This is a genomic window from Paenibacillus sp. yr247 (assembly GCF_900103825.1).
Taxonomy (GTDB): domain Bacteria; phylum Bacillota; class Bacilli; order Paenibacillales; family NBRC-103111; genus Paenibacillus_E.
On sequence record NZ_FNIF01000020.1, the window covers coordinates 1 to 57,671 of the forward strand.

At 45.8% G+C, this 57,671-nt stretch carries 57 protein-coding genes, 9 tRNA genes, 1 other RNA gene and 1 pseudogene (1 of these 68 running past the window's edge); 54 read left to right on the forward strand and 14 right to left on the reverse strand.

The window, feature by feature from the left end:
* Positions 1-64 precede the first annotated feature (64 nt).
* The 8 genes from BLT91_RS23010 to BLT91_RS23045 all read left to right on the forward strand — a co-directional run bounded on the left by BLT91_RS23010 (position 65) and on the right by BLT91_RS23045 (position 925).
* Positions 65-156 (forward strand) — tRNA-Ser (locus BLT91_RS23010).
* Positions 157-183: 27 nt separating this feature from the next.
* Positions 184-260, forward strand: a tRNA-Met gene (locus BLT91_RS23015).
* A gap of 16 nt (positions 261-276) precedes the next feature.
* Positions 277-352 (forward strand) — tRNA-Val (locus BLT91_RS23020).
* A 14-nt stretch (positions 353-366) separates the two neighbouring features.
* A tRNA-Thr gene (locus BLT91_RS23025) sits at positions 367-442 on the forward strand.
* Positions 443-519: 77 nt separating this feature from the next.
* Positions 520-596 (forward strand) — tRNA-Asp (locus BLT91_RS23030).
* A 46-nt stretch (positions 597-642) separates the two neighbouring features.
* A tRNA-Phe gene (locus BLT91_RS23035) sits at positions 643-715 on the forward strand.
* 46 nt (positions 716-761) lie between these two features.
* Positions 762-843 (forward strand) — tRNA-Tyr (locus BLT91_RS23040).
* A gap of 9 nt (positions 844-852) precedes the next feature.
* Positions 853-925 (forward strand) — tRNA-Lys (locus BLT91_RS23045).
* Between the two features lie 130 nt (positions 926-1,055).
* On the opposite strand, the gene BLT91_RS23050 is transcribed toward BLT91_RS23045, so the two are convergent.
* From BLT91_RS23050 to BLT91_RS23065, 4 genes are all read right to left on the reverse strand, one after another.
* Positions 1,056-1,358: an MTH1187 family thiamine-binding protein gene (locus BLT91_RS23050; protein WP_090825329.1), complete on the reverse strand. Its 303-nt coding sequence runs from the start codon at positions 1,356-1,358 to the stop codon at positions 1,056-1,058.
* Between the two features lie 96 nt (positions 1,359-1,454).
* Positions 1,455-3,017: a GMC family oxidoreductase gene (locus tag BLT91_RS23055; protein WP_090825331.1), complete on the reverse strand. Its 1,563-nt coding sequence runs from the start codon at positions 3,015-3,017 to the stop codon at positions 1,455-1,457.
* Complete coding sequence (locus BLT91_RS23060; RefSeq protein WP_090825333.1) at positions 3,014-3,610, reverse strand: gluconate 2-dehydrogenase subunit 3 family protein; 597 nt, start codon at positions 3,608-3,610, stop codon at positions 3,014-3,016. Before BLT91_RS23060 ends, BLT91_RS23055 begins: the two co-directional genes overlap by 4 nt.
* Positions 3,611-3,616: 6 nt before the next feature.
* Positions 3,617-4,009, reverse strand: a complete 393-nt coding sequence (locus BLT91_RS23065) for a hypothetical protein (RefSeq protein ID WP_090825335.1) — start codon at positions 4,007-4,009, stop codon at positions 3,617-3,619.
* 233 nt (positions 4,010-4,242) lie between these two features.
* On the opposite strand from BLT91_RS23065, the gene BLT91_RS23070 reads away from it, so the two are divergent.
* The 23 genes from BLT91_RS23070 to BLT91_RS23180 all read left to right on the forward strand — a co-directional run bounded on the left by BLT91_RS23070 (position 4,243) and on the right by BLT91_RS23180 (position 27,560).
* Complete coding sequence (locus BLT91_RS23070) at positions 4,243-5,358, forward strand: PucR family transcriptional regulator (RefSeq protein WP_090825337.1); 1,116 nt, start codon at positions 4,243-4,245, stop codon at positions 5,356-5,358.
* Between the two features lie 110 nt (positions 5,359-5,468).
* Complete coding sequence (locus BLT91_RS23075; RefSeq protein ID WP_090825339.1) at positions 5,469-6,599, forward strand: ABC transporter ATP-binding protein; 1,131 nt, start codon at positions 5,469-5,471, stop codon at positions 6,597-6,599.
* A gap of 173 nt (positions 6,600-6,772) precedes the next feature.
* Positions 6,773-7,714: an HPr(Ser) kinase/phosphatase gene (gene hprK, locus BLT91_RS23080; protein ID WP_057302634.1), complete on the forward strand. Its 942-nt coding sequence runs from the start codon at positions 6,773-6,775 to the stop codon at positions 7,712-7,714.
* A gap of 35 nt (positions 7,715-7,749) precedes the next feature.
* Positions 7,750-8,727 (forward strand): prolipoprotein diacylglyceryl transferase, encoded by a 978-nt coding sequence (gene lgt, locus BLT91_RS23085; protein WP_090825341.1) that lies wholly within the window; start codon positions 7,750-7,752, stop codon positions 8,725-8,727.
* Positions 8,705-9,364: a pyrophosphatase PpaX gene (ppaX, locus tag BLT91_RS23090; protein WP_090825343.1), complete on the forward strand. Its 660-nt coding sequence runs from the start codon at positions 8,705-8,707 to the stop codon at positions 9,362-9,364. Before lgt ends, ppaX begins: the two co-directional genes overlap by 23 nt.
* On the forward strand, positions 9,361-9,855 hold the full coding sequence (locus BLT91_RS23095) for an acyltransferase (RefSeq protein ID WP_090825345.1): 495 nt from the start codon (positions 9,361-9,363) through the stop codon (positions 9,853-9,855). Before ppaX ends, BLT91_RS23095 begins: the two co-directional genes overlap by 4 nt.
* Positions 9,856-10,071: 216 nt before the next feature.
* Positions 10,072-11,280 (forward strand): ATP phosphoribosyltransferase regulatory subunit, encoded by a 1,209-nt coding sequence (locus BLT91_RS23100; protein ID WP_090825347.1) that lies wholly within the window; start codon positions 10,072-10,074, stop codon positions 11,278-11,280.
* Positions 11,281-11,384: 104 nt separating this feature from the next.
* Positions 11,385-12,023, forward strand: coding sequence for an ATP phosphoribosyltransferase (gene hisG, locus BLT91_RS23105; RefSeq protein ID WP_090825349.1), 639 nt, complete (start codon positions 11,385-11,387; stop codon positions 12,021-12,023).
* Between the two features lie 44 nt (positions 12,024-12,067).
* Positions 12,068-13,354, forward strand: coding sequence for a histidinol dehydrogenase (hisD, locus tag BLT91_RS23110; RefSeq protein ID WP_090825351.1), 1,287 nt, complete (start codon positions 12,068-12,070; stop codon positions 13,352-13,354).
* The gene (hisB, locus tag BLT91_RS23115; protein WP_090825353.1) at positions 13,355-13,963 is read left to right on the forward strand and encodes an imidazoleglycerol-phosphate dehydratase HisB; all 609 of its coding nucleotides are present in this window, start codon (positions 13,355-13,357) and stop codon (positions 13,961-13,963) included.
* A gap of 2 nt (positions 13,964-13,965) precedes the next feature.
* Positions 13,966-14,571: an imidazole glycerol phosphate synthase subunit HisH gene (hisH, locus tag BLT91_RS23120; RefSeq protein ID WP_090825355.1), complete on the forward strand. Its 606-nt coding sequence runs from the start codon at positions 13,966-13,968 to the stop codon at positions 14,569-14,571.
* Between the two features lie 287 nt (positions 14,572-14,858).
* Positions 14,859-15,617 carry an imidazole glycerol phosphate synthase subunit HisF gene (gene hisF / locus BLT91_RS23125; RefSeq protein ID WP_090825357.1) on the forward strand — a complete coding sequence of 253 codons (759 nt, stop codon included), beginning with the start codon at positions 14,859-14,861 and terminating at the stop codon, positions 15,615-15,617.
* Entirely contained in the window at positions 15,614-16,276 is a 663-nt protein-coding gene (gene hisIE, locus BLT91_RS23130) for a bifunctional phosphoribosyl-AMP cyclohydrolase/phosphoribosyl-ATP diphosphatase HisIE (RefSeq protein WP_090825359.1), read from the forward strand. The genes hisF and hisIE overlap by 4 nt, the downstream gene beginning before the upstream one ends.
* Positions 16,277-16,302: 26 nt before the next feature.
* Positions 16,303-17,109: a histidinol-phosphatase HisJ gene (gene hisJ / locus BLT91_RS23135; protein WP_090825361.1), complete on the forward strand. Its 807-nt coding sequence runs from the start codon at positions 16,303-16,305 to the stop codon at positions 17,107-17,109.
* Positions 17,110-17,184: 75 nt separating this feature from the next.
* Positions 17,185-18,135, forward strand: coding sequence for a ribose-phosphate diphosphokinase (locus tag BLT91_RS23140; RefSeq protein ID WP_090825363.1), 951 nt, complete (start codon positions 17,185-17,187; stop codon positions 18,133-18,135).
* A gap of 159 nt (positions 18,136-18,294) precedes the next feature.
* Positions 18,295-20,031: a tetratricopeptide repeat protein gene (locus BLT91_RS23145; protein ID WP_090825365.1), complete on the forward strand. Its 1,737-nt coding sequence runs from the start codon at positions 18,295-18,297 to the stop codon at positions 20,029-20,031.
* A 173-nt stretch (positions 20,032-20,204) separates the two neighbouring features.
* Positions 20,205-21,152 (forward strand): thioredoxin-disulfide reductase, encoded by a 948-nt coding sequence (trxB, locus tag BLT91_RS23150; RefSeq protein WP_090825367.1) that lies wholly within the window; start codon positions 20,205-20,207, stop codon positions 21,150-21,152.
* Positions 21,153-21,313: 161 nt separating this feature from the next.
* Entirely contained in the window at positions 21,314-22,261 is a 948-nt protein-coding gene (locus BLT91_RS23155; protein ID WP_090825369.1) for an ROK family glucokinase, read from the forward strand.
* 75 nt (positions 22,262-22,336) lie between these two features.
* The gene (rapZ, locus tag BLT91_RS23160) at positions 22,337-23,224 is read left to right on the forward strand and encodes an RNase adapter RapZ (protein ID WP_090825371.1); all 888 of its coding nucleotides are present in this window, start codon (positions 22,337-22,339) and stop codon (positions 23,222-23,224) included.
* Positions 23,225-23,255: 31 nt separating this feature from the next.
* The gene (gene yvcK, locus BLT91_RS23165) at positions 23,256-24,239 is read left to right on the forward strand and encodes a gluconeogenesis factor YvcK family protein (protein ID WP_090825373.1); all 984 of its coding nucleotides are present in this window, start codon (positions 23,256-23,258) and stop codon (positions 24,237-24,239) included.
* A gap of 5 nt (positions 24,240-24,244) precedes the next feature.
* Positions 24,245-25,177, forward strand: a complete 933-nt coding sequence (gene whiA, locus BLT91_RS23170) for a DNA-binding protein WhiA (RefSeq protein ID WP_090825375.1) — start codon at positions 24,245-24,247, stop codon at positions 25,175-25,177.
* A 148-nt stretch (positions 25,178-25,325) separates the two neighbouring features.
* Positions 25,326-25,595 (forward strand): HPr family phosphocarrier protein, encoded by a 270-nt coding sequence (locus BLT91_RS23175; protein ID WP_028555561.1) that lies wholly within the window; start codon positions 25,326-25,328, stop codon positions 25,593-25,595.
* A 195-nt stretch (positions 25,596-25,790) separates the two neighbouring features.
* Entirely contained in the window at positions 25,791-27,560 is a 1,770-nt protein-coding gene (locus BLT91_RS23180; RefSeq protein ID WP_254777086.1) for a copper amine oxidase N-terminal domain-containing protein, read from the forward strand.
* Positions 27,561-27,676: 116 nt separating this feature from the next.
* Here BLT91_RS23180 and clpP read toward each other — a convergent pair whose 3' ends face one another.
* Entirely contained in the window at positions 27,677-28,258 is a 582-nt protein-coding gene (gene clpP / locus BLT91_RS23185) for an ATP-dependent Clp endopeptidase proteolytic subunit ClpP (protein ID WP_029195996.1), read from the reverse strand.
* A gap of 206 nt (positions 28,259-28,464) precedes the next feature.
* A tRNA-Arg gene (locus BLT91_RS23190) sits at positions 28,465-28,536 on the reverse strand.
* 235 nt (positions 28,537-28,771) lie between these two features.
* Here BLT91_RS23190 and BLT91_RS23195 point away from each other — a divergent pair.
* From BLT91_RS23195 to ssrA, 12 genes are all read left to right on the forward strand, one after another.
* A complete protein-coding gene (locus BLT91_RS23195) occupies positions 28,772-29,812 on the forward strand; it encodes a sugar-binding transcriptional regulator (RefSeq protein WP_090825377.1) in 1,041 nt (346 codons plus the stop codon).
* Positions 29,813-29,870: 58 nt separating this feature from the next.
* Positions 29,871-30,875 (forward strand): type I glyceraldehyde-3-phosphate dehydrogenase, encoded by a 1,005-nt coding sequence (gene gap, locus BLT91_RS23200; protein ID WP_090825379.1) that lies wholly within the window; start codon positions 29,871-29,873, stop codon positions 30,873-30,875.
* Between the two features lie 123 nt (positions 30,876-30,998).
* Positions 30,999-32,180: a phosphoglycerate kinase gene (gene pgk, locus BLT91_RS23205; RefSeq protein ID WP_090825381.1), complete on the forward strand. Its 1,182-nt coding sequence runs from the start codon at positions 30,999-31,001 to the stop codon at positions 32,178-32,180.
* 68 nt (positions 32,181-32,248) lie between these two features.
* Positions 32,249-33,001, forward strand: coding sequence for a triose-phosphate isomerase (gene tpiA / locus BLT91_RS23210; RefSeq protein ID WP_090825383.1), 753 nt, complete (start codon positions 32,249-32,251; stop codon positions 32,999-33,001).
* Position 33,002: 1 nt separating this feature from the next.
* A complete protein-coding gene (gene gpmI, locus BLT91_RS23215) occupies positions 33,003-34,541 on the forward strand; it encodes a 2,3-bisphosphoglycerate-independent phosphoglycerate mutase (RefSeq protein WP_090825385.1) in 1,539 nt (512 codons plus the stop codon).
* Positions 34,542-34,576: 35 nt separating this feature from the next.
* Positions 34,577-35,869 carry a phosphopyruvate hydratase gene (gene eno, locus BLT91_RS23220; RefSeq protein WP_090825387.1) on the forward strand — a complete coding sequence of 431 codons (1,293 nt, stop codon included), beginning with the start codon at positions 34,577-34,579 and terminating at the stop codon, positions 35,867-35,869.
* Between the two features lie 46 nt (positions 35,870-35,915).
* Positions 35,916-36,626: a M50 family metallopeptidase gene (locus BLT91_RS23225; RefSeq protein WP_090825389.1), complete on the forward strand. Its 711-nt coding sequence runs from the start codon at positions 35,916-35,918 to the stop codon at positions 36,624-36,626.
* 112 nt (positions 36,627-36,738) lie between these two features.
* The gene (secG, locus tag BLT91_RS23230) at positions 36,739-36,975 is read left to right on the forward strand and encodes a preprotein translocase subunit SecG (protein WP_029196004.1); all 237 of its coding nucleotides are present in this window, start codon (positions 36,739-36,741) and stop codon (positions 36,973-36,975) included.
* A 75-nt stretch (positions 36,976-37,050) separates the two neighbouring features.
* Complete coding sequence (locus tag BLT91_RS23235) at positions 37,051-37,857, forward strand: alpha/beta hydrolase (protein WP_090825391.1); 807 nt, start codon at positions 37,051-37,053, stop codon at positions 37,855-37,857.
* A 36-nt stretch (positions 37,858-37,893) separates the two neighbouring features.
* Positions 37,894-40,755, forward strand: coding sequence for a ribonuclease R (gene rnr / locus BLT91_RS23240; protein ID WP_090825392.1), 2,862 nt, complete (start codon positions 37,894-37,896; stop codon positions 40,753-40,755).
* Between the two features lie 94 nt (positions 40,756-40,849).
* Positions 40,850-41,332 (forward strand): SsrA-binding protein SmpB, encoded by a 483-nt coding sequence (gene smpB, locus BLT91_RS23245; protein ID WP_047679001.1) that lies wholly within the window; start codon positions 40,850-40,852, stop codon positions 41,330-41,332.
* Between the two features lie 167 nt (positions 41,333-41,499).
* Positions 41,500-41,864: a transfer-messenger RNA gene (gene ssrA, locus BLT91_RS23250) on the forward strand.
* Positions 41,865-42,134: 270 nt separating this feature from the next.
* Here ssrA and BLT91_RS23255 read toward each other — a convergent pair.
* Together BLT91_RS23255 and BLT91_RS33635 are read right to left on the reverse strand one after the other, a co-directional pair.
* Positions 42,135-42,491 carry a hypothetical protein gene (locus BLT91_RS23255; RefSeq protein WP_175532476.1) on the reverse strand — a complete coding sequence of 119 codons (357 nt, stop codon included), beginning with the start codon at positions 42,489-42,491 and terminating at the stop codon, positions 42,135-42,137.
* 5 nt (positions 42,492-42,496) lie between these two features.
* Positions 42,497-42,625, reverse strand: coding sequence for a hypothetical protein (locus BLT91_RS33635; protein ID WP_302847537.1), 129 nt, complete (start codon positions 42,623-42,625; stop codon positions 42,497-42,499).
* A 1,061-nt stretch (positions 42,626-43,686) separates the two neighbouring features.
* Here BLT91_RS33635 and BLT91_RS23265 point away from each other — a divergent pair.
* The 8 genes and pseudogenes from BLT91_RS23265 to BLT91_RS23300 form a co-directional block, all read left to right on the forward strand.
* Positions 43,687-44,064 (forward strand): ArsR/SmtB family transcription factor, encoded by a 378-nt coding sequence (locus BLT91_RS23265; RefSeq protein WP_254777089.1) that lies wholly within the window; start codon positions 43,687-43,689, stop codon positions 44,062-44,064.
* 14 nt (positions 44,065-44,078) lie between these two features.
* Complete coding sequence (locus tag BLT91_RS23270) at positions 44,079-44,543, forward strand: SRPBCC family protein (RefSeq protein ID WP_090825398.1); 465 nt, start codon at positions 44,079-44,081, stop codon at positions 44,541-44,543.
* A 20-nt stretch (positions 44,544-44,563) separates the two neighbouring features.
* A complete protein-coding gene (locus BLT91_RS23275) occupies positions 44,564-44,986 on the forward strand; it encodes a DUF6526 family protein (protein WP_090825400.1) in 423 nt (140 codons plus the stop codon).
* Positions 44,987-45,185: 199 nt separating this feature from the next.
* A complete protein-coding gene (locus BLT91_RS23280) occupies positions 45,186-46,721 on the forward strand; it encodes a spore germination protein (RefSeq protein ID WP_090825402.1) in 1,536 nt (511 codons plus the stop codon).
* Positions 46,721-47,827 carry a GerAB/ArcD/ProY family transporter gene (locus BLT91_RS23285; protein WP_090825404.1) on the forward strand — a complete coding sequence of 369 codons (1,107 nt, stop codon included), beginning with the start codon at positions 46,721-46,723 and terminating at the stop codon, positions 47,825-47,827. The genes BLT91_RS23280 and BLT91_RS23285 overlap by 1 nt, the downstream gene beginning before the upstream one ends.
* Positions 47,824-48,948 carry a Ger(x)C family spore germination protein gene (locus tag BLT91_RS23290; RefSeq protein ID WP_090825406.1) on the forward strand — a complete coding sequence of 375 codons (1,125 nt, stop codon included), beginning with the start codon at positions 47,824-47,826 and terminating at the stop codon, positions 48,946-48,948. The genes BLT91_RS23285 and BLT91_RS23290 overlap by 4 nt, the downstream gene beginning before the upstream one ends.
* A gap of 335 nt (positions 48,949-49,283) precedes the next feature.
* On the forward strand, positions 49,284-50,051 hold the full coding sequence (locus BLT91_RS23295) for a YheC/YheD family protein (RefSeq protein WP_254777092.1): 768 nt from the start codon (positions 49,284-49,286) through the stop codon (positions 50,049-50,051).
* 69 nt (positions 50,052-50,120) lie between these two features.
* Positions 50,121-50,721 (forward strand): annotated as a pseudogene (locus BLT91_RS23300) (solute carrier family 23 protein); the annotation flags it as partial.
* Positions 50,722-50,895: 174 nt separating this feature from the next.
* Here the strand turns inward: BLT91_RS23300 and BLT91_RS23305 are convergent.
* Positions 50,896-51,702 (reverse strand): hypothetical protein, encoded by an 807-nt coding sequence (locus BLT91_RS23305; protein WP_090825409.1) that lies wholly within the window; start codon positions 51,700-51,702, stop codon positions 50,896-50,898.
* 246 nt (positions 51,703-51,948) lie between these two features.
* Between BLT91_RS23305 and BLT91_RS23310 the strand changes: the two genes are divergently transcribed.
* The 3 genes from BLT91_RS23310 to BLT91_RS23320 all read left to right on the forward strand — a co-directional run bounded on the left by BLT91_RS23310 (position 51,949) and on the right by BLT91_RS23320 (position 53,452).
* Entirely contained in the window at positions 51,949-52,704 is a 756-nt protein-coding gene (locus tag BLT91_RS23310; RefSeq protein ID WP_090825466.1) for a GTP pyrophosphokinase, read from the forward strand.
* Positions 52,705-52,787: 83 nt separating this feature from the next.
* Positions 52,788-53,015: a DNA-binding protein gene (locus tag BLT91_RS23315; protein ID WP_090825410.1), complete on the forward strand. Its 228-nt coding sequence runs from the start codon at positions 52,788-52,790 to the stop codon at positions 53,013-53,015.
* Positions 53,012-53,452 (forward strand): DUF6526 family protein, encoded by a 441-nt coding sequence (locus BLT91_RS23320; protein WP_254777093.1) that lies wholly within the window; start codon positions 53,012-53,014, stop codon positions 53,450-53,452. The genes BLT91_RS23315 and BLT91_RS23320 overlap by 4 nt, the downstream gene beginning before the upstream one ends.
* A gap of 143 nt (positions 53,453-53,595) precedes the next feature.
* Here BLT91_RS23320 and BLT91_RS23325 read toward each other — a convergent pair whose 3' ends face one another.
* The 5 genes from BLT91_RS23325 to BLT91_RS23345 form a co-directional block, all read right to left on the reverse strand.
* Positions 53,596-54,600: a FecCD family ABC transporter permease gene (locus BLT91_RS23325; RefSeq protein WP_254777094.1), complete on the reverse strand. Its 1,005-nt coding sequence runs from the start codon at positions 54,598-54,600 to the stop codon at positions 53,596-53,598.
* On the reverse strand, positions 54,597-55,616 hold the full coding sequence (locus tag BLT91_RS23330; RefSeq protein ID WP_090825411.1) for a FecCD family ABC transporter permease: 1,020 nt from the start codon (positions 55,614-55,616) through the stop codon (positions 54,597-54,599). Before BLT91_RS23330 ends, BLT91_RS23325 begins: the two co-directional genes overlap by 4 nt.
* 4 nt (positions 55,617-55,620) lie before the next feature.
* Positions 55,621-56,592: an ABC transporter substrate-binding protein gene (locus tag BLT91_RS23335; RefSeq protein WP_090825412.1), complete on the reverse strand. Its 972-nt coding sequence runs from the start codon at positions 56,590-56,592 to the stop codon at positions 55,621-55,623.
* 103 nt (positions 56,593-56,695) lie between these two features.
* On the reverse strand, positions 56,696-57,499 hold the full coding sequence (locus BLT91_RS23340; RefSeq protein WP_090825472.1) for an AraC family transcriptional regulator: 804 nt from the start codon (positions 57,497-57,499) through the stop codon (positions 56,696-56,698).
* Between the two features lie 105 nt (positions 57,500-57,604).
* Positions 57,605-57,671, reverse strand: the final stretch of a protein-coding gene (locus BLT91_RS23345; RefSeq protein ID WP_090825413.1) for a hypothetical protein. It continues 251 nt past the right edge of the window; 67 of the gene's 318 nt are visible here — the last part of the coding sequence; the start codon falls outside the window, past its right edge; its stop codon occupies positions 57,605-57,607.

Below are 57,671 nucleotides of genomic sequence, written 5' to 3' on the forward strand. Positions count from 1 at the left end.
ACTTTACGCAAGTTTCGTATCTAGTTTTCAGGGAATAATACTTCCTGATTGTATATTATAGCTTGGAGAGATACCCAAGTGGCTATAAGGGGACCCTCTGCTAAGGGGTTAGACTGCGTAAGTGGTGCGAGGGTTCGAATCCCTCTCTCTCCGCCAGTTTCCAACTATATATACTTTTTATGTGGCGGCGTAGCTCAGCTGGCTAGAGCGTACGGTTCATACCCGTAAGGTCGGGGGTTCGAGCCCCTCTGCCGCTACCATAAAACCATTCCAGTCGGAGGCTTAGCTCAGCTGGGAGAGCATCTGCCTTACAAGCAGAGGGTCGGCGGTTCGATCCCGTCAGCCTCCACCATTTTTCTTTCATATGCCGTTGTAGCTCAACTGGTAGAGCAACTGACTTGTAATCAGTAGGTTGGGGGTTCAAGTCCTCTCGACGGCACCACTTTACCCCAAAAAGTGAAGATGGTTCAATGATGGAGTTTCCGATTACTTTCCGGGGACCCCAATAATTAGTAACGCGGAGCTGTGGTGTAGTGGCCTAACATGCCTGCCTGTCACGCAGGAGACCGCGGGTTCGAATCCCGTCAGCTCCGCCATCTATTATTTTAAGTGAATTAGGACAAGCTAGAATAAAGTACATAAGGCTCGGTAGCTCAGTCGGTAGAGCAGAGGACTGAAAATCCTCGTGTCGGCGGTTCGATTCCGTCCCGAGCCATTGAGATGGTTGTGCTGCAAGAATGCAGCACGGGTATCTCTTATCTGGAGGCTTAGTGAAGTGGCTAAACACGGCAGACTGTAAATCTGCTCTCTCCGAGTTCGGTGGTTCGAATCCATCAGCCTCCATTTTCCTATGAGTCATTAGCTCAGTTGGTAGAGCACCTGACTTTTAATCAGGGTGTCGTAGGTTCGAATCCTACATGACTCACTTTTATAAGTAAACGTAGAAGACCAGTAGAGGTCTTTTTTTGTTTTAAATAGTCAGAGTTGGGCAACTAACGCCCCAATACTCACAGAAAAAAGCATCCTTAGGCAGGATGCTTTTTTCTGTTTCTTTCTTATTTCAACTTTTCTGCAACGGATTGCATTTTTTGCGTCATGGAAGCTGGTTTATCGCGGCGATCGTCTATTTTGATGGATGTGGAGACTCGCTGTGCACCGTTCGTAAATGGGACTTCATGGACGGCACGTATGACTTCTAGCAGTCGATCTAAGGAACCCTCAAGAATAGTGCCCATAGGGGTCATTTCAAAGGTGATATCTGTATGTTTCTCTAGTTCCTTGTGCAGATCAGCGACATAGCTGCTAAGGCTGGTGGTTGCCGTTCCTATAGGGATAATGGTGAATTCAGCGATAGCCATAGATGTCACTCTCTCCTTTCATCATATATAGCTCTCTTCTATTGTAGATGAGTGGCTAGAAGTAATGCAATCCATTAGTAGGGAGCAGGCTTTCATTTAAGAACTGGCAAGCTCGATGATATAATCGGCTGTTCTGGCTGCAAGCGCCATGACCGTGTTGGTGGGGTTCCCTCCACTAGAAGTTACGAAAGGGCTTGCACCGCAGATGAACAGGTTAGGGATGTCGTGGCTCTGACTGTAAGAGTTGACGACCGATGTTTCAGGGTTATTCCCCATGCGGCAACCGCCCATGAGATGCTGTGTATCGGGCACGACGTAGGCAACCTCGCCTCCAGCGGCTTTGAGGATTAGTTTCATATTCTCTACAGCGTGATCGATTAATTTGCGATCGTTATCTCCATAACTGAATGTCACGGATGCTCGCGGCATTCCAAATTCGTCTTTTTCAGCTGATAAGGAGACATGGTTGTCCCATTGCGGAAGTACTTCACCCACCATGGTTAAGCGTCCATAGTAGTTATAATCAAGCATTATTTGCCTTAGCTGTTGCCCCCAAATGAGCTCTCGCGTCGATTTGCTGATCCCTTCGGCCATATCAATAGGTCTCGAGCCGTGTGAGTGAATCGTATAGCCGCGAGCATAGCCTCTATGCGGATCGGTTTCATAGAAATCTTGAGTGGATGCCAACACAGGTGTTCCTTTATACAAGCGAACCTCCTGTTCAAATTTTGCGTAGACATCATTACTGCTGTGCGGCATGATAGCCCGGCCTACCCAACCACTTGAATTCGCCAGTCCGTCTGGAAATTGAGAGGTAGCGGAGTGGAGCAGCAGACGGGGAGTTTCAATTACGTGAGCACATAAAATAACGGTCTTAGCCCGTTGCCGGTAAGTAATCCCTTTGTGAACGAAGAGAACACCGCACACATGACCATTGTTATCAATTTCGATTTGAATAACCATACAATCAGGGAGTATTTCGGCTCCGGCTTGAACGGCCTTGGGGATATGAACGGTCAAAGTACTAAATTTGGCATTTGGCATACAGCCTTGTATACAGAATCCACGATTGATACAGGGAGGGCGTCCTTCAAAAGGAGCAGATAGAATAGCTAGCGGTGTAACTGCTGACTGAATCCCGAGTACTTCGCAACCTTTTTGAAATAAATAAGCATTAGGACTAAGGGGGTCACGTTCCGGATAAGGGTAAGGACCATTAAAGTTGCCCCAAGGGAAATGCTTCGGTCCGGAAACAGCAATTTCTTTTTCTATCTTGTTGTAATACGGCTCGAGATCTTTGTAATGAATGGGCCAATCTTCACCCACGCCATCGATGGACTTCGTTTTGAAATCAGATTCATGAAATCGCAAAAAAACACCGGTAAAGTTCTGTGTCCCTCCGCCAACCCCCCTACCTGAGTTATTGGTTCCCATTCCTAAAGGTTCCGTTCCATCAACAATCCGTGTATCCTCCCATGCTAAATGCCGCATGCCCAGCTCGTCACTAGCGAAGTCCTTCTGAGGATCACGCCAAGGACCAGCATCAAGCACGACAACGCTCAGGCCGGCTTCACTAAGCTCTTTGGCCAGCACACCGCCTGCTGCGCCTGCACCTACAATTAAGATATCGACTGATTCATCTTCATGTCTCCACTTCATGGCTCGCTCACTGCCTCCCAAGGATCGAGTTGGCCTAGATCTGTTCTCACATACCCGCGAGGATAAGCAGGACCGCCAAAACCGATCTCCGACCAGACTAAGGGATGAGAGTAATAGGCTTCTACACTTAGCTGAAGTAGTTTATGAAAGAGTGCTTTTTGTGGAATGCCCTCCCAAGCTTCGGTTGGGGGATAGCTTGCGCTGCTGATTTGGAGCATGATTTGCCGCTGTGCAGATTCATCCAGTTGGAAGAAAGGCCGACTGTTCTCTATCCAGCCCGCCTCATCAATAGCTTTAAGTCCCTGGCGCAGGAGAATTTGAATGGGGGGAACATTGACCTTACGCTGTCCCTCTCCTTTGTTTTCAGTTAATGTTTGATCAATATGACAGATGATATATTGAATAATATCTCCTCGATGATCATCCATGAGAAGCGCGCACCAGGCTCGTAATGTTTCCGCTTCAACAGGTGTTAAAAAACGGTACGAATGCTCACGAGTCAAACGAGCAGTCACGATAGACCGTGTATGTGAATCCCATTCCTTTTGCTCATCCATAACGTTATATGTCGGATAATAGGGATGATTCTTCATAATAATTCAGCCTCCATAGATAGCAGTTAGACCAAAAATGCTAATGATTGAAAATAGTAAGGGCATCATCACCGGCGGTCCTGTGAGAAAGTTCCGTAAAGCTAACCCGCCAACCCGTTTTCGAACACCTTTGATGTGAAAGAGAAATCCGATCAATCCTTGAATGACACCAAGCCAGAAACAGATATGTGTTATGGTATACCAGCCTTTACTATTCAGCAGTGTACTCATGATAGAGACGAAGCTGATAACTAGAGCTAGAATGACAGGCCCCCACATAAATTTGTTATGAAAGTTTTGTCGATAATGCGATAAGGTCACCTGCACCCATATGAAGAGATAGGCTACTCCGACCATTAAAATGATGACACGATCCAATACCCACTGACTCCAAACCATATGTATTACCCTCCTATAGGATGAGACCATCCTAGTACAATTATTTCCAAGTTTACAAAGAATATGAGTTCGTGTTCATTTAGCCATATTTCCCTATTTGGAATGAAAGGATTGACGAAACAGAACCCTTTTGCAGCTAGATGCAGGAGGGAACTTTCACATAAGGGGGGTCACTTATGCTACAATAGAGAGATAGAGATAGAAGATGCTATGGGAGTAAGGGGAGATTACAGATGGATTGGGAGCGAGTAAAAGAGCGTTTGGAAGCGGTTTTACAGTTGCCTATGCAGATTGGTTTGTTACCCGAGGCAGATTGGCAGCATTTGGCCGAAGAGCAGGAAGAGAATCGGGAAAGTTTTAGCCGAAGCGTTATGCGTGGTCAGGATGTGCTGTTTTATTTATCCAAAGAACATAAAGATATTCGCATTCTGCAAGTATTCGGAGCAAAGCTCACGGCATCTGAGCGTAAGCTGGTGGAAATGACTGTAGAGTCAAAGCAAACACAAGAAAAAAGGCAGTGGGGTGCTTTCTTATCTGAAGATGAAAGAAAAGCGCACCAATTAAGAGATTGGCTGCTGCAGCAGATGGAGCGCGGTTCTACTTATGCGGAGCTGCCGGATGCGCTTGCTTCACAATCCTCTTTGTATTCGACGAAAATTCCGCTGCTCTTATATGGGGATTACTCTCAAAATCAAAGTGTTTCCTACGCAGAGCTGAAGAAACTCTTGGAGTCTTTCTTCGAGTCGGAGATTATCCTGATTCCTTTACTGGAAAAAGAGTGGCTAATCCTAGCGCCGGAAGGTCTGCTAACAAGCGGCAGTGAGGAGCGAGAAGGTGACGAGGAGGAAAGCGTAGAGCAGATTCTCGACGCCTTTGGGTCAGGCTTGTATGAAATGCTTGCAAATGAGTGGGTAGGTGAATGTCATCTAGCCATTGATTATCCGGTAAAACCCGCGAAATCGCTGTATGCCACGATACTCAAGCTGCGGGAGACCATTATGCTGGGGCGTTCCTTTCATGTAGGCAGCTTTATTCATCTTCGTTGGGAGCTTCGATTGGAGAAGCTGCTGCATTTGATTGAAGAAGAGGAAAAAGCTGAATTCCTGGAACAGGTGCTGCGCGGTACAGACCATGCACTCGATGCAGAGACGGTGACGACGCTTGAACATTTCTTCACACTTGACTGTAACGTTAGTGAAACCGCGAAGAAGCTATATATTCATAGAAATACCTTGTTATATCGTTTGGACAAGTTCAAAAATGAGACAGGGCTAGATGTGAGAACGTTTAATCACGCGGTATTAGTGAGACTTGCATTGCTATTGTACAAAGTAACGAAAAGAAAGTGATTTTTTTGTAGGGATTGTGCATAGTCAGTCCGGCATCCGTAGGGTAAGATGAGTATAGTTAAAGTTGATAAATAAGTTTTGGAACGATAAACCGTAGGGGGAATGAAACCATGGCAGGCGTACGTTTAAATCATATCGTTAAAAAATATTCTGGTGCAGAAGAATCCACAGTTAAAGATTTCCATCTTGAAGTAGAAGATAAAGAGTTCGTCGTATTGGTTGGAGCATCCGGTTGCGGAAAATCCACAACTCTTCGTATGATCGCAGGATTAGAGGAAATCACTGAAGGTGAACTTTACATCGGAGACCGCCTTGTTAATGATGTAGCTCCTAAAGACCGCGATATCGCGATGGTATTCCAATCCTATGCCCTTTATCCGCATATGACTGTTTATCAAAACATGGCATTCGGCTTGAAGCTTCGTAAATTCAAAAAAGCAGATATCGATGCTCGCGTTCGTGAAGCAGCGAAAATCTTGGATATCGTTCACTTGTTAGATCGCAAACCAAAAGCTCTCTCCGGTGGTCAACGTCAACGTGTTGCCTTGGGTCGTGCGATTGTTCGTGAGCCACAAGTATTCTTAATGGATGAGCCGCTTTCCAACTTGGATGCGAAACTTCGTGTACAAATGCGTGCGGAAATCACAAAATTAACAAAACGTCTTGGTGTTACTACGATCTATGTAACGCATGACCAAATCGAAGCTATGACAATGGGCGATCGCATCGTTGTTATGGATAAAGGTATTATTCAACAAGCAGCTACACCTGAAGAAATCTACAACTTCCCAGTGAACATCTTCGTTGCGGGCTTCATTGGATCCCCATCGATGAACTTCATGACAGGTACATTGACACAAGAAGGAAGCGGCGTTTTCTTCAAAGCAGGTACTGTGAATGTTGAAATTCCAGCTGGTAAAGCACAAGTGCTGAAAGATAAAGGTTTCGTAGGTAAAGAAGTGATTCTGGGTGTTCGTCCAGAAGACATTCACGAAGAGCCCGTATTCTTGGAAGCATCACCTAACACTGTATTCAACGTGAATGTGGAATTGACTGAGAACTTGGGTCATGAAATGTACTTGTACCTTAACGGTATTGGCGCTAACACTGTAATCGCACGTGTTGACGGGCGTTCAGGAATTAAAGAAGGCACAAACGTTAAATTGGCTTTGGATATGAACAAAGTTCATTTCTTTGATAAAGATACAACATTATCCATCTTAATTAATCCTAATCTATAAAATTTTAACTGAAAGGCCAGCCGTTATCGGCTGGCCTTTTTGTCTTTATTGCAGCTTCACGAACACTTTAGTTGATTTCAAGTAGGTATTCCATTACGATGAAACTATTGGAAAGAATGAATATTTGAGATGAAGCACGTTTTGCACAGGCAAAACTCGAAGGAGATTGGACGATGGCCAAAAAAGTGAAGGTTTCCGAATTGGTGGAACAACTCCATATGGAGGTTCTTGCAGGTGAATCTGGACTAAAACGTCCAATAACAACAGGGGATCTTTACCGACCGGGTCTTGAGATGGCGGGGTATTTTAATTACCATCCAAGAGAACGTATCCAGATGCTAGGGAAGACGGAAGTCACCTTCATGGAAATGTTAACGACGGGTGTTCGGAGAAATAGGGTAGAGCAGCTGTGCTCGCCGGAGGAAACACCTTGTATCATTGTGACAAGAGGACTAGATGTTCCTGTTGAATTGCTGGAAGAAGCAACAAAGCGAGATCTTCCGGTACTTCGCAGTCAAATGTCTACGACAATCTTCGCGAGTCGTTTGACAGGGTTTCTGGAGAATAAACTAGCTCCAAGCACGACGATTCATGGTGTACTGGTCGATGTATACGGAATTGGCATGCTCATTACAGGAAGCAGCGGCATCGGGAAAAGTGAAACGGCACTTGAGCTCGTAAAAAGAGGTCATAGGCTTATCGCTGATGACGCAGTAGAAATTCGTCAAAATGGAGATAAGGTGCTCACGGGTAATGCGCCTGAGCTCATTCGTCATTTGCTTGAAATTCGCGGTGTCGGTATCATTAATGTCATGACCTTATTCGGAGCAGGTGCCATCCGCAATGTGAAGAAGATCTCCGTTGTTGTTAAATTAGAAAATTGGCAGCAGGACAAGCAATATGACAGATTAGGTCTTGATGAGGAACTGACCCGTATCATCGATACGGATCTGCCGCTTGTTACGATTCCTGTTCGACCAGGTCGAAACTTAGCGGTTATCGTGGAAGTGGCTGCGATGAACTATCGTTTGAAGCGAATGGGGTACAACGCGGCGCTTCAGTTTACGAATAAACTGACAGAGTCGTTGAACGAAGATTTTGAGGACTTTGATTGATTAAAAACCACACAACATAATGAAGGAGTGAAACCATGCTCGAGAGTATTGCTTTTTCCCTTGGACCGATCCATGTCCGGTGGTATGGAATTATTTTAGGTACAGCAGCGTTAGTTGGTTTGTTATTGGCGATCAGGGAAGGAAAACGATTCCGAATTGTTCCTGACTTTTTCATGGATTTATTGTTAATTGGTGTACCTTCAGCCATTATTGGGGCAAGAATATATTATGTGGCCTTCCAATGGTCCGATTATAAGAACAATTTAGCTGAGATTTTTATGATTTGGCATGGCGGCATAGCTATTTATGGGGCGTTAATTGGCGCGATTATCGGTACTTTTTTCTACGTAAGAGCCAAAGGATATACATTCTTGAGAATCGCTGATATTTGTGCGCCGGGTTTAATCGTCGGCCAAGCGATTGGACGCTGGGGCAATTTCATGAATCAGGAAGCACACGGAGGTCCTGTTTCGGAGTCATTCTTACGTAATACTTTACATTTACCGAATTTTATCGTGAATCAAATGAACATTGAAGGTACATTTTATCACCCGGCGTTTCTGTATGAATCTGTCTGGAATATATTAGGGCTGTTGGTTCTACTCTGGCTTCGTCGCAGACCTTTCCTACGGGCAGGGGAACTATTTTTCAGTTACTTTATTTGGTACTCCATTGGTCGTTTCTTTGTTGAAGGTGTGCGTACAGATAGTCTTGATTTCACGGGCCCAACGTGGCTTGCATCGCTCATGAATACACTATGGTCCCCAATGACAGTTGTGTTCGAACCTGGTGTACTTACCTATGGCGGTAATGTGAGATTCTCGCAGCTCTTAGCGCTTCTGATTGTGATTGGAATGGTTATTGTTATTATCGTGAGAAGGAAAAAAGGGTACGCGAATGTGCGTTATGCAGATCCGATTGTATCTACGAAAGCTTTGGAGAAAAACAAAGTATTGAAGGATCACGAGATAGAAGATAAAGGAGCAGACTATGATTCAAACCGTACTGTTTGACCTGGATGGCACGATTGTCGATACGAACGAGCTTATTGTGCAATCATTTTTGCATAGCTTGGAAGGCGAAACGACAGAGCCTGTAAGTCGGGAGCTTATCATTCCGAATATGGGGCGACCGCTTGTGGAACAAATGGAGCTTTTTACGGGTAGAAAAGAAGTTGAGGAGATCATTAAGAAGTATCGGACGTTCAACTTATCGAAGCATGATGAGCTGGTCAAAGAATTCCCGAATGTGCGCACGGTGATGGCGAAGCTGCACGAAAAAGGCATTAAAATTGGCATCGTGACGAGCAAAATTCGGCAAACGACTTTGATGGGCCTAAAGTTGTGCGGACTGGACACATTCGTTAGTGCCATTGTTACCGTTGAAGATGTGAAAGAGCCGAAACCTCATCCCGAAGGTATACTCGCAGCACTTAAGGAGTTAGGCAGTTCCGCGGACCAAGCGATGATGGTTGGAGACAGTCATTATGATATTGAGGCTGCGAAAAATGCGGGAGTTACGTCTGTTGGCGTATCTTGGTCTTGGAAAGGGCGCTCTTATTTAGAGCAGTACAAACCAGATCATCTGATTGACGATATAACTGACCTGCTGCCCATATTAGGGCTGACGTCGGATGTGGATGCTAGTTGAGAAAAACGGACAAGTACCCGGTCGATGGACCTAATGCTTTATGGCAAATATATCATACCGTCAGCAAATGGAAGGCGATTCGGAATTTTATTTTTATCCAAATAACCCGATACTCGCCTTCGCTGCGTATGAAGAATTGGATCTATCGTCATGTGCTCCGGATGGAGGTTGGTGAGCATACTGCTTTTGCTTTAATGGTGATGGTGGATGTGTTTTTTCCAGAAAAGATCCATATTGGAAGCAATACCATCATTGGGTATAACACCACGATTCTGGCCCATGAATATCTAACAAAAGAGTACAGACTAGGAGATGTAAATATTGGTTCACATGTGATGGTGGGAGCCAATACGACGATCCTCCCCGGTGTGACGATTGGGGATTATGCGATCATTGGGGCGGGTTCGGTTGTGCATAAGGATGTGGCACCATATAGCTTTGTGGCAGGGAATCCACTGCAGACGATTCGTGAAAAGCATAATGAGAAATGAGAGTTGTACGCTACAAAGCAGTGCAGCTCTCTTTCTTTGCGTGTGAAGAGGTATATAAGACTCCTCAAGGATAGGGAAAGTGACAATTGACGGTCCTAAGGTTACGTGATAAAATAGCCGTACATTCTTTATTTTGGTAGCATGGTAGCACGTTACTGTATTAAAGCAAAATGAAGAAGGAAATTAAACTGAATTCCTAGATGTTGAGGTGAGACAGTGTCAAAGCCAAAAGTATTTGAAAAACCGTTAGGTGTTAAGGATTACTTGCCTGAGGCAGTTACGAAGCTGCGAAATATAGAATACCGTGTGTTGGCTTGTATGGAACGCTGGGGATATAACCAGATCATTACACCTACACTTGAATATTACGATACCGTTGGAGTGGCGAGCTCCACAGAAGATAAGAAGTTGTTTAAATTGCTGGACCGTAAGGGAAAGACGCTTGTTTTGCGGTCTGAATTGACTGCACCAATTGCGCGTGTAGCCTCATCGCTACTCAAGGAGCATGCGTTCCCTTTGCGCCTATCCTATCACTCTAATGTATTCCGTGCGATTGAAGAAGAAGCAGGACGTGATTCGGAGTTTTTCCAAACGGGTGTCGAGCTTGTTGGAGATGCTTCATCCGACGCGGATGCCGAGGTTGTGGCTTTGGCCATTGCTTCGCTGCAAGCCGCGGGCGTGAATACGTTCAAAATTGCGCTTGGTCATGTTGGCTTCCTGAATGGCCTGTTCCAGGAAACGCTGGAAGGACGCAACGATGCACAGCTTACGCTGAAGGAACACTTGCTCAGTCGAGATTATGTGGGGTACCGCGAAGCGATTAAGTCTTTGGCTCTTACACCCGAGGTGGAGCGTGAGCTGGGCGGTGTATTAAGACTTAGAGGCGGAGATGAAATTTGTGAGCAGGCTCGTATGGTGTCTCAGCACCCCATCGCGCAAGACGCGATTCGTCATTTATGCGAAGTGTGGGATGTTTTGCAAGCCTATGGGGTTAGTGAGCACGTGGTGATTGATTTAACGATGATTGGAGATTTCTCTTACTATACAGGTATGACTTTTGAGGGCTATGCGGCCGATCTAGGCTTCCCTGTTTGCAGCGGAGGCAGATATGATAATCTGCTGAGTCAGTTTGGGCGTCCGGCGCCGGCAACAGGATTTGCATTAAAGACGAACCGAATTCTTGAGGTTACAGGAAAAGAAAATGTGGAGCAGCCGGGCCGTGTACTGATTGCCTACGATGCTGAGCATCGTGAAGAAGCGCTGCAGCTGGCAAAGGCTATGCGAAGCAGTGATGATGAGGTTGTGATTATCACACACCTGGTACACGAGCATGAAGCTTGGTCGACTGATTTGTTGAAAAGGGATGACGGACAATACGAGCTTAGAGGAACCGTTTATGATGATGTTATTACGTTGATTGCGTAGTAGATGAATACAGTGAAGCAGCATGAAAACAATGTGGAGAGTCGTACTCAAGTGAATGTGTGCGTTTAACCCCGTTGATTGGAAGGTTGAAGGAGGTTGGAACGTTGGATGATATTCTCAAAGTAGCGATGCCGAAAGGCCGTATTTATAAACAAGCAGCAAAGCTGTTTCATCAAGCTGGGCTTTCGATTCCGGAGGACTTGGAAGAAGGACGCAGGTTAATTATTCCCGTACCAGAGGCGAGAATGGAATTCATTTTGGCGAAGCCGGTGGATGTTCCTACCTATGTCGAATATGGGGTAGCGGATATCGGGGTTGTCGGCAAAGATGTCCTGATGGAGGAGAATCGCAATGTCTACGAGCTGCTGGATCTGGGCATCGCACGGTGCCGAATGTCGGTCATCGGTTTGCCGGATTGGAAGCAAGTGATCAATCCGCGGGTAGCGACGAAGTACCCGAACGTTGCTTCACAGTATTTTCGCGAGAAGGGGCAGCAGGTCGAGGTAATTAAGCTGAACGGCTCAATCGAGCTTGCGCCGCTCATCGGTCTTGCTGACCGTATCGTGGACATGGTCGAAACGGGCCAGACGCTCAAGGAGAACGGACTTGTGGAGCAAGAGGAGATTTTTCAGATTACGAGCCGTTTAATTGCGAATCGGGTTAGTTACCGCATGAAGAATGATTCCATTCAGCGGTTGTGTGATACGCTGCAGGCGGTACTGCCTGTGTTGACGAAGATATAGAGTAAAGAAAGGTGAACTTATACGATCAAGAGAGGATGATGGAGATGCGGATACTTCCCGCCTCGGAATTTCAGTTGAAGCGCGAGGTCGAATACGGCTCACCAGAGCAAAATGAGACCGTCCGGCGCATCATCGATGAGGTGCGGCAGGACGGAGATGCCGCGCTGCGACGCATGGCGCAGCAGTTCGACCGCGTGGACGTCGCTGAGCTTCGCGTCAGCGACGAGGAGATCCAGGCGGCGTACGCGCAAGTCGACGCCGAGTTCCTGGCGGCGCTGCGACAAGCCGCCGCCAACATTCGTGCGTTTCATGAGAAGCAGAAACGCACGTCTTGGATGGACCTGCAGGCGAACGGCAGCCTGCTGGGCCAAATCATCCGACCGCTGAAGCGGGTCGGATTGTACGTGCCCGGAGGGAAGGCGGCTTACCCTTCCTCCGTGCTCATGAACGCAATCCCCGCGATCGTCGCGGGGGTGCCGGAGATTGCGATGGTGACGCCTCCGGCCACCGCAGGAGAAGCGGGCATCAACCCGCATATCCTTGTGGCAGCAGCCGAAGCGGGTGTGAAAGAGATCTACCGCGTAGGCGGGGCGCAGGCTGTAGCCGCGCTGGCCTACGGCACGGAATCGATCCCGCCGGTCGATAAGATTGTCGGACCCGGCAACATCTACGTCGCGCTGGCGAAGCGCTTCGTATTCGGCGTCGTCGATATCGACATGATCGCCGGGCCAACCGACATCGTCGTGCTGGCGGACGAGCACGCCGACCCTGAATACGTAGCGGCTGATTTGCTGGCACAGGCCGAGCATGACGAGATGTCACCGTCGATTCTGGTGACACCGTCAAGAGAGCTTGCCGAATCCGTTCGGCAAGAGCTATGGCGGCAGCTGGACGTGCTGCCGAAGAAAGCGATCGCTTCTGTGTCCACAGCGACCAAAGGAGCAATACTCCTTGTGGATAACTTGGACGAGGGCGTTGACGTTGTCAATCGCTTGGCACCGGAGCATTGCGAGCTGCTGGTGCAGGAGCCTTTTAACCTGCTGCCGCGCATTGAGAATGCCGGAGCTATTTTCCTTGGCGCCTACAGCACGGAGCCTGTAGGCGACTATTTCGCCGGACCTAACCATGTGCTGCCGACGAACGGCACGGCACGGTTTTCATCGCCACTGAATGTGGACGATTTTCTAAAAAAATCAAGCGTTATTCACTATAGTAAGGAAGCGCTGCTCGCGAACGGCGAGATGATCATGACTTTGGCCCGTAATGAAGGGCTGGAAGGTCATGCGAGAGCGGTAGAGATACGACTCAAGAAGGAAGGGAAGTTGAGTTAGATGGCTGAACAGGATAAAGCGATTGCTCGCTCAGCGAGTGTTGAACGCAAAACAAATGAAACCGACATTGCCCTCTCGTTCCAAGTGGACGGAACAGGAGTATCTGAGATTCAAACGGATGTTCCTTTCTTGAATCATATGCTGGATTTGTTCACGAAGCATGGCCAATTCAATCTGAATGTTGTCGCTAAGGGCGATATCGAGATTGACGATCATCATACGGTTGAAGATATCGGTATTTGTTTGGGTCAGACGCTTCGAGAAGCTCTCGGTGACAAAAGAGGAATTAAACGCTATGCGAGCGTTTTCGTACCTATGGATGAGGCGCTTGCACAAGTCGTTATTGATATTAGCAATCGTCCGCATTTTGAATATCGTGCCCAGTATCCTTCAGCGACAGTAGGCAGCTTTGAAACACAGCTTGTTCATGAGTTCCTATGGAAGCTAGCTCTCGAAGCTCGCATTACGCTTCATGTTATCGTGCATTACGGACAGAATACACATCATATGATTGAAGCGGTGTTTAAAGCGTTAGGCCGTGCGCTGGATGAAGCGACATCGATTGATCCTCGCGTGCAGGGGGTTCCTTCGACGAAGGGAGTGCTCTAAGGATGATCGCCATCATTGATTATGGAATGGGTAATTTGCATAGTGTGAGCAAAGCTGTCGAGCGTCTAGGTTACAAAGCTGTTGTAACAGGGGATGCTGAGCAGATCCTTGCAGCTGAGGGCGCTATCCTGCCAGGCGTAGGCGCATTCGGGGATGCGATGGAGCAGCTGCGCGAGTCGGGGCTAAATGATGTCGTCGTCCGTTATGCGGAATCGGGTAAGCCTCTATTGGGGATTTGCCTTGGCATGCAGTTGTTGTTCGCGAGCAGCGAGGAGCATGGGGATCATGAGGGACTTGCCCTTTTGCCTGGCTCGGTCGTTCGCTTTCGCGGTGACTACAAGGTGCCGCATATGGGTTGGAATCGATTAGTCTTTAAGCAAAATGCGAGTCCGATTTTCCAAGGTATCGAAGAAGGGCATGTGTACTTCGTCCACTCCTATCATGTGAAGCCAGAGCGCGAAAGCGACCTGTTGGCGGTAACGGATTACCATCAGCCAGTGACGGCTATTGTAGGCAGAGATAACGTATACGGCATGCAGTTTCACCCCGAAAAAAGTGGGGATATCGGCATGCAGCTGCTTAATAATTTCCTCGCTATGTGTAAATAAGCAAATAACAGTCTTTATCGTCTCTTATTTGGTGCGGTGGGGCGGGTTAGACACAGATAGAAGCTTCTAGGGACTCTTATTCCGGTTGAAAAGTATGAAAAGGATTGGTTTCAGGGAAATAGAAGACTGTAAAGACTCCTATCTGGAGTAATTTAGCCAGTTTTGCAGAAATAGAAGCTTTTGGAGACTCTTATTCGATGTAAAGCCATTGAGCTTTATTGTGAAGGATGAGCAAACCAGCTGTTTTTGCACAAATAGAAGTTTAGCTTAGGAAGGATGTGCCCATCATGTTAGCCAAAAGAATTATTCCTTGCCTAGACGTCAAGGATGGCAGGGTGGTCAAGGGCGTAAATTTCGTTAATTTGCGCGATGCAGGAGATCCGGTAGAGCTGGCTGCGATTTACGATAAAGAAGGCGCGGATGAACTGGTGTTTCTCGATATTTCGGCTTCGGTCGAAGGTCGGGCGACGATGGTGGAGGTTGTCCGTCAAACGGCGGGGGAGATTACGATCCCTTTCACCGTGGGCGGAGGGATCTCAACCGTGGATGACATGAAACGTCTGCTTCGTGCAGGAGCTGATAAGATCGGGATCAACACCGCAGCGGTTCGCAACCCTCAGCTCGTTTCCGATGGAGCTCGTAAGTTTGGTTCCCAGTGTATCGTCGTTGCCATTGATGCGAAGTTTAATGCGGAGTGGGGCGAGTGGGAAGTGTTCACGCATGGCGGACGTAACGCCACTGGTATTAAGACGCTGGAATGGGCGAAGCGTATGGAAGAGCTCGGCGCTGGTGAGATCTTACTTACTAGCATGGATGCTGACGGAACGAAGGACGGCTTTGATTTGAAGCTAACGCGTGCTGTATCCGAACTGCTCACGATTCCTGTGATTGCTTCCGGCGGAGCAGGTAAAGCGGAACATTTCTACGATGTATTTACCGAAGGAAAAGCCGACGCAGGGCTGGCGGCAACCATTTTTCACTATAAAGAGTTAACGATTCAAGGGGTCAAAGATGACCTTAAAGGTAAAGGGGTTGAAATCCGATGACATTTTCACTAGATCAGATTACTTACGATGCACAGGGACTAGTGCCTGCTATCGTACAGGATGCAGTCAGTAAAGAAGTGCTCATGCTTGCCTATATGAATAGCGAATCATTGCAGCGCACGATTCAAACAGGTGACACTTGGTTCTGGAGTCGTTCCCGTCAAGAGCTGTGGAACAAAGGGGCAACTTCCGGTCATACACAAAAGGTAAAATCACTTCGCTACGACTGCGATGCAGACACGCTTCTTGTTCTCGTAGAACAAGTGGGACCTGCTTGCCACAAGGGTACGTACACGTGCTTCACAACGAACATTCCACTCGATTCGGAAAAAGAAACTTCAGTAGCTGCGCCAGCTGCCTCAGCCGGTGATCGCTTCGCAATTCTTGGTGAATTGGAAGTCGTTATTGCTTCGCGTGACGCTGAGCGTCCAGAGGGTGCTTATACGACATATCTTTTCGAGAAAGGCGTCGATAAGATTCTCAAAAAAGTCGGTGAAGAAACAGCCGAAGTGATCATCGCTGCCAAAAACAAAGACAATGAAGAACTTCGATATGAAGCGAGTGATCTTATTTTTCACTTAATGGTCCTTTTACGTAATAATAAATTGCCATTGGATGATATTATGAAAGAGCTCGCCAATCGTCATATCAAAAAATAAATAAAACGACCTGGAGTGAATTCACGATGTTGATTGATTATCACACACATCATGTGCGCTGCGGTCACGCCTCTGGGGAACTGGAGGATTACATCAAACGCGGCATCGAGATCGGGCTCACACAATTGGGGCTTTCTGATCATATGCCGCTTTTGCATGTGGATCCGCAAACGTATTGGCCGGAGATGGCCATGTCGAAGGAAGAGCTGCCTCGATATGTCGAGGAGTGCCTTCACCTGAAAGAGAAGTACAAGGATCAAATTGATATCCGTGTCGGCCTAGAAGGGGATTATATTGAAGGCTACGAGCCAGAGATTGCTGCCATCATTAATGATTATCCATGGGATTATGTGATTGGCTCGGTGCATTTTCTGGGTGAGTGGGATATTTCTGATTTTAGACAGGTGGCCGGTTGGGAAGGCAAGGATATTTATGAAGTCTATGCCCAATACTACGAGGCAGTGAAGAAAGCAGTACGAACCGGACTGTATGATTATATCGGTCATATCGATGTGATCAAGAGATTTGGTTATACGCCGGATCGTGATCCGTGGGACCTCGAGAAAGCAGCATTAGATACGGTGAAGGAATTCGGTCTTGCGATTGAGCTTAATGCTTCAGGCCTACGGATGCCATGTAAAGAGATGTTTCCAAGTCGACGGATGCTGGAATATTGTCATAAGGTGGGAATTCCGTTGACGATTGGATCGGATGCCCATCACCCAGAACGGTTGGCCCAATATTTGGATGAGGCACGAGACCTATTGAAATTGATTGGATTTAACGAAATAGCCACATTTCATGCACGAAATCGTCATCTTGTGACTTTTTAAATTCGACATGTTTCATGTATAATAAGTAGGGCGTGAACAATCTATTTAATGAACCTTCGGAGGTAACCATTAACCATGCATAGCGACAATGTTAAAATTTTTTCCGGATCTTCGAATCCGAAGCTTGCGGAACGTATTTGTAAAGAGCTTGGCCAGCCGCTTGGACAAATCAAACTATCCCGTTTCAAAAGCGGAGAAATCTACTGTCTCTACGAAGAAACGATTCGTAACTGTGACGTATTCCTGGTACAAACATTCTCCCATCCAATTAATGAGCATATGATGGAACTCTTGGTCATGATGGATGCGGCAAAAAGAGCTTCTGCAAAAACGATCAACCTTGTCATTCCTTACTATGGTTACTCCCGTCAAGAACGTAAAGCTGCTCCGCGTGAGCCGATTTCTGCTAAATTAGTAGCTGACTTGTTCAGTGCAGCAGGTGCAGCTCGTGTTGTCACGATTGACTTGCATGCGCCAGCGATTCAAGGCTTCTTCAATATTCCGGTGGATCACCTGACGGCTCTTGATGTCATTAGTGATTGCATCAAAAAGAAAAACTTGCTGGACCCGATCATCGTATCTCCGGATGCAGGCCGCGCGACAACGGCTGAGAAAATGGCAAACATCCTTGATGCGCCATTTGCGATGATGATCAAGAAGCGCCCAGCTCACAATGAATCCGTGATTACTCACGTTATTGGTGATGTTGCAGGCCGCACGCCGATTATTATCGAGGATCTCATCGATACGGGTACGACAATTGTGAACGTTGTTGAAGGTCTCAAAGAAAGAGGAGCCCACGACGTCTATATTTGCGCAACGCACCCTGTGTTCTCCGGCCCTGCCCTGCAGAGACTGGATCACCCGAACATCAAAGAAGTCATCATCACGGATTCCATCGCGATTCCAGATGATCATTCGGGTAAATTCAACGTGCTATCTGTAGCTCCGTTGTTATCTGACGCCATTCGCATTATCAACGACGGTGGTTCCCTATCCTCCCTCTTCAAATACGGCGGCGTTTAAGCGGAAGTTTGAAAAGGCGACTTTGAAAACCTCGATTGAACTAGGATCAAGAGCGCACATATCAAGACCAGATCTTACCTTCGGATAATGTTTTTGGCTTCCAAGCGATCTATGGTATAATTTGAGGAGTGTCATTCAAATTGCCGGAGGTGTCTTGCTATGGAAAAGATTAAGCGTGTATCCGAAGCGCCAAAGCCTAAAGTTATTTCAATTAACATGGATGCCGCATTCTTTTTCGAGAGAGCGGTTCAATCTTTGGATCGGTTTCATTATGATAAGGCATTGAAATATTTCCGGCGAGCTGCAGAATATGAACAGGATAACCCTGTGAATCACTGCAATCTCGCGGGAGTTCTCTCCGAAATGGGCAATTACGACGAGTCGAACCAAATTTTGCAGCATATCCTTGATACCATCGATCCCGAGATGACGGAATGTCATTTTTATATGGCAAACAACTATGCCAACATGGAAAACTTTGAGCTGGCAGAACAAGCATTGGTTCGGTATTTGGAGAATGACTCTGCCGGTCAATTCATGGATGAATCCGAAGAAATGATGGAAATGCTAAGCTATGAGCTTGAACGTCCCGCCCCTCTCACTAGCATTAAGAGTCGAGAAGGGCTCTTCGAGCATGATAAAGCCCGTGCCCTCCTCGAAGAGGGGAAATTTGCTGAAGCTGTGAGACAGCTAGAGAAATTGGTGAAGAATCAGCCCGATTTCACAGCGGCACGTAATAACTTGGCCCTTGCTTATTATTATATGGGTCAATTTGAAAAGGCGATGGAAACGATTCGCGCGGTGCTCGAAATTGATGCCGGGAATCTGCATGCACTTTGTAATATGGCCATTTTCCACCAGCATTTTGGTAATAAGGAAGAGTTGGCTGAGTTGACATCCCTCCTGTGCAAGACGTTCCCGTTTCAGCAAGATCATGTGTTCAAGCTTGCCACTACCATGGGGATCCTTTCTGAACACGAGAAGGCGTACTACTTATTTAAGCGTCTGCTTAAAGCAGGGGACGGTGCGTCTGACCCTTGCCTTTATCATTATGCGGCTGTAGCTGCCAGCCACATCGGTCGATTTGCCGAAGCATTTCGATATTGGAAGCAAGTGGAGAAGCTTGATCCCGGCGCCGAAATCTCCAAGTTTTACTTGGAGCAGCTGCGCTCACGCGAGAAGGCGGAGGGGCCTCTATCGTGGAGTTATCATTACCATTTGCCCTTTGAAGAGCAGTTTCGGGTGCTGGAGAAATCCACGCAAGGGATACCAGACCAATTGAAGAAAGATCCGCTTGTGCGATCATCCTTCTTCTGGGCTTTGCGCCATGGCGATATCGAGACGAAGCTGCAGGTCATCCAAGCATTCGGCTTGATAGCCGACAATGAAGTGAGAGATGCTTTGCAGGATTTCATTCTGGATCGTCAAGAGGATGACTATTTGAAGAAAGTTGCGATTTTCGTGCTTCGCAGCATGGGGATCCGCGAGTCTCTTCCCGCCTATCTCGAGAATGAGGAGATTATGGTGGAGGCTTCACCTTACTCGCCGCATTTGCCTGTATGGAATGTCAAATGGCAGAGCGTGATGGAAACGGCACTCTCCCATATGCACAAGCGTTACGATATGGTTCAACAGTATGATTTGGAAATTCTATGGGTTGAATTTCTGACGAAGATATACCCGACCGTACCTAAGATTCATAAATCTGAGGGCTGGGCTGCTGCGTTAGAATATTTGATCGCTAAGATGCATCGCCGGGCGATTTCCTACCAGGAAGTCTCTACGCGCTATGGTGTAACCGTCTCAACCGTAAGTCGGAATGTGAAACTGATTGATGATACATGCGGTTTGCGTGAAAAAATGGAAGCTATTTTCAACAAATTTACGAGCATTTGATAGCTGGGCCATTGCTTCGTCAAAAACCTGGCTTTCATCCATAAATTAAGCGGCAGTCTGACTGCTCGCAGAGAAACAATAGAGGCATTCGATGATCGTTTGTTAAGACAAACTCAGACGATGCTGACAAAAAAGATAGCTTTCCTAAGGAAAGCACCTAGGAGGGAAACCATATGTACAAATCAGTCGTCGTAGGAACAGGTCCATCCGGTCTAACAGCAGCCATTTATTTAGCGCGTGCCAACCTTAGCCCGCTCGTTATCGAGGGGCCAGAGCCAGGCGGTCAGTTGACCACAACAACCGAAGTAGAGAATTTTCCAGGCTTCCCTGAAGGGATCATGGGACCTGAATTAATGGAAAATATGCGCAAGCAAGCAGAGCGCTTTGGCGCCGAATTCAAAACCGGCTGGGTCAATTCTGTTGAGCTGACGAAGCGTCCGTTTAAACTGCACGTTGAAGGTCTTGGCGAGATCGAGACAGAAACATTGATTATCTCCACAGGTGCTTCCGCTAGATTGCTCGGTATTACCAATGAGAAAGAAAGCATCGGACGCGGCGTAAGCACTTGCGCAACGTGTGACGGTTTCTTCTTCCGCGGCAAAAAGATTATTGTCGTTGGGGGTGGTGACTCCGCGATGGAAGAGGCGAACTTCCTTACTCGATTTGCTTCGGAGGTTCGATTAGTACACCGTCGCGACGAGCTTCGCGCCTCCAAAATTATGCAGGATCGTGCTCGCGGTAACGAAAAAGTGAAATGGTCACTGAATAATACGCCGCTTGAAGTTTTATCTGGCGAAAAAGGTGTAACGGGTCTGAAAGTGAAAAATAACGTGACCGGTGAAGATGAAATCATCGAAACGGATGGTATCTTTGTAGCGATCGGTCATACACCGAATACGAAGTTCCTGGGTGGACAAATCGAAACCGATGACCATGGCTACATTATTGTGAAGCCAGGCACAACAGAGACGAATATCCCGGGCGTATTTGCTTGTGGTGACGTGCAAGATTCGAAGTATCGCCAAGCGATTACTGCAGCAGGAAGTGGATGTGCGGCTGCCCTGGAAGCTGAAAAGTTCCTGGAAAACAACATGGTACACGACTGGAGCAAGTCGCTGTAAGAGGTCTGAAGTCATTTATAAACGTGGAGGGCTAATCTCTCCACGTTTTCTCATTTCTTTGGGGAGTTAGTTGAATCTTGACCTGTTTACAGGCTTGACTTATAGTTGAAACAGGAGCATATGCCCGAAAATCTAAGAATTATTCATGAGGTGACCTTGCAATGTCAAATCAAATTTATATCGGTGTAGATTTAGGCGGTACCAACATTAAAGTCGGCATTTGCGACGAGCAGGGAAAATTGCTGCATACGTTTGAAGGTCCTACAGGTGCGGAGAATGGCGCTGATTTCGTACTGGAGCGAATTGCACAGTACGTACGCCAAATTGTCGAAGATTCTTCGTTTGAGTGGGAGCAAGTAGCTGGTATAGGTGCAGGTCTAGCTGGATTTATGGATATTCCGGAAGGCTTCGTCAAATTCTCTCCCAATTTGCAATGGCGCAATGTCCCTGCGAAGAAAACGTTAGAGACTCTTCTCGGTAAAACGGTTAAGATCGACAACGATGCGAATGTTGCTGCTTTAGGCGAAGCTTGGGCTGGTGCCGGAGCAGGTATTCCGAATGTTGTTTGTTACACACTTGGTACAGGTGTAGGCGGCGGTATTATTATTAATAGTAAAATTTATCAAGGCTCTGCTGGTATGGCTGGAGAACTTGGTCATATGTCCGTTGTTCCTGACATTGAGGCGATTCAGTGTGGATGTGGGCAAATGGGCTGTCTGGAAACGGTCTCTTCCGCGACAGGTATTGTTCGTATGGCGAATGAAGCTGTTGAACGCGGCGAGCGAACGTCTTTGGCGCTTCACGAGAAGATTGAAGCGAAGCATGTATTCGATGCAGCGAAGAGCGGAGATGAAGTTTCCCTGCGCATCGTAAACCGTGCTGCATATTATATTGGACGATCAATGGCAGCGATGGCTGTTATTATTAACCCGAAACGATTTATCATCGGTGGTGGTGTTTCTAAAGCGGGGGAAATCTTATTTCAACCAATCCGTGAAACCTTTAAGAAATACACACCAGAGACAGCCGCAGAAGGTGTTGAGATTGTTGCTGCGACACTCGGTAATGATGCTGGCGTCGTTGGCGCTGCTGGATTGAATTTGCGATAGACGCAGAAGATCAGGTTCGTATGGTTAGCGATTCTGAGTTGGCCTGCGAGAGCACTCCAAAGGAAGGTGTCATTCATGGAAGAAAATCACCCTTTAGCGAAACTAGTCATAATAACAGGAATGTCGGGAGCTGGAAAGACGATTGCCGTACAGAGTCTCGAGGATCTTGGATTCTTCTGCGTCGACAATTTGCCGCCTGTGCTCATTCCTAAATTTGCTGAATTGATCGAGCAGTCGATGGGGAAAATCGGCAAAGTCGCACTGGTGATTGATTTGCGGGGGCGTGAATTTTTCACTGCACTTCAGGAGTCGCTTCGTTATATTCAAGAGAATTACACGCTTAGTTATGAAATTCTATTCCTAGACGCTACCGATGCGACGCTAGTTCAGCGTTACAAAGAAAGCCGCCGCCGTCACCCGCTTGCTCCCAATGGAGCGCCGCTTGAAGGTATAGGCCTGGAGCGTAAGCTGTTGGAAGAGCTGAAAGGCCTAGCCACACAGGTTATCGACACAAGTATACTAAAGCCGGTGCAGCTCAAAGAAAGAATTATTTCTCGGTTTACCAATTTGGAAACAAACCGCATATCTATAAATGTAATCTCTTTCGGATTTAAGTATGGTATCCCTATTGATGCCGATTTAATCTTCGATGTTCGCTTCCTGCCGAATCCACACTATGTAGAACAGCTACGCCCGCAGACAGGCCAAGACCCCGATGTGTATGACTACGTGATGAAGTGGACAGAGACTCAAGAATTCCTGAATAAACTGCTTGATATGCTGAATTTCTTGATGCCTCAATATAAGAAAGAAGGTAAGAGTCAAGTTGTTGTTGGAATTGGCTGCACAGGAGGTAAGCACCGATCCGTCGCCATTACCGAATACCTCGGTAAAGTGATGGGGAATAGTGAAACGGAAACCGTGCGTTTGAGTCATCGCGATGCCGAGCGGGACCGCGTCTAAGCGGTCTTACGATTAAGAGGGTGAAAGAAGTATGGAACATGGTAAATCACAACAAACTCCCAGAATAGTCGTTATCGGTGGTGGAACAGGTCTTTCGGTTATGCTTAGAGGTTTGAAGGAAAAGCCGGTTGATATTACAGCAATTGTGACGGTAGCGGATGATGGAGGAAGCTCCGGTATTCTTCGGAATGAAATGCAGATGCCTCCTCCGGGTGACATTCGCAGCGTACTGACAGCATTAGCAGATGTCGAACCTTTGCTGGAGCTAATTTTACAGTATCGATTTCAAGTGGGGACAGGTTTAGCTGGACACAGTCTGGGAAATCTAATATTAGCGGCGCTTACAGATATAACAGGTGATTTTGTCACGGCGGTTCAAGAGATGAATCGGGTATTCGCTGTCCGTGGCCGAGTGCTGCCGGCATCGAATCAGGCCATCGTGTTGAAAGCGATTATGGAAGATGGTACCTTAGTCATAGGCGAGTCCAAGATTCCGAAGGCGGATGGACGAATCAAGCGCGTATTCCTCGAACCCGCTAATGTGACACCGCTTGCTGAAGCGATTCAAGCTATACGCGAAGCAGACGCTATCCTTTGCGGGCCTGGTAGTTTATATACCAGCCTGCTGCCAAATTTACTTGTTCCCGGAATCGCAGAAGAGATTGTGAAATCGAAAGCTGTAAAGCTATTCATTTGCAATGTGATGACACAGCCTGGGGAAACCGACGACTATTCGGTCAGTGATCACCTCGATGCGATTCATGATCACCTTAAACAACATTTGTTTGACTATGTGATCGTGAATAACGGGGAAATACCTCCGCAAGTTCAGGCGAAATATGCGGAAAAGGGTTCGAAAGCGGTTCATTTGGACTTGGATGAAGTCACGAAGCGAGGGTACCGGGTTATTGCAGATCGGCTCGTACTATTTCGCACCTACCTTCGTCATGATGCAGAGAAATTGAGTGACCATATTTATCAGCTCGTCGAAAGCTGTATGTTAAGGAAGAAGTGAGTCCCATGTCCTTTGCGGCAACCACCAAAAAAGAATTAACCTTAATTACGGAAGCGGAAGCGTGTTGTGAGAAAGCGGAGCTGTCGGCCTTAATTCGAATGAATGGGTCCGTTCAGTTAACTAATCAACGCGTCGTTCTCGATATTTCCACCGAAAACGCCGCTATTGCCAGACGTATATATACTCTTATCAAAAAGACGTACAAATTGCACACGGAACTGCTCGTGCGCAAAAAAATGCGTCTGAAGAAGAACAATGTATATATTGTTAGAGTGCCCGGACAGGTACAAGAGCTGCTCAGTGATCTGAAAATTGTTTCCGAAGGGTTCATCTTCACTACGGGAATTAACAAAGAGATTATTCGAGGCAACTGCTGCAAGCGTGCCTATCTTCGTGGGGCTTTCATGGCTGGAGGCTCAGTGAATAACCCTGAAGGATCTTCATATCATCTGGAGATTGCCTCGATCTACGAGGAGCATTGTAAGGCGTTGGCGCAGCTTGCGAACAAATTCGACTTGAATGCCCGTTTCATCGAACGCAAAAAAGGGTTCGTGCTGTACATTAAAGAAGGCGAGAAGATTATTGAGTTTCTGAGTATCATTGGCGCACATCAAGCGTTATTGCGCTTTGAGGATGTCAGGATTATGAAGGATATGCGTAACTCGGTAAATCGAATTGTCAATTGTGAAACAGCGAACTTAAACAAGACAATTGGTGCAGCGGTAAGACAGATCGAAAATATTCGTCTCCTGCAAAGGGAGGTCGGACTTGATAGCTTACCTGAGAAGCTTAGAGAGGTCGCCGAAATTAGGCTTCAGCATCCCGATCTAAATCTCAAGGAAGTTGGTGACATGCTCAAGGGCAGTGTTAGCAAATCCGGCGTCAATCATCGTTTGCGGAAAATTGACGAATTAGCTGAAAAACAGCGGAATTCGTAGATAAGAAGCTCTTGTACAGTACATGTATAAGTTTTTCTCATTTTTTCTAGTGTACTTCAGGGAAAAATGCTATAATGTTAAAACATAAGGTATAGTACTGTTATTAATAGTAATTCATATAAGCTCCACACTAGGGGGAATTAGTTCCATGTCCAGACGTCCAGTCGTTGTGAAGTTGAGAACAGGACTTCATGCCAGACCTGCGGCATTGTTTGTTCAAGAGGCGAATAAATTTTCATCCGAGATCTTTGTTGAGAAAGATGAAAAGAAAGTGAATGCTAAAAGCATCATGGGAATTATGAGTCTTGCGATCAGCACAGGGACCGAAGTCTTCATCAGTGCAGAAGGTTCGGACGCAGAGCAGGCTGTAAACGCTTTAGTAACGCTAGTCAGCAAGGAAGAATTGGAAAACCAATAATCCTTCAAAAGCTTCCTTTCGAGGAGGCTTTTTTGCAAGTAGCAGAATGCTAACGCGCTAAGATTAATAAGTGTCAATTCTGTTAACATTTAGGGGAATTAGCAACCTTTTTCTCTTGTCGACGTCTAATGAACGTGGTCAATGAAGGAAAGGGCTATTTGCCGTTCCTTACGTCTGTCAAAGGAGCTAGAGGGAATGAAATTGAATGTGTTAAAAAAAGAGATTACCGTCCTGCTGGCATTGCTCGTGTTTCTTGCTAGCGCAATAACGGCACCTGCGGCTCAAGCGGTCTCGACAAGCTCGTCCTTTATTTTACTTTATATCGATAAGGCAGAAGCATTTGTTAATGAACAGCAGATTCATTTGGATGCACCATCCACCATTATTAATGGCAGTACGTACGTACCTGCTAAATTCCTCGGTGACACATTGGGCTTTCTAGTGGAATGGAATGATGCTTCACGGACCATTCAGATGACCCCTCCGGGTTACAACATCGTTCTAGATGCCGATCATAAGACGGTGACGACGAATGGTGTGGATACACCCTTTAACTCAGTTGCCACTATCGTAAATGGTAAGCTTCTAGTGAAGCTTACTTGGTTAGCCGATTATATGGGTGCGAAGTATAAGTATAACAATGAGTTGCGTCGTGTGGAAATCGTGCACTTTAAGGCGCCTGAGGGCATCTACATTGACCAGGATAGCAATTCCAGACCAGTAGCCAAGTTTACAACTGCGAAGCCTACATACCGACTTGGAGAGCCTGTGAAGTATTTGGATTTGAGTTACGATCCCGATGCGGAAGGTATTGCGTCGTATGATTGGGTAGGCAATCAGGAAGCCTTTTTCAAACCAGGTAAATATCCGGTTACTTTGACGGTGAAAGACGGTCATGGACATGTGAGTAAATTGTTCAAAAGTTTTGTAACGGTGGTTAACGAGCCCTACTTGACTGAAGTCGAATACCCGATTTATATGAAACCGGTAGGCGGTTTTATCAAGTCAGACTGGGGCACGATTTGGTCTCATTTCAATGAGATGGCTCCTTTGCCTAAGAAAGTAACTGAGGTTCCAGGGAGAACGCTGCTAGTGAGTGATAGTCCCGAAGAGTTTACGGAGAGCGGAATCCTGTACCGGGATAACATCAACGGTAAGGCGCGACTGTATGCCGATCATATTAATGGCACGAAACAGAAAATGACCATGGCGATATTCGCAACGAACAACACGAATAAGCCGATTAAGATCAAGACAACGAATAAAGGCGAGGTTTACCCTTCCGTTTATGCGAATTTGATTGGCAGCGAGGCATCTGTAGATTTCCTTCTGGAAAATGTGTATACGGACGAACTGACAGTGCCTCCTCATGAAACCTATGTGTACGCTAAGCTTCCAGATTTCTATCCAGGGCAAGGTGTGAACTTGTTCTATGATGTGGAAACAGACGGTGAGCTGCAAATCTCATTCGGTGTGACGGATCAAAAATTGACGCCGACTACCGCGCAGGAGCTGCCGCTATTGGCTTTCACTGGTCACGTGCGAGGGACATTCCCGGTCTCGGAGATTAAATGGGACGTGGACGCATCAAGCTTCACGAAAACGTCTGTGTTAACGATCGGAGATAATAAAACAGATCCATTCGTTAAAGGCTATGACGTGATGCGTAAGGAGAATGTGGAGAATGGCGGTAATTATGGCGTGGTTTATAAAATCCATGCGGATAAGCCGCGCAAGATGGCTGTTATGATAATGGCCAAAGGCGGCGTGTTCAAAGGACCGTTCAAAATTAACGGCGAGATCATCCCAGTTCCTTACTCTGGTGTCATTACGGCATTTGACGGAATGGAAGTGTTAGCTCGTACGACAGGTACGGAAGACGCGCTTGACATCGAGTTCACGCCTCCGGCTGGCTCGGCATTCCCGATTGATCTCATTTTCTACCCATTGGATGAGAAGAAGTAAGGAAGACCGTGCAGAGTTGTTTTCCTGGATTGCAGCAAAAAACTCGAAACAAAAAAACCAGCCTGTGACCGCTCGTAAGGAGCAGTCGTTGCAGGCTGGTTTTTTTTGTTTGCGGATTAGACGCGCTCGATCACTTTATCAATGAGTCCGTACTCGGCTGCTTCTGCAGCGCTCATGAAATTGTCGCGGTCTGTATCTTTTTCGATGCGCTCGAAAGTTTGTCCCGTGCGCTCTGCTAGAATTTTGTTCAGGTTGTCTCTCATTTTCAAAATACGCTTAGCGCGAATTTCGATGTCTGAGGCTTGGCCTTCAGCGCCGCCGAGCGGTTGGTGAATCATCACTTCACTGTTCGGAAGAGCGTACCGTTTGCCTTTGGCGCCTGCCGTGAGGAGAAATGCCCCCATGGAAGCAGCCATACCAACGCAGATCGTGGACACGTCTGGCTTAATGAACTGCATCGTGTCAAAGATGGCCATGCCGGCTGTAATGGAACCGCCTGGGCTGTTGATGTAAAGCGAGATATCTTTATCAGGATCTTGTGCGGCCAAGAAAAGTAACTGAGCAATGATGGAATTCGCCACAACATCGTTGACGCCCGTGCCTAAGAAAATAATGCGGTCCTTCAGCAAGCGAGAGTAGATGTCATATCCTCTTTCACCGCGCGCGTCCTGTTCGACGACCATAGGGATAAAGCTCATGAAAATGACCTCCTTCAATGGGTACTTGGTTTAAAAGATTGATACGTGGAGTCAATGTCATCATTGAATTATGAAATTGATCTCCCTGGTACATACTGTTAACAGTATCTACAAATATGATAACGAAAAAACCTCTGAAGGTCAAGAAAGGTCAAACTAACAACAAAAAAAATCAGTTTGGAAACTGATTCTGAGTGTTTCGTATACGCGCCCGAAAGGAATCGAACCTTTATCTCAGGCTTCGGAGGCCTACGTCATATCCATTGGACCACGGGCGCATAATGTTAAAAAGTGAAGCAAGGGTTATTATATGTCAGCGGCCCATAAAAAGCAAGATGGTAAGCCCTTACAACGCCTATTAGTGAAAATTGTTTGAACAAATGTTGAATATTAAATAGCAATTGGTTATAATAAGCGTGTAAGGAACTTTTTTTTCGCCCGGGTGGGACGTAAAATGCATACCCGGGACATAAAACGTCCATCAACTGGATCAGGAGCGTCATAAGTCGTCATATGAGAGAAATTTTCGAGATTCAGAAAAAGCTCTTGCCGGATCTCATGGATATCATGAAGAAGCGGTACTCGATACTACATCATATTTTAATCTCCGGTGTTGTCGGACGCAGAACGTTAGCCTCTTCGCTCGATATGACAGAGCGGGTGCTCCGCGGTGAAGTTGACTTCCTTAAAGAGCTAGGACTTCTCGAATCGGATGCCACTGGGATGAAGATTACGGAGTCTGGTCGTCAACTGCTGGAAGATATGCTGCCCATCATTAAGATCGCTTTTGGATTGACGGATTTGGAGGAAAGCATTGCAAAAGCGTATGGCCTCTCGCAAGTGATTGTTGTTCCAGGCGACTCCGACACTTCGGTATTTACGAAGAAGGAGTTAGGGCGTGCAGGTGCAGCAGCACTGCGCAAATATGTGTCCAAGGACGATGTTATCGCTGTAACAGGCGGTTCTACGATGGCGCAGATTGCCAATAACTTGGCGATATCCTCTTCCATGAAAGGCAGCTGGTTCGTACCTGCTCGCGGTGGACTTGGCGAAAGTGTGGATATGCAGGCGAACACCATTGCTTCCATTATGGCCAAGAAGACAGGCGGTAAATACAGACTGCTGCATGTACCGGATCATCTCGGTGAGGAAGCGTATCAATCACTTATCCAAGATCCACAGATTCAGGAAGTTGTTGACGCTGTTCGCAGTTGTCGCATCGTTGTACACGGTATCGGAGATGCTATGGTCATGGCACGCAGACGTAAGGTAGATGCTGATACGACACGCAGCTTACAAACCGAAGGCGCTCTTGCAGAGGCTTTAGGGTACTATTTTGACCGCCAAGGAAATGTAGTTCACAAAATGCCTACCGTTGGACTCCGTCTAGAGGATCTCCAACGTACGGAAGTTGTTATTGGTGTGGCCGGCGGCAAGAGTAAAGGGGAAGCGATCGCTTCCGTGCTTCGTCATGGACAGGAAGATGTACTTGTAACCGATGAAGCAGCAGCCTTGGAAATTATGAAACATGTTAAAGAAGACATCATAACGTAAGCCCTTATCAGCTGCGTTTTGAAATATAATTATTTTTTAATCTTAGGAGGAATTCGCTATGGTAAAAGTAGGTATTAACGGTTTCGGACGTATTGGTCGTAACGTATTTCGCGCAGCTTTGAACAACACAGAAGTACAAATCGTTGCAGTCAACGACTTGACTGACGTTAAAACATTGGCTCATTTGCTCAAATATGACACAACTCACGGTAAACTAGACGCTACAGTTGAAGCTGCTGAAGGCGAATTGATCGTTAACGGTCGTTCCATCAAAGTTTTTGCTGAGCGTGACCCTGGGAACCTGCCTTGGGCTTCTGTAGGCGCTGAAATTGTTATTGAATCCACTGGTATTTTCACAGCGAAAGACAAAGCATCCCTTCACTTAAAAGGCGGAGCTAAGAAAGTTATCATTTCCGCTCCAGCTTCCGACGAAGATATCACAATCGTACTTGGTGTGAACGAAGATAAATACGATCCAGCAGCTCACACAATTATCTCCAATGCTTCTTGTACTACCAACTGTCTGGCTCCTTTCGCGAAAGTTATCAACGATAGCTTCGGTATCGTAAAAGGTATGATGACAACTGTTCACTCTTACACAAATGACCAATCCTTGCTTGACGTTCCTCATAAAGATCTTCGTCGTGCTCGCGCAGCAGCTGAGAACATCATTCCTTCCAGCACTGGTGCAGCAAAAGCAATTGGTCTTGTTCTTCCTGAACTTAAAGGCAAATTGAACGGTATGGCTATGCGTGTTCCTACACCTAACGTTTCCGTTACTGACTTGGTAGTTGAATTGAAAGTTAACGTAACAGTAGACGAAGTAAACGCAGCTCTGAAACAAGCTTCCGAAGGCCCACTTAAAGGTATTCTGAACTACACAGAAGATGCGCTTGTATCCAGCGACTTCAATGGTGACCCAGCTTCCTCCACAATCGATGCTCTTTCCACAATGGTAGTTGGCGACAACATGCTGAAAGTGATTTCCTGGTACGATAACGAGTGGGGCTACTCCAACCGTGTTGTTGACTTGGTAGATTTCATCGCTAAAAAAGGTCTGTAATTTCATAGCATTCACACATGAATAACCAAATGAAGGGGAGAAGCGATTCTCCTCTTTATGTGCGATATTCCTTATAAAAGGTTGACCGGAAGTACACCATATACGTTCAGGAGGCTTTGACCTATGAGTAAGAAAAGTGTTCGCGATGTTGAAGTAACTGGTAAAAGAGTGTTTGTTCGCGTTGATTTCAACGTACCTGTGGAGAATGGTCAAATCACTGATGATACACGAATCAGAGAAACACTGCCTACGATTAAATTCTTAATCGAAAAAGGAGCGAAAATCATTCTTGCGAGTCACTTCGGACGTCCGAAAGGTCAAGTCGTGGAAGAACTGCGTTTGACGCCTGTAGCTGCAAAGTTGGCTGAATTGCTTGGTCAATCCGTTATTAAAACGAATGAAGCGATTGGCGAAATCGTTAAAGCACAAGTGTCTGCCCTCGAAAATGGTGACGTTCTCCTGCTTGAAAACGTTCGTTTCTATGAAGGCGAAGAGAAAAATGATCCGGCTCTTGCCCAAGCTTTTGCTGAACTCGCAGACCTGTTCGTAAATGATGCATTCGGCGCTGCTCATCGCGCTCATGCTTCTACAGAAGGCATTGCGCACTATCTTCCTGCTGTTTCCGGTTTATTGATGGAGAAAGAGCTTGATGTTCTCGGCAAAGCGCTGAACAACCCAGAGCGTCCTTTCACGGCCATCGTCGGCGGCGCGAAAGTAAAAGACAAAATTGACGTGATTAACAACCTCCTTAATATAGCAGACAACGTTATTATTGGCGGCGGTCTGTCCTATACATTCCTTAAAGCACAAGGTTACGAAATCGGAAAATCTCTCGTGGACAACGATAAACTTGATTTAGCGCTCAGCTTTATTGAAAAAGCAAAAGCAAAAGGCGTTAACTTCCTGCTTCCTGTGGATATCGTGGTAGCTGATAAATTTGGTGCTGATGCGAATACCCAAATCGTAGGTGTAGACGGTATTCCAGCTGAATGGGAAGGCATTGACATCGGACCAAAAACGCGTGAAATCTACGCAGACGCTATCGCAAAATCAAAACTGGTTGTTTGGAATGGACCGATGGGCGTATTCGAAATCGAGCCTTTCTCTCATGGAACGCTCGCAGTAGCCCAGGCTTGTGCAGCAACTTCCGGTTACACTGTAATTGGTGGTGGCGATTCCGCTGCAGCAGCCGAGAAATTCCACTTGGCTGATCAAATGGACCATATTTCTACTGGCGGCGGAGCCTCCTTGGAATTCATGGAAGGTAAAGCATTGCCAGGCGTAGTAGCCTTGAATGATAAATAATTATTTTCAAAGGTAAATGCTTACGATGCCAGTTATTCTGGCGAATAACTTTAAGGAGAGCCTATCCAATGAGTAGAAAACCAATTATCGCGGGTAACTGGAAAATGTTCAAAACCGTTTCCGAAGCAGTCAGCTTCGTGAACGAAGTGAAAGGCAGCGCAATAGAAGGCGTTGAGAGCGTAATTTGTTCGCCGTTCACAAACCTGCCGGCTTTAGTTGAAGCTGCGAAAGGCACTTCCCTTCATGTAGGTGCACAAAACCTGCATTTTGAAGACAATGGCGCGTTCACAGGCGAAATCAGCGGCGTTATGCTGAAAGATATTGGCGTGGAATATGTGATCATCGGTCACTCCGAGCGTAGAGCTTACTTCGCTGAAACAGATGAAATTGTGAACAAGAAAGTGGTTGCAGCTTTCAAACACGGCTTAACTCCGATCCTTTGCGTTGGCGAGAAGCTGGAAGAACGCGAAGCGGGTCAAACCAAAGACGTTTGTAAAGTGCAAACGGAAGCGGCTTTTGCAGGTCTTAGCGCAGAGCAAGCAGCGCAAGTGGTTATCGCTTATGAGCCGATCTGGGCCATTGGCACAGGTAAATCGTCAACAGCTGAAGATGCACAAGACGTAATCGGCTATATCCGTCAGCTTGTGAGCGGTCTGTACGGCGCTTCCGTAGCAGATGCAGTTCGCATTCAGTACGGCGGCAGCGTGAAGCCAAACAATATTGCTGAGTACATGGCACAGCCCGACATTGATGGCGCACTTGTTGGCGGAGCGAGCTTAGAGCCTGCCTCCTACATCCAGCTTGTCCAGGGGGCGAAATAACATGTCCAGACCGAAACCGGTAGCACTCATCATTCTCGATGGCTTCGGACTCCGCTCAGAAGAGCAGGGGAATGCGGTTGCTCATGCAAAAAAACCAAATTACGACCGATATTGGTCGAGTTATCCACATACAACCTTAATCGCTTGCGGCGAGGCTGTAGGTTTGCCTGAAGGCCAGATGGGGAATTCTGAAGTAGGACACCTGAATATCGGCGCAGGCCGTATTGTTTATCAGGATTTGACGCGGATTTCCAAATCCATTCGTGATGGTGAATTTTACGACAATGAAACCATTCTAGGCGCTGTTCGACATGCAAAAGAAAATGGAAAAAAGCTGCACCTCTATGGACTGCTTTCAGACGGCGGCGTACATAGTCACATTCTGCATTTGTTCGCTTTACTGGATTTGGCTAAAAAAGAACAATTCAATGAGGTGTACATCCACGCCTTCCTCGACGGCCGCGACGTGGCTCCGGATTCTGCGAAGAGTTACATGGCTAGCTTGCAGCATAAAATCATGGAAGTCGGCGTAGGCAAAATTGCGACTGTTCAAGGTCGCTATTATGCGATGGATCGCGATAAACGTTGGGAGCGGACAGAGAAATCCTACCGCGCCATGGTTTATGGCGAGGGCCCAACCTACACAGATCCAATGAAGGCTATTGTTGAATCTTATGAAAAGTCCATATTTGACGAGTTCGTTATGCCAACAGTTATCGTTGGTGATGATGGCAAGCCGGTAGGACTTGTAGAATCTGGGGACGCCGTTATCTTCTTCAACTTCCGTCCTGACCGTGCGATTCAGCTTTCGCAAGTATTCACGAACAAAGATTTCCGCGGCTTTGACCGTGGCCCTAAAGCAGCTAAGAACCTGTACTACGTCTGTCTGACTTTATTCAGTGAATCGGTAGACGGCTTCGTTGCTTACAAACCGAAGGATCTTGATAATACGCTCGGCGAGGTGCTGGCTCAGAATAATCTGAAGCAGCTTCGTGCAGCGGAAACTGAGAAATACCCGCACGTGACTTTCTTCTTCAGCGGTGGTCGGGATGCGGAATTGCCGGGTGAAACCCGCCTTCTTATTCCATCACCTAAGGTCGCTACTTACGATCTGAAGCCTGAAATGAGCGCTTACGAGCTGGCTGATGCTGTGGTCAAGGAGATCGAAGCGGAGCGTCATGACGTTATCATCCTCAACTTTGCTAATCCTGACATGGTAGGTCACTCCGGTTTGCTGGAGCCAACGGTGAAGGCGATTGAAGCGACAGACGAGTGCCTAGGCAAAGTTGTAGAAGCTATCCTCGCCAAAGGCGGTGTTATCTGCATCACAGCTGATCATGGTAACGCCGATGTGGTCACGAATCCAGATGGCTCACGCAATACAGCACATACAACGAATCCCGTGCCTTTTATTGTGACGGATAAATCTGTTACACTTAGAGACGGTGGCATTTTGGCAGATATTGCACCAACAATGCTCGACTTCTTAGAGGTTAAGCAACCGGAACAAATGACCGGGACAACCATCATAAAGCGATAACAACCAACCATTATATAAAAGGAGTGTTTCTAACAATGACTATTATTTCTGATGTTTATGCACGCGAAGTATTGGATTCCCGCGGTAACCCAACTGTAGAGGTTGAAGTATATCTAGAGTCCGGCGGTTTCGGCCGTGCAATCGTCCCTTCAGGCGCTTCCACAGGCGCATACGAGGCTGTTGAGCTTCGTGACGGAGACAAAGGACGTTACCTCGGAAAAGGCGTTCTGAAAGCTGTCGACAACGTGAACGAAATCATCGCTCCTGAAATCATTGGTTTAGATGCCCTTGATCAAGTAGGTATCGATAACAAGATGATCGAGCTTGATGGTACACCTAACAAAGCAAAATTAGGCGCAAACGCAATCCTAGCTATTTCCATGGCTGTAGCTCGCGCAGCTGCAGATGCTTTGGATGTTCCACTTTACGTATACCTTGGCGGATTCAACGCTAAGACGCTTCCGGTTCCTATGATGAATATCATCAACGGCGGGGCACATGCCGATAATAACGTTGACGTTCAAGAGTTCATGGTTCTGCCAGTAGGCGCGCCTACGTTCAAAGAAGCTCTACGCATTGGCGCTGAGATTTTCCATAGCTTGAAATCGGTACTTAAAGATAAAGGCCTTAACACAGCTGTTGGCGACGAAGGCGGATTCGCTCCTAACTTCACATCCAACGAAGAAGCGATCACAACGATCCTTACAGCGATTGTAAAAGCTGGCTACAAACCAGGTGTTGACGTATTCTTGGGTATGGACGTTGCTTCCACAGAATTCTTCAAAGATGGTAAATACCACCTTGAAGGCGAAGGCAAATCCTTCACATCTGCTGAGTGGGTTAACTTCCTTGCTGCATGGGTTGAAAAATACCCAATCATCACGGTGGAAGACGGTTGTTCCGAAGACGATTGGGAAGGTTGGAAATTGCTTACTGAGAAATTGGGCAGCAAAGTTCAACTTGTTGGTGACGATCTGTTCGTTACAAACACGGAGCGTTTATCCACAGGCATCGAGCAAAACATCGGTAACTCCATCTTGGTTAAAGTTAACCAAATTGGTACACTTACTGAGACTTTTGATGCGATCGAAATGGCAAAACGCGCTGGTTACACTGCAGTAATTTCCCACCGTTCCGGTGAGAGCGAAGACAGCACAATTGCTGACATCGCTGTTGCTACAAACGCTGGTCAAATCAAAACAGGTGCTCCTTCCCGTACGGATCGCGTTGCGAAATACAACCAACTTCTTCGTATCGAAGATGAGTTATTCAATGTAGCCCAATACGCTGGTAAAAAAGCATTTTATAACTTGAGAAACTTCAAGTAAGCTGCTGCGTAGTTAATTAAATAGAACAAACAAGGGGGGCTGCTGTATGAGCAACTGGGTGAAAACTATTTTATTTCTAATAGGTTCCGCATTGCTAACGCACTGGATCCCCTCTTCTTTTTTTCGCAACTTGGACACGATGGTTCACGAGTTTGGGCATGCCGTTGTCACCTTGGCGCTATCGGGAAAAGTGATGTACATTGAGCTCTATGCTAATCATAGCGGCGTGACGTACTCAGCCATATCGAAACCATGGGCGATTATTCCGGTGGCTTTAGCAGGCTACATGACAGCATCGCTATTTGCGTGGTTCCTATTCTCAGCCTACTCGAAGGGCAAGCAGCGTTTAGGTCTACAGGTTACAATTCTGTTGTCCATTCTTTCCTTAGTCTTGTTCGTTCGGAATGGATTCGGGGTCATGTTCTTAGTAGGCTTCATTGCGCTAACGATAGTCGTACTGGCACTTACGCCAAAATGGTTGCGTGATTTCTACTACTTACTGCTCGCTTTCTTATGCTTGGAAGAGTCTGTATTTGGCCCGTTCTCCTTAATTCTTTATGCATGGGGAAATGCACAACAAGCGGGGGATGCCACCAATTTGGCGCTGCATACCGGCGTTCCGGCTATCGTATGGGCAATTGGATTCACGTTATTTGCCTTGTGGTGTGCAAAGCAGGCAGTGCAAGCTTTTCTGGGGCGGAATAAGGGAGCTAGAAGCGCAAGTCGACAATCACCTACGCCATCCTACCGTGATTAGCAGGTGTGAGGAACAGTCAAGGAGCCTCTTTTATTGTATTCTTGGACGAACTGTGTTAAAATACTCATGCTAGTTGTATAAGCAAAGAACAGGCAATTGGGGTGCTAATAACATGGTAATCTTTATGAAAATTTTGTTGATCATAGCTTCGGTCGGATTAATTGCTATCGTCCTTCTACAAAAAGGTAAAAGCGCAGGTTTGTCCGGTGCCATTTCTGGTGGTGCGGAACACTTATTTGGTAAGCAAAAAGCACGCGGTTTGGAATTATTCTTGTCCCGTTTCACTATGGGGCTTGCTGCTGCATTTTTCATTCTTTCCATTGTCGTAGCATACGTAGTGAAGGCCTAACACACATAAAACGATAACAGCAGGGGAAATCTACTCCTGCTGTTTTTTCATTTTAAAAGGGTTTACGGGTAGGAGATGTTTACCATCGAGAGCAGAATTTACAAGTCGACAGAGCCTTTCTTTTGGTCAGGAAGTGGGGATAATCAAAAAACAGGCATACTAATGATCCACGGGTTTACGGGATCGCCCTCAGAGTTTAGACGGGTAGGGTATGTGCTGCGAGATGAAGGATACACCGTACATGCTGTTAGGCTACCAGGACATGGCACTTCACCCGAAGACATGATGCGCACCGGATGGACCGATTGGTATGGGCATGTGCTGGAGAGTTACGACGAGCTTGCTGCTAAATGCAAAAGCGTTGTTGTTATGGGACATTCAATGGGCGGACTGCTGGCCTTGAAGCTGGCAGTGGAACGTCGTGTTGCAGGCGTGATTTCGCTTGCTACACCTATATTTCTGACGTCTAGGAAATCGGCGTTGGCCATATTGCTGCAATATTTTATCAAATACATAGATAAGAAACCCAAAAAACCCTTCTCCACGATATTAGATGAGTCATGTGCATATACCAAAACGCCGATTCGCTGCATCGTAAGTTTGCGAAAGCTGTTAAAACAAGTAAGAACCTTGCTGCCTCAAGTCGAAGCACCGGTTTGGATCGGGCAGGGGAGCAAGGATGGCATCGTTCATCAGGGAAGCGCAGCGTTTTTGTATGAACGTATTCGCTCTAAAGTGAAAGAGCTTCGTTATTATCCAAAGTCATCGCACGGTTTGCTGCTAGATCAAGAGAGAGAGCGTATTTATGCCGATATCATTGCGTTTATCCTTTCCGTACAAGTGGCATACTATGGAGTAAAGGAAGCGGGTACGGCGAATTAAAAGCTAGCTCAACCAACACAAGAAGGTGAAGAGAGTATGATTACAGATAAAGAAATAGTAAGTTTCATGCAAGAAGAGGCGTATAAGCCTATGTCCTATAAAGAGCTTGAGAAACATTTTGGGATTGAAAGTGCGAGCGAGTTTAAGGATTTTATTAAATTGTTAAATCAATTAGAAGAAAGTGGTCACATCGTCAGAGGCGGGAATGACCGCTATGGCGTTCCGGAACGAATGAATTTAGTGAAAGGTAAGCTGCAAGCTCATGCGAAGGGCTTCGCTTTCTTAATTCCAGAGGATCGAGAACATCCGGACGTATACATTAATGCACATGATTTGAATACCGCGATGAACGGCGACATTGTATTTGTGAAGATCACTGCTAGAAGTCAAGGCGGAGGCCGCTTAGAAGGCGAAGTTGTGCGTGTCATTACTCGTGCGAATACGCAGATTGTAGGCGTTTTTCAGAGTCAGGAGACGTATGCATTCGTTATCGCTGATGATAAGCGTGTGTCACGGGACATTTTCATCCCTCAGCATGCTTTCAATGGAGCTGTTACAGGGCAAAAGGTCGTTGTAAAGATTGTTAACTATCCAGAAGGCCGTTCTGCCGCTGAAGGGGAAGTTATTGAGATTCTCGGGCATAAGGATGATCCGGGCGTTGATATCCTCGCTATTGTACGTAAATTTCAGCTGCCTGAGGCATTCCAAGAGGAAGTGCTTGCTGAGGCTGATGCCGCACCTGATTCCATTAGTGAGGAAGAGATTATTGGGCAAGGACGTCGCGATCTTCGTTCGAAGCGAATTGTGACGATTGACGGTGAAGATGCTAAGGACTTAGATGATGCGGTTAATGTGGAACTCTTGGAAAATGGCAACATTCGATTGGGCGTTCATATTGCCGATGTGAGTTATTATGTGCGTGAAGGTACTGCGTTGGATATTGAGGCTTATAACCGCGGATGCTCCGTGTATTTGACCGATCGTGTTATTCCGATGCTGCCGCATCGTTTATCGAATGGGATATGCTCGCTTAATCCTCGTGTGGATCGGTTAACAATGTCTTGTGAAATGGAGTTTGACGAGAATTTAAAAGTAGTAAATCATGAGATCTTTACGAGTGTTATCAAAACTAGTGAGCGGATGACGTATACAAATGTCCGTAAATTGTTGACGGGTGAAGCAGAACCGGAAATCGTTGAGCGCTATGCGTATTTGATGGAAGATTTCAAACGCATGGAAGAGTTATCAGCTAGGCTGCGATCCAGAAGGATGAAACGCGGGGCTATTGATTTTGACTTTGAGGAGTCCAAAATTATTGTTGATCCGGACGGCAAACCGATTGATATTGTGAAAAGAGAACGCTCCGTCGCGGAAATGATGATTGAAGAGTTCATGCTGGCCGCGAATGAAACCGTTGCTGAGCATTTTTCGTGGATGAAGGTGCCTTTCTTATACCGTGTTCATGAGGACCCTGACGCAGAAAAGCTAATGAATTTCATGGAGTTTGTTACGAACTTCGGGTACTCCGTTAAAGGTAAAGGGAATTCGGTACATCCTCGAGCTTTGCAGACGTTGCTGGAAGAGATCAAGGGAACTCCTGAGGAGACCGTTGTTAGTAAAGTTATGCTTCGCTCGATGAAGCAGGCTCGTTATGATGCGCAGAGCTTGGGGCATTTCGGTTTGGCAGCGGAATTTTATTCGCACTTTACATCGCCAATTCGACGTTATCCCGATCTAATAATTCATAGAGTGATTCGTGAGGTACTGGAAAGCGGGACTTTATCGGATACCCGTCATGAATATCTAGCTTCGCGGATGAGTGATATTGCACAACAATCCTCAGAGCGTGAGCGCGTTGCTGTAGATGCAGAACGTGAGACGGAGGCTCTGAAGAAAGCTCAATATATGCTGGATAAAGTCGGCGAGGAATTCGAAGGAATCATTTCTAGCGTTACAGGTTTCGGCATGTTTGTGGAGCTCGATAATACGGTTGAAGGCTTGATTCGTTTGAGCGATTTGACGGACGATTATTACAATTATCATGAGAGACAGCATGCCTTGATTGGTGAGCGAACATCCAAGGTGTATCGGATTGGGGACAGCACCAAGGTGCGTGTTGCCCGTGTGAATATGGATGAGCATACGATTGATTTTGAATTGGTCGATATGAAGCCTCGAAGCAGCGCTGGCGGGATTAGCCGAGGAGGCGGAGGGAAGCCTCCCTTTAAGGGTGCTGCTGGGTTTAAAGGTTTCCGTGGTGGCGGCAATGGCAAACCGGAAAAAGGCAAGGGCGGATATGCCTCTAAGGGTAAAGGCGGCTTTGCAAGAGCTCAAGGCGGGAGCACAGATGGGCAAGGCGGAGGTAAGGAAAGATCGGAAAGAACAGGGCAACGTGGCGAGGCTGGAGGCACGAGGCGATCTGAAGGCGGAGCAGCCCGCAGAATTGCAGGTGCTGCACGTACAGAAGGCGGAGCAGGGCAAGCGCGTGGCGAAGGTACAGGACGGGCTGCAGGAGCAGAGCAAGGACGCGGTGAAGGCGGAGCAGGGCAAGGCAAACCGCGGCGCGGTAAGGCGGGAAGCACGCCGTGGAGCGAAAACCGCGGCAAAGGCGGGGCTGGACGCGGGAAGGCGCGCGGTCCTAAGCTGAGCGAAGGCGGCAGCTTGAGCTCAAGGCTTGAATCTGTCGGCGCGGGGCGGACAGAGAGTGGCGCTGGCCGCGGCGAAAGCAGGCGCGGCCGCGGTGGGATTGCGCTTGGGAGCGAAGCCCAAGCGGGCGTTTCGCCGACGGAGCGCAGCGGCGGCAGTGATTGGGCGAGCGGCGTGAACGCGCTCGCCAAGGGCGGCCGTCGACGCAGTGACGACGGCGGAAGTGGCGATAGCAAGAAGCGGCGGAGATAACGCCGCTTCTTGCTTTTCCGCCACGATCTTGCTACAATAGATTGCACATTGTAGCAGTTTTTACCTGCAGGAACGTGCGGGAGGAGGATCTCTTGTGGCAACGAAAAAGGCAGATGGCAAATTACTTGCCCAGAACAAAAAGGCTTCACACGACTACTTTATTGAAGAAACGTATGAATGCGGTCTTGTCCTGACCGGCACGGAGATCAAATCCTTACGGGCAGGTAAAGCAAACATAGGCGATAGCTTTTCGACTATTCGCAATGGAGAAGCTTTTGTACACAACATGCATATTAGCCCTTTTGATCAAGGTAACCGAAGCAATCCGGAAGATCCAACACGGACGCGAAAGCTGCTCTTAAAAAAGGCGCAGATTGCCAAAATGCTAGGTCAGGCAAAGCAAGAAGGCTATACCCTCGTTCCATTGAAGGTCTATATCCGAAATGGTTACGCCAAGCTTTTGGTCGGCATAGGTAAAGGGAAGAAACAGTTCGACAAGCGTGAATCGGCAGCGAAAAAGGATGCACAACGAGATATTCAACGTGCGTTGCGTGAGAAGCAGAAGATTGCCAGATAGGTGGCAGCCCATACTGGAAGGCAACACCTCGACTTCCATGAACCTAGTCGTTCATTTCTCATGAGTATGTGTTATACTAATTTAGCAGCAAAGATTTGAAAGCAATTTTGGGCTCAACATGTAACGTCTTTTACCTTCACCGTCTATGACGGTAATGAAGGCAATCCGGGGGTGTTCTTGGATTCGACGGGGATAGTTTGGGCACGGGTTGCGGGTAGTGGGGCCGCGTCCACTATAAAACGCTAAAGCCTATTAAATGGCAAAACACAAAACAACTACGCTTTAGCAGCTTAATAACCTGTTAGCGTGCTCCTCCTCAGCATCGCCCATGTGACTGGGATAGGGGCTCAACTATAGTGGGATACGACGTTTGGTCTCCGCCTGGGGTCGGACGTAGGAAGACAATCAGGCTGACCCAACGCATAGCCGGTTACGGGGCGCTGCTCGGGTGACATCAAAACTGTGACTACACCCGTAGATGCCTGTGTGGCGATATTTTCGGACAGGGGTTCGACTCCCCTCACCTCCATACAATGAAAAAAGCACCCGATGAGGGTGCTTTTTTCATTTGTATGGGTATGTTGGAGGAGAACCCCTTGAGGGTTCAGTCCGCGCTGACCGGAGCGTGCAGAGGGAGCACGGCATTGAAATATACAGCTAGGGTAGTCATTGTTGGTTAGGCTTCGTTAGTCAAAGCCTAAATAGTATTTCGTTTTGGGTGGTATTTATTTGGACTAGTAGGTAATAGAGGAAAAGCCCTCCCAATGAAGAATGAAGAGAGGGCTACTTTTATGAACCTTAATTACTTCTGAATTGTCTTCTGCGCGGTCTTACCAGCGAGCAGAGGTGCGGCATAATTTCGACGCGCTCTGAATGCTCCCGTTGGATTTTGGGTAAATCGCATGGTCGCAGTTCTTCTGCAATCCTCAAAGCCGCCGCCAAATAGCCTACAGCGGAAGGTAACTGTCACGCTTAAATCCAATGTTCCAGTTCCTTTGACGACCAGAGTGTTATTACCTATTTTTCGTGTATCCCCGACTACCTCAAGATTACCGGATAGCGGTACAGCCGTCCAATCATAAATAATATCGCTGTCAGCCCCTCTGCATAACGCACCGCGACACTCCAAATCGGCATCCGCCCGATATACAGCGCTCACCCCAGCTAAGGTTTGTGTAATCCTTCGAATGTTCGAATCGCTGCATGAACAAATAAAACCGCGTCGTCTTCGTCTTTTACATCTGCACTGCTTATGGCAACTGCACCCCATAAATTGACACCAATCCTTCCCATCCATAGATTTCCTATAAGATATTCTAGGAAGCGCAATGTGTATGGGTATTTGGATAAGGTAAAACAGCCTGAATTAGTGCGAATTGGGGAGGATTTTGAAGCAAGGATACACCCGCCGCGAAGCGCTGGCTGTGTGGCGATATTTTCGACAGGGGTTCAGTCCGCGCGGACTGGAGTGCAAGCGGAGGGAGTAGGGCATTGAAGAATGTACCGCTAGAACCTCTTCATTTTCAGAATTGCTTATACATAGTGGATCTGTGAATGATCTTTATGGACTTGTTATAAACCAACAGGATGTAAACGACGTCTAGAATAAATGTAAGTATGTACATCATATTTAATAATAATGAATTTGGGAATAGGGAATAGCACCAAATAGAAGCACACAGGGTACCAACCATTTTAGAATAGGCGATGTATATGGATTGGCCGTGTAAATCTTGTTTCAGCAGCATTTTTATAAATAGGATGGACATCATTACATTGATTCCAAATGCGGAATACTTGCCCTCATGATCATGAAATTCGGTAGCAATTCCATAGTGCAGCAGCAGGGCAATGACAAGTAAAGAAAGGACAATAGTTTTTATTGGCCATGTTGGATATAGTCTTTTTGAATAGTAGAGAAATTGGAACAGGATAATGCAGTCTAATAAAAAGAATAGTAGAGTTACGATTTGTTGGAGTGGGTTGAAAGGCATGACGACGGAAAATAGAAACTCCCAAGTGATATTTGCACATAGGGCGGCTAGTGGCATTCCACAAGTTCGATCCCGAAACCCTTTATATATAATCATCATGTAAGCGATTGTCCAAAAAAGGACTATCCCAAACTGCAGAAACCGTTCTATTTGTAGTGGGAAAAGGTGTTCCATATGGAGTGAATCGCATCCTTTCAGGGAATTCTCTTTAATAAATATGATTCATTTAACTTGTCTATGCATATTAAGCTATCACAAAATGAAAAGCACCCGCGGGTGGTTTTTTCATTTGTATGGGTGTTGGAGGAGAACCTCTTGAAAAACGTGGATGGATACCATCCCATAATGTAATGAAGCAGGTTGACAAAAGATAATAAAACATTTATATTTAACCGTATGGTTAAATGTCGCGATGAAGATATTTTAAATGGTGTTTTTTCAGTTCTTTCTGATCCCACGAGACGAGAGATGATTACGCAGTTAGCCAAAGGCGAGATGACGGTCATGAAATTAGCCGAGCCTTTTAAAATGTCATTACCTGCGGTGTCCAAGCATCTAAAGGTTTTGGAAAAGGCTGGTTTAGTTTCTGTGCGGAAAGAAGGGAGGTATCGCTATTACTATTTAAATCCAGCATCAATTGACTGTGCGAATCAATGGTTAACGGATTTACGGCAATTCTGGACTTCACAATTATCAAGACTTGAACGCTTTTTGGATCAAAATTCGAACAATGATTAAAGGAGTTAATAAACATGATTAATATTCAAGCAGGTAAATTTACACTTCAACTCAACCATAACTACAAAGCCGACAGAGATAGCGTATTTCAAGCATGGACGAAACAGGAACAGTTGAAACAATGGTGGGGCCCAGAAGGTTTTACGACGACCATTGATCGAATGGATGTTGTTGAAGGAGGAGGTTACCGTTTCATTATGCAAGCTCCCAATGGAGCTAATCATACTATTGGCGGCAAATATATTGCGATTATCCCTAATGAGAAGCTAGTTTTTACTTGGAAGTGGGAGCATGAAGGTTCTAGCGAGGAACAAAAGGATACGTTGGTTACCATTGAATTTGTTGAGCAAGGAACCGGAACTGAGCTTGTCATTACGCATGAGAATTTCTCCACTAAGGATGAAGCAGAGAATCATAAAAATGGCTGGAGCAGTTCTTTAGAGGGCAGCTTAAAGAAATATTTGGAGCAGCATATATAATAAATTTGGAGGTCATTTCATTGACTAGTCAAAACTATAAAAATCACCGCAGATTCCACCCGATTTATCATTATTTTTTAACTTTACTCTTGCTAGCTATATTGATAGGAGTTGCCGCTCTATTAATTAGAGAAGGTCTAAGCCTCTCCTCCATTGTAATCTTGCTCATCTTCGTCTATATAACAGTAAGTTTCTTCTTAATGAGATCTTACCCATTAAAAGCTCAGGACAGAGCCATTAAAGCAGAAGAGAATCTTCGACATTACGTGATGACAGGACAATTACTTAATTCGCGGCTTACGTTTAATCAAATTGCCGCCTTGCGTTTTGCTAGCGATGCGGAGTTTCCAGAACTATGCCAGAAGGCAGCATCCCAAAATTTAAGCTCAAATGATATTAAAAAGGCGATTAAAAATTGGAAGGGCGACATTGACAGAGTTTAGTTGCTCACTGCTCGAAATGAAGAAGCACCCGAGAGGGTGCTTTTTTCATTTCGTAGGGTACACCAGACGTAATTTTCTCAAATACTTGGCATCACCCGAATTCTTATTTTTCGTAGTTCCCCTAATGTATGAATATTTCTGCATATTTTGCGCACCATAAATTGGAAATAGTAAAAGTAATCTTAGGGACTGAAGAAATATGGGATTTTTTCGTAACTTAATCAGAGTCAAAAGACGCTATCCACCTCAACAAAAAGCAAATCTGCAAATTTCGAAGCCACTTAGTATGGATCTAGATGAAAATTTATTAGATTTGCAAACACTATTCACCCTAGCCCCCGATCTGATCACGCGCCAGTTTCAAATTAAATCAACCCAAAAACGTGCTGCCCTTGTCTATCTAAACGATTTAACTGATCGAAAAGCAATCAATAGTGATGTTCTACAGCCGCTCATGCAAGAAATTGTTGGTGATATGCCTATCGATCAAATAGTAACGGTCGGCAGTATCCAGTCTGTACACGATTTATCTCAAGTTGAACAAGCCATTCTGCATGGGCAGAGTGTCCTATTTGTGGAGGATAAGAATACAGCCGATCTTTTAGACACACAAGGGTGGCCACAAAGGGCAATTCAGGATCCTCAATTGGAAGCGTCCTTAAAAGGATCTCATCAAGGCTTTGTTGAAACAGGAAGCATAAATATTGCCTTAATTCGAAGATACATACCAAATCGAGAATTGAAAATAAAAGAATGCATCGTAGGTGAGAGGGGGATGACAAGGGTCAGCATTTTATATTTAGCTGATGTTGCCCAACCGGAAGTTCTTCAAGAGTTGGAAAAAAGGATTCAAAAAATTGATGTTGACGCCATCCTAAACACAGGCGAACTAGAAGAATTCATTGAGGACAACCCCTATTCGCCATTTCCTCACTTTTCCATTACAGAGCGGCCCGATTCTGTCGCCTCACAGATTTTGCAAGGAAGGCTTGCTGTTGTCGTCGATCGGTCGCCTTTCGTTCTGATTGGACCTGCAAATTTTGCGATGTTTTTCCAAAGCACAGATGATTACAACATGCGTTGGCAAGTTGCATCTTTTCTGCGAATCCTAAGATTTTCCGCTTTTTTTGTGACCATTTTTTTACCTGCGATCTATATAGCTGTCATTTCTTTTAATTTTGAAGTGATTCCTATGCAGTTACTATTGTCAGTCGGCGAGTCAAGAGCAAGCATTCCATTCCCGCCTATCATAGAAGCCTTTATCATGGAGATTACTTTGGAAATGCTTAAGGAAGCAGGGATACGCCTTCCAGCCCCAATTGGGCAAACAGTTGGGATAGTGGGCGCAATTGTTATAGGACAAGCGACAGTACAAGCGGGGATTGTGAGCAACATTATGGTGATCGTTGTCTCTTTGACTGCTTTGTCCTCGTTTATCATCCCAAGTCACGACATGTCTGCTGCCATTCGTTTGATTCGCTTCCCGATGATGCTGATTGCAGCTTTTTTCGGGCTTTTTGGGGTTGGAATAGGAATGATGGTGATGTTCGGACACCTGATTGCGCTAGAGTCTCTAGGAACGCCATATTTCAGTCCGTTTAGTCCAATGAGGTTCAAGGATTTGAAAGATTCGTTTGTTCGACTGCCTTTATTCTTTATGCGCAAGCGTCCCTTAAGCGCAAGACCAACACAAGAAAAAAGGCAAGGTTCTAATCATTCGAAGGGTGACGGTTGATGAAAAAGTATGCGCTGAACGATATCACATTGATACAATATATCTTGATGATTCATGGGACTCAACTGGGGATTGGAATATTGTCTTTACCCAAGGATTTAGCAAAGTTGGCCGGAACGAATGGCTGGATTTCCCTCCTAATCGGTTGGGCGATATCCGTATTATCTAGTGTGATTATCATTCAGGTTATGAAAAAGCATCCAGAGGATACGGTGTACGATTTGATACCTCGATACTTCGGAAAAGTATTGGGGACTGTTATCGGAATCTTTATCATTTTCTATTTTTCTTTTGTTTTTTTCACAAGTATTTATGCATCTGTCACGGTGGTCAATTTGGAGCTATTGTCTAAGACCCCAAAATACCTGGTTGTCTTGTTGTTTGTCATACCGATCTATACGATTGGACGGAATCATATTCGTGTCTTGGCAAGATATGCGGAATTCACCTTCTGGGGTTTCTTATGGCTGGCTATTGTCTATGTGTATGCATTGAGGGGGGGCCAGGGCCATTGGTTGAACTTACTTCCTGTTTTAGAAGAGGGCTGGAAACCGGTGCTGAGTGCTGTAAAACCTACAAGCCTGTCTTTCTTGGGTTTTGAAACTGCGTTTATCTTGTATCCCTTCTTAAAGCATAAAGAATCTGCGATTAAAGGGGTTATCATTGGCAACACACTGTCGTTTGTGATATACATGCTGGCCATTTTGGTTTGCTTTCTCTATTTTTCGCCAGACGATATCACGTCCTACACTTTCCCTACTTTAAAAGTTATAAAGACTATTGAATTTCGCTTTCTGGAACGATTTGAACTCATCTTTTTAGTGGCCTACGTCTTTATGATTTCTAGAGTTTGGATTTTCAACGTGTATTGCGCGGTGTTCGGAATAAGTCAATTACTTGGTAAACAAGATCACAAGCCGTACTTGAGAATAATGTTGATAGGTGTGTTCCTTTTGTCCATTTTTTATAATCCCGGTAATGATCAGATTGATCAACTAAAGGAGCTGTTGAACAGTATGGGGATATATTTCGCCTTTGCCTTCCCGTTGTTCTTGTTGGTATATACAAGAATATTCAGCTTGTTCCGAAAAGGAGATTTGGGATGAAGCGCTCCTGTATATTCCTTCTAGCAGCAATGTGCATTCTTTTGATGCCAGGATGTTATGACCAGATGAATTTGGAGGATGCCTCCATAACACTCATGCTGGGATTGGATTTGGACGAAAAGAATAACCTTGTCGTCTATACGCAAAGCCCTGTATTTTATAAAGAAGCCAAGGAAAAAACAGAGAAAACAGCAGTGAAAGCTGTCTCGATTCGAAAATCACGTCAGAAACTGGATGCCATTCTTACAGGGTTGACGATAGGCGGTAAAAATCAGTCAGTACTGATCAGCAAACGACTGCTTCAACAAAAGGAGTGGTATCGCCTATTTGACCTTTTTTATCGTGAACCTAAACAACCCGTAAGCTCCCGAGTCATAATCGTAGATGGTCCGGTTGAAGAAGTCTTTAACTTTAAACCGAAAGATAAACCTCGGCTCGCCATGCATATGAGAAAATTGATCGATACCGCAAATAAAAGAAACGTCACGGTAATAACGAATTTGCAGGAGTTACGTCGACAGATGAAAGATAAGGGGATTACTCCTTCGATAACAGAAATAAAAAAGGACGTAGAGCAGATCAAGGTTACCGGAACAGACTTGCTTAATAAACAAGGAGAATATGCAGGACATCTTTCGTTGGATGAAAGCATGTATTTGTTGGTTCTACAAAATCAAATGAATGGTGAGCTATCTTTCTCCATACCAGTCGCAGAAACATCGAATGGTGAAGATAATAACAATCGCATGGTTTCTTTTAATGCTGTGAATGTTAAGAAGAAAGTCATAGTAGCATACTCCGAAAATACGTTTCAGTATGACATAAATATCAAAATTCCTATTGAGATGACTTCAATAGAAGGGGATAATAATTTCGATATGAAGGAGCATAAAACCCAATTGGAAAATCAGATTACGAAAGAACTTCAGAAACAGTTTGATTCTTTAATAAAGAAATGTCAGGAAAATCAAGTCGATCCATTCGGTTTCGGGCTCTATGCACGAGCCTACCAATCTTCTGCATGGAAGGTGGTACAAAATGAATGGGGGAAATCATTTTCCAAAGCAAAGGTTCGTGTTACACCGCAAGTCAAAATTAAATCATTTGGAGTAACAGAGTAAGATGGATAAACACATCGGGGTTCTAATTATCATACAGGAGTCAGTATTCCCAAAGAATATTGGCTTTTTTTGTTTTTTGAGATAACCATTTCATTTCTAGAAAATTAGGCATAACTACGTTCCAATTCCTTCTTTTAAAGAATAATAAGTAGTATCAGATGAATGGAGGGATTGTCGTGGTCTTCAAAAATAAAGTGTTGATTCTTAAAAAAACTTCATCAGGTATTTATCATTAAACGATGTTTAAGAGATAGTAGAGTACGATTATTTCAGAAAAAATCCCGCGAATTTTGGGCTCACAGATGGCTTCAAGATTCCAAAAAGGGGGAATATGTGTGCCTGGGAAATGGGGACTGCACACCTTTTATATGAAAGACAACGTGATCCAATCCTACTTACCCTATACACGCTTGTTCAGTTGGTTCACATTAAATCAAATTTTCCGAAAGTATAATTCGGTCTACGTGAAACCAAATATGTCCCATATGGGAAAAGGAATTATGAAAGCTTGGAAATCCAGTGATGGCTTCCGTTTGGTTAAAGTCAAGGGACGTTCCAAGCGCTGTCTCACTCTCCAAAACCTGTATGAGAATATTCGCAAAGAAACGAGATCAGAAACCTACATTATTCAGAAAGCCATTGATCTGGCAACCTTCAAGGGGAGCTCCTTTGATATCAGAGTCATGATGATGAGAAATGCTCAGAATCATTGGTCATATGTTGGAATGCTGGCTAAGGTTGCAGGGAAATCGAGTGTAATTACGAACGTTAATCGCGGCGGCGGTTACGTGATTACGGTTGATCAAGCTCTATCAGGCTCGCTTTCGTTGTCTAAACAAGAGCAAAGAAGAATGATTCGAGAACTGATACGTTTAAGTCATCGAATTTGCGACCGATTTATTCGATATAAATATTCATCTCAGATTGGGATCGATTTTGCCGTAGATAGCAAAAAGAAACTATGGTTAATCGAAGTTAATTTTGATTACCCTTCCCATGAACTTTTTGCCAAGATGAAAGATCATTCTAACTATAGAAGGATAAAGGCTATCAGACACTCTTATCTAAATGCTTTACGTACCGGTAAGATTAAACGTAAATAAAAAGTCGTACAAACGTTAAAGGGGAGAATAAAAGAAAATCCCAATTCCTGTTATTGGAGGTAACCATAAATGAACACTCTTTTTAAGTTGAAAGAACGAGGCACATCGATTCCAACGGAACTCATGGCGGGGGTAATGACATTTTTGACGATGGTTTACATCGTGATTGTGAATCCTGGGATTCTGAGCAAAGCGGGAATGGACTTTCATGGGGTGTTTATTGCGACTGTACTGGCAAGTATTGTGGCAACGCTGATTATGGGCCTTTTTGCTAACTACCCTATCGTGATTGCGCCCGGCATGTTATCTTTGACGTCCTTTCGATATATGCTGCTGGATGCGATTCCTTCTAGCTTAAAACATGCCATAACGGCCGGAATTGGCTTGTTCATCACTTTTATCGGTCTGCAAAATGCGAAGATTATTGTAGCTTCTCCAGCAACGCTTCTAACTCTAGGGAATTTGAGGGAACCAATGACGTCATTGACGATTGTTGGCCTTATAGTTTCTCTGGTTTTGATGGCTTATTAGGTGAAAGGCTTTCTGTTCTTCGGTAACGGGAACGATGCTCGGGGTTGCTGAGCAAGCGGGCCTTCTTAAGGACAATAAATTCCCGCGATCACGGGGCGCGCTGCTTGCAGATGCCATTGGAACTACAACAGGAGCAATGCAGCAAATGGCTGCGGGCTCCCAAGAAGTCCGGCAACGCTCGCCAGTATGGAGCACGTTTCGAATCAACGTCCGAATTGGCACAGAACGTTGCCGGAAGAGCAGTTAGCTTCCTCAAATTAACTAAATGGGTGAACCGCTCCTTAGCCGATTTTTATGCGTTCCGGTCATAATTCTAAGGTATTTGCGATTTTACAGCAGCGAGTGTGTCACTGATGTTGGTTTCGAGCTTATAGATTCTCTGCTCTTCTTCATTCATTTGACGCAAAAGAGAGACCATGGAGGTAAGTGAGCTTTGAACGCCATTTGTATCTTCTTTTTTGGCTGCTTGTTTAAAAGCGCTCCATATCGGGGAGAGACTGTTCTGGGTAGTTTTCACAGCTCCTTGCTTAGCTTTGATCTGTACATTTACAGGGTCAATGTCACTTAGGCTGCTGCGAATTTTTTTCATTGATTTAGAGGCTTTATCCTTGGCTGTTTGCCAAGCTTTGTCCTTGGTATTGATGTCATTGCGAGCTAGCTGTACGGGAATTTTCATAGCAGCAGCTTGGATCCTAAGCAGGGCATTCAAGCTTTTGCTTTGCAGCAATCGGGCGGCTTCGATTTGTTTATTTAGTGCGGTGTAACTGGATAATAATGGTTTATAGCGTTCTCTCGTTTGTGCGGCATCATCCTCCAATTTGGATAATTTGGCGGTGTCGACTTCTTTGGTCTGTTTGACCAGCGCTGCCAATGTTTCTTTATTTCTAGTATGAAGTGCATTGATCTTGGCGTCCCAGTCTTGTTCTTGCTTCTGAAGGGCGAGGAAATCGGTGTACAGCGAATTGATTCTACTGGCCTGGGTTTGAGCTGCGCCGGCAATCGTTTTGTCGAGGGATGATTGAATCGTGGTTGTGATTTCGATCGAAACGGCTGCTGCCGCTTCTGCCGGAATGGCCGAGGCGAGGGCTAAAGCGGTGAGTAGAGCAGTGACATTTTTCATTAAACATCCTCCTTCGAAGTTGCAAATGCGATGTGAATACAACAAAAAAAGCACCTGCAAGAAAAGGCCTTAGCCTTGTCTTACGGGTGCTTCCATCGTAAGTATTCACTCGAATATGATAGGTGAACTATACCAATACAATACACAAGTGTCAATAAGAACACCAAATTTGCTCCGAGTGACATAAGTGCTTTACACTAACTAGGACCGGTAAAATAACCATGACCAAAGGATGAAACAACTATGATGAATCAACTTTCAATAAATGACTTGAAACGGTTTAAGAACGAAATCACGCGATTTATGATGACGTACAAATTCGCTCTGGATGAAATGGAGACTCGCGTAGAAATTCTAGTGCAAGAATTCGAGATGCTGCATGAATATAATCCCATTGAGCATACCAAATCTCGCTTGAAGTCACCGGAAAGTATTTTTTATAAGCTCAATAGAAAGGGCGGCGAGATCTCGTTCTCGGGGATTAGAGACAGTATTAAAGACATTGCCGGGATGCGGATTACGTGTTCATTCGTTTCTGATATTTATGTCATAAGCAACATGCTGAAAAGCCAAAGTGACCTGAAAGTGCTGGGAGAGAAAGATTATATTAAACACCCGAAGCCAAACGGCTATCAAAGTCTTCATTTGTTGATCGAAGTGCCCGTACATATGTCGGATCGACAAGAGAGTGTATGTATCGAAGTTCAAATTCGTACGATTGCGATGGACTTTTGGGCGAGCTTGGAACATAAAATATATTATAAGTATAATCAAGGTAATCAAGCCGTACCTGAGCGGTTACTAGATGAATTAAAGCAAGCGGCCGCAGCCGCGTCTGCTTTGGATTTGCAAATGGAACGCCTGCATGCCGAAATTGAAGTCATCAAAGAAGAGCAATCGGAAACAATGGACGATAAGTTGAATCGAATTATCATTAACAATCAGCAATTTGCTCTGCCGCAAGCCTTGCTGGAGCTTTTAAATGATGAGGAAGCGATGTGAGATCTAATCCTACAAATGGATGATGTGTCTTTAAATTTCTGTGGTATAATGAAAGGATCGGAATAGAAGGGTGTTGCGAGTACATGCAAGCATTTGAAGATTGGAATCAAAAAGTGAAGTCAACGTTCAACGCTACAAGTAATGAAGTCGTATTAACAGTTATGGAAGCAGGAGAATCATTAGGTCTTTCCAAAGATCAAATGAAACTCTATGTGGACAAAAACAAGTTAACGAAAGTGCCCATTATGAGAAGTGTTCATCGCTACTTGTTATTAAAAAGTGAAATTGATGAGATTGTGGGGAAATCATGAAAATCGACAATCAAACCTATGCAAATCACCGTAGAATGCATCCGCTGTTTCATTTTGTATTTTCCTTGCTAGCGTTAGTGTTACTGATTTCATCCGTCATAGAACTGGTTAGATCCGTGCAATCCGGGAATCAAGTGCTTCCCGCATTTCTTTTCTTACTCATTTCTATCATTGTAGTCATTGTATTCCTTCTGATTCGTTCCTATCCGTTAAAAGCGCAGGATCGCGCGATACGGGCAGAAGAGAGTCTCCGGCACTATGTGTTGACCCAGAAGTTACTGGACTCAAGGCTTACTATTGGACAGATTACTGCTTTACGCTTTGCTTCCGACGAGGAGTTTCCTGCGCTTTGTCAGAGGGCAGCTGCCGAGCAATGGTCACCTGACACGATTAAGAAGTCAATTAAGAGCTGGAGAAGCGACGACTACCGGATATAGCGATTTTCTAGAAAGAGACACATCCTTTGCGGATCGTGTCTTTTTTTGTTGGCGCGAACCCAAGCAATATAGCATTTTTAACGTAAGAGTAGTTCATTTACCAATGACACTAAGGTACAAACTCACTTAACGTCATTATTGATTTACCCTCTGCGTTGCCGCTCCTTACGCAGCAAGTAGATAAAATACGGCGCGCCTATGACGGCGGTCATGATGCCCACGGGTACTTCCCGTGGGAGGATAATGATGCGGCCGAGCAGGTCGCCGAAGAGCATCAAATCGGCGCCTATCAAAGCTGCAAGCGGGATTAGCCATTGATGCCGGCTGCCGACGATGCTCCGCGCAATATGAGGTGCGATCAGGCCAATGAAGCCAATCGCGCCCACGGCAGACACAGAGATGCCGGCGAGAGCAACGGCAAGCAGCAGCAGCCAGAAGCGCTCCTTCGCGATGTTCAGCCCGAGCGAGGTGGTGATATCGTCACCAAGCTGAAAAATATTCAGCTTCGCATAGTTCGCCCATACGATAGGCAACAGCCCAGCGATCCACGGCAGCAGCGTGTATACTTCGTGCCAGCTTCGGCTCCATAAGCTTCCGGACAGCCAGAGCAGCGCCATGTTGATGTCGCTAGGGTGTCTGACAATTAAATACTGTGTGCCGGCTTGAAATACAGTCCCAATCGCAACGCCCACCAATGCAAGGGTGGCGGGAGGTAGTGTTAAGCGCCGACTTAACAGCAGTAAAATAAGGAATGCTGAGAAGGCGCCGATGAACGCAGCAATTGGCAAGAAGTAACTTGGCGATTTGGGGAAGAGAAAGATAACAGCCGCAGCCATAAATCCGGCCCCTTTGGTAATCCCAATAACATCAGGGCTGGCTAACGGATTTCTCACCAGGCTCTGCAGAATAACGCCGCCAACTGCTAAACCAAATCCTGCTAATATCGCAACCAAGATGCGCGGTAATCGAACCTGATGTATGATGAAATAAGACGGGCTCTTCTCATCCATTAATCCAGCCCATACATCTCCTAGTGGGATACGTACGGCGCCCACATGTGCATAAATGATAGCGAGCACAATCATAGTTGCGCTTGCTGCCATCAAAGAAAAAGCAGGTTTCCGCATAGTTCGAGCTATCCTTTTCACCGCGCACCTCCTTGCTTGCGAGCCAAGTAGATGAAGAATGGCGCGCCAATCGCAGATGTCACGATGCCGACCGGTGATTCGAATGGAAAAGCAATAAAGCGACTAAGGAAGTCCGCATATAAGAGAAGAATCCCCCCCAGTAGTGCTGTCAACGGGACAAGAATCGTTAAGTTAGTGCCAACCATAGCACGAGCCATGTGCGGAACAAGGAGACAAACGAATCCAATCGGACCGCATAAGGCTACTGAGGACCCGGCGAGTAAGATAACGAGCAGAATACTGGTTCCACGCACGGCAGATATACGTTGGCCTAAACCTGCCGCGATGTCATCATCTAGAAGCAGCAGCTTAAATGAGGGAAGCATGAAGCTGAATAGCATCATGCCGCCTATAAAAAAGGGTAATATGATACGCACTTCTGTCCAGGAGGCTTGATTTAAGGAGCCAACCAGCCAGAAGATCATGCTGTCAGTGGCATGCTGATTCATGATAATGAAGCCTTCCGTCAGAGAAGACATGAGGAAGTGTATGGTTATCCCGGCTAGGGCTAAACGTACGTATTGCTGACGCCCCGTCCCCGCTAGCGACCAGATCAGCAGCGCGCTTAGGGCGGCCCCTACGAATGCGAAACCAATTAGGCCTATATTGCCAAAATGGGGTAAAGCGACAAGTCCCACCACAACGGCCAACGCTGCTCCAGCATTAATTCCGAAGATGTGTGGGGATGCTAGCGGGTTTTTGGTAGTGAGCTGTGTAAGCAGCCCTGCTAAGGCCAATTGCATACCTACGATACATGCCATGATGGCACGCGGTAAACGTAGTGTTTGGATGTAGAGGTGAGCTTTATCACCGCCTTGGTGGGTCAAGGCTTCGAGCAAGGTGCGCCAGGAGACATGGGTTTGGCCCCATTTCAAACTACAGATCACACCAATCATCATAATGAGAATAGATGCAGAAAAAAGGAAGAGCAGAGGCCATTTACGGCTCTGCTTCTCATACATAGGCATAGGCTTCATTGGACTATTGCCCCAAATTCTTCACGATATCCTCGAGGATTTTCTCAGATCCGAGGAATCCACGGGATAGAGACCAGTCACGTCGTTCTACAGTGAATACTTTTTTGTTTGCTACAGCGTCAATTTTCTGCCAAAGCGGGTTCGTTTCCCATTGTTTGATGATGGTTTCTTTTTCTGTAGGCAGCAAGAACAGGACTTGTGGATTGGCTTCAACCAGCTGTTCTAGTGTGATCTGCGGATAAGCGGCAGCGTTTTTAATAGGGTCCGTGTACCCTAGCATCGCTAAGAAAGAGCCGCTATAAGCATGATCAGAATGAGCGAAGAATCCTTTGGGATTCACAACGGCCGGGAGAACTCGAAGATTCGTTGAACCGAGTTTCTTTTTCAAAGACTCGACCTTTGTTTGGTGCTCAGATAGACGTTTCTTACCTTCTTCTTCTTTTCCGACGGCTTTAGCGATAATAGCAACGTTCTTGAGCATTTGATTGTAATCGGCTTGGAAATCATCTAACACCAGAACAGGCGCAATTCCTTTTAGGTGGGGAATGGCATTCTTGTGCTTGTTCACGTCGACGATGATTAAATCGGGTTTAAGTGAGCTAATCAGCTCAATATTCGGCTCATAGCGGGAACCTACGGACTTGTATGATTTCAACTGACTTTTTACCGCGTCCATAAATAGACCCGGGCTATCGTCGTCGGCAACACCAACAGGCTGTACGCCTAAAGTGACGAGGATATCGGTAAACCCAAATTCCATAGCAATAATGCGCTCGGGTTTTTTAGGCAGTTCGACTGTTCCTACCGCGTCCTGAACCGTAATTTTTCCGTCAGCTTGAGCAGCAGGCTTCTGGCTAGCAGCCGCCGGTGTTGTTGCAGCTGATTCGATATTCGTCGATTTGCCGCAAGCTGCAAGGCTTATTGCAAATACGCTGATCAGTGCGATAAGGCAAATACGAGTGAAGTGGTGTTTCATTTCAGCATTCCTCCATGACAATGATTATTATTCTCATCTGGAATCATACCGAATAATCCCACTTTAGGACATGTCTATTATGTATATTAAGCATGTCCAATTATTAGATTTTGTTTTGGCTGGCTATGAATACAGAAGGTGAATAACCTGTTTTTTTCTTAAAAACCTTGCTGAAATGAAAATAATCAACAAATCCGACGCGCCCCGCAACTTCTTTGGCACGTAAATCGGTATGGAGAAACATCTGTTTGGCCTTCTCAATCCGCAGTGTGTACAAATAATTCATCATCGTAGCTCCAGTGTGTTTTTTGAAAAGAACAGTAAAATAGCCTACACTCATACCAGCTCGTCTAGCCAGCATAGGAAGCGAGAGCTCAAGCATATAATGCTCATTCATATAGGAAATGATCTCTTCAATCGATTCGGCGGAAGACTTTTTGTCTTGGGTCAACTGGGATTCATATAAATAAATGAAAAGGATACGTTCCAACATCATTCGTTTACGAAACGTATGGGCAGCCTCTTCTTCATCCGTAAGTGGATGAAGATCATGAACAGTACGAATAAGCTCATCCAGCATATAGTGAATCTTGATCTCGCTCAGGGTCGAGAGAAGCCCCTGTAAGGTCCACGTATATCCGTTAGGCAGCATCTGGTAAGTGATGATCACATACGCCGCGGTTTTGGTTTCAGGAACTTGAATAATGTAGGAACCTTCATCGGGATGGCAGGCATAGGCTTGTGAACAAATGGTAGGTTCATGATCCTGCCTGTGTATCGTGATATGACCACGACGCACGATAATAAGCTGATAAGTATTGGCCGGACATTCGACCGTAAGAGTGGAACAACTCGTCTCGATCTGTTCAATGAGAGGGACAAGCGGAATAAGTTGATGAAAATTCATGATCAAGGAGTCCTTTCCTAATGAGCTTCTCTTTTTGATAGTGACACAGATGTGTGTTCACAACAAGTGCGTAAGCATAAAAAAAGCGCCAAAACGGGCGCTTTATTACATTGCGTATACACTCTTGATAATAATCTCAGGCAATTCTTCACGTTGGGCTTGATACTGCTCA

Bases quoted from the DNA above. Each gene is read 5' to 3' on its own strand.
- BLT91_RS23305 (WP_090825409.1), bottom strand. From the start codon at position 51,702: ATGAAAAATGTCACTGCTCTACTCACCGCTTTAGCCCTCGCCTCGGCC.
- BLT91_RS23055 (WP_090825331.1), bottom strand. From the start codon at position 3,017: ATGAAGTGGAGACATGAAGATGAATCAGTCGATATCTTAATTGTAGGT.
- BLT91_RS33635 (WP_302847537.1), bottom strand. From the start codon at position 42,625: ATGGGAAGGATTGGTGTCAATTTATGGGGTGCAGTTGCCATAAGCAGT.
- hprK (WP_057302634.1), top strand. From the start codon at position 6,773: ATGGCCAAAAAAGTGAAGGTTTCCGAATTGGTGGAACAACTCCATATG.
- BLT91_RS23145 (WP_090825365.1), top strand. From the start codon at position 18,295: ATGGAAAAGATTAAGCGTGTATCCGAAGCGCCAAAGCCTAAAGTTATT.
- BLT91_RS23070 (WP_090825337.1), top strand. From the start codon at position 4,243: ATGGATTGGGAGCGAGTAAAAGAGCGTTTGGAAGCGGTTTTACAGTTG.
- whiA (WP_090825375.1), top strand. From the start codon at position 24,245: ATGTCCTTTGCGGCAACCACCAAAAAAGAATTAACCTTAATTACGGAA.
- rapZ (WP_090825371.1), top strand. From the start codon at position 22,337: ATGGAAGAAAATCACCCTTTAGCGAAACTAGTCATAATAACAGGAATG.
- BLT91_RS23065 (WP_090825335.1), bottom strand. From the start codon at position 4,009: ATGGTTTGGAGTCAGTGGGTATTGGATCGTGTCATCATTTTAATGGTC.
- BLT91_RS23175 (WP_028555561.1), top strand. From the start codon at position 25,326: ATGTCCAGACGTCCAGTCGTTGTGAAGTTGAGAACAGGACTTCATGCC.
- BLT91_RS23340 (WP_090825472.1), bottom strand. From the start codon at position 57,499: ATGAATTTTCATCAACTTATTCCGCTTGTCCCTCTCATTGAACAGATC.
- BLT91_RS23335 (WP_090825412.1), bottom strand. From the start codon at position 56,592: ATGAAACACCACTTCACTCGTATTTGCCTTATCGCACTGATCAGCGTA.
- lgt (WP_090825341.1), top strand. From the start codon at position 7,750: ATGCTCGAGAGTATTGCTTTTTCCCTTGGACCGATCCATGTCCGGTGG.
- secG (WP_029196004.1), top strand. From the start codon at position 36,739: ATGGTAATCTTTATGAAAATTTTGTTGATCATAGCTTCGGTCGGATTA.
- gpmI (WP_090825385.1), top strand. From the start codon at position 33,003: ATGTCCAGACCGAAACCGGTAGCACTCATCATTCTCGATGGCTTCGGA.
- BLT91_RS23180 (WP_254777086.1), top strand. From the start codon at position 25,791: ATGAAATTGAATGTGTTAAAAAAAGAGATTACCGTCCTGCTGGCATTG.
- ppaX (WP_090825343.1), top strand. From the start codon at position 8,705: ATGATTCAAACCGTACTGTTTGACCTGGATGGCACGATTGTCGATACG.
- BLT91_RS23050 (WP_090825329.1), bottom strand. From the start codon at position 1,358: ATGGCTATCGCTGAATTCACCATTATCCCTATAGGAACGGCAACCACC.
- BLT91_RS23155 (WP_090825369.1), top strand. From the start codon at position 21,314: ATGTCAAATCAAATTTATATCGGTGTAGATTTAGGCGGTACCAACATT.
- BLT91_RS23075 (WP_090825339.1), top strand. From the start codon at position 5,469: ATGGCAGGCGTACGTTTAAATCATATCGTTAAAAAATATTCTGGTGCA.
- hisJ (WP_090825361.1), top strand. From the start codon at position 16,303: ATGTTGATTGATTATCACACACATCATGTGCGCTGCGGTCACGCCTCT.
- BLT91_RS23060 (WP_090825333.1), bottom strand. From the start codon at position 3,610: ATGAAGAATCATCCCTATTATCCGACATATAACGTTATGGATGAGCAA.
- BLT91_RS23315 (WP_090825410.1), top strand. From the start codon at position 52,788: ATGCAAGCATTTGAAGATTGGAATCAAAAAGTGAAGTCAACGTTCAAC.
- trxB (WP_090825367.1), top strand. From the start codon at position 20,205: ATGTACAAATCAGTCGTCGTAGGAACAGGTCCATCCGGTCTAACAGCA.
- hisIE (WP_090825359.1), top strand. From the start codon at position 15,614: ATGACATTTTCACTAGATCAGATTACTTACGATGCACAGGGACTAGTG.
- hisD (WP_090825351.1), top strand. From the start codon at position 12,068: ATGCGGATACTTCCCGCCTCGGAATTTCAGTTGAAGCGCGAGGTCGAA.
- hisF (WP_090825357.1), top strand. From the start codon at position 14,859: ATGTTAGCCAAAAGAATTATTCCTTGCCTAGACGTCAAGGATGGCAGG.
- yvcK (WP_090825373.1), top strand. From the start codon at position 23,256: ATGGAACATGGTAAATCACAACAAACTCCCAGAATAGTCGTTATCGGT.
- gap (WP_090825379.1), top strand. From the start codon at position 29,871: ATGGTAAAAGTAGGTATTAACGGTTTCGGACGTATTGGTCGTAACGTA.
- BLT91_RS23280 (WP_090825402.1), top strand. From the start codon at position 45,186: ATGGGATTTTTTCGTAACTTAATCAGAGTCAAAAGACGCTATCCACCT.
- BLT91_RS23140 (WP_090825363.1), top strand. From the start codon at position 17,185: ATGCATAGCGACAATGTTAAAATTTTTTCCGGATCTTCGAATCCGAAG.
- rnr (WP_090825392.1), top strand. From the start codon at position 37,894: ATGATTACAGATAAAGAAATAGTAAGTTTCATGCAAGAAGAGGCGTAT.
- BLT91_RS23330 (WP_090825411.1), bottom strand. From the start codon at position 55,616: ATGAAGCCTATGCCTATGTATGAGAAGCAGAGCCGTAAATGGCCTCTG.
- BLT91_RS23225 (WP_090825389.1), top strand. From the start codon at position 35,916: ATGAGCAACTGGGTGAAAACTATTTTATTTCTAATAGGTTCCGCATTG.
- BLT91_RS23310 (WP_090825466.1), top strand. From the start codon at position 51,949: ATGAATCAACTTTCAATAAATGACTTGAAACGGTTTAAGAACGAAATC.
- hisH (WP_090825355.1), top strand. From the start codon at position 13,966: ATGATCGCCATCATTGATTATGGAATGGGTAATTTGCATAGTGTGAGC.
- BLT91_RS23270 (WP_090825398.1), top strand. From the start codon at position 44,079: ATGATTAATATTCAAGCAGGTAAATTTACACTTCAACTCAACCATAAC.
- BLT91_RS23235 (WP_090825391.1), top strand. From the start codon at position 37,051: ATGTTTACCATCGAGAGCAGAATTTACAAGTCGACAGAGCCTTTCTTT.
- clpP (WP_029195996.1), bottom strand. From the start codon at position 28,258: ATGAGCTTTATCCCTATGGTCGTCGAACAGGACGCGCGCGGTGAAAGA.
- BLT91_RS23195 (WP_090825377.1), top strand. From the start codon at position 28,772: ATGAGAGAAATTTTCGAGATTCAGAAAAAGCTCTTGCCGGATCTCATG.
- pgk (WP_090825381.1), top strand. From the start codon at position 30,999: ATGAGTAAGAAAAGTGTTCGCGATGTTGAAGTAACTGGTAAAAGAGTG.
- BLT91_RS23290 (WP_090825406.1), top strand. From the start codon at position 47,824: ATGAAGCGCTCCTGTATATTCCTTCTAGCAGCAATGTGCATTCTTTTG.
- BLT91_RS23285 (WP_090825404.1), top strand. From the start codon at position 46,721: ATGAAAAAGTATGCGCTGAACGATATCACATTGATACAATATATCTTG.
- tpiA (WP_090825383.1), top strand. From the start codon at position 32,249: ATGAGTAGAAAACCAATTATCGCGGGTAACTGGAAAATGTTCAAAACC.
- eno (WP_090825387.1), top strand. From the start codon at position 34,577: ATGACTATTATTTCTGATGTTTATGCACGCGAAGTATTGGATTCCCGC.
- BLT91_RS23320 (WP_254777093.1), top strand. From the start codon at position 53,012: ATGAAAATCGACAATCAAACCTATGCAAATCACCGTAGAATGCATCCG.
- hisB (WP_090825353.1), top strand. From the start codon at position 13,355: ATGGCTGAACAGGATAAAGCGATTGCTCGCTCAGCGAGTGTTGAACGC.